General features: G+C 70.1%; 47 protein-coding genes and 1 pseudogene (1 of these 48 cut by a window edge). 19 read left to right on the forward strand and 29 right to left on the reverse strand.

All coding sequences use genetic code 11. From position 1 onward, the window contains the following. Positions 1-901: the 5' end (the start) of a hypothetical protein gene (locus IPI43_19845; GenBank protein MBK7776356.1), read on the reverse strand. Its footprint begins 1,553 nt before the window's first position; the window shows 901 of its 2,454 coding nt (coding positions 1-901); it begins with the start codon at positions 899-901; its stop codon lies beyond the left edge, outside the window. 88 nt (positions 902-989) lie between these two features. After that, entirely contained in the window at positions 990-2,726 is a 1,737-nt protein-coding gene (locus IPI43_19850) for a PEGA domain-containing protein (protein ID MBK7776357.1), read from the reverse strand. A 168-nt stretch (positions 2,727-2,894) separates the two neighbouring features. Here IPI43_19850 and IPI43_19855 point away from each other — a divergent pair, with 168 nt between their 5' ends. Further along, positions 2,895-3,752, forward strand: coding sequence for a sulfurtransferase (locus IPI43_19855; protein ID MBK7776358.1), 858 nt, complete (start codon positions 2,895-2,897; stop codon positions 3,750-3,752). Between the two features lie 12 nt (positions 3,753-3,764). Here IPI43_19855 and IPI43_19860 read toward each other — a convergent pair whose 3' ends face one another. The 12 genes from IPI43_19860 to IPI43_19915 all read right to left on the reverse strand — a co-directional run bounded on the left by IPI43_19860 (position 3,765) and on the right by IPI43_19915 (position 12,482). After that, positions 3,765-4,556, reverse strand: coding sequence for an enoyl-CoA hydratase/isomerase family protein (locus IPI43_19860; protein ID MBK7776359.1), 792 nt, complete (start codon positions 4,554-4,556; stop codon positions 3,765-3,767). 6 nt (positions 4,557-4,562) lie between these two features. Then, complete coding sequence (locus IPI43_19865) at positions 4,563-5,225, reverse strand: TetR/AcrR family transcriptional regulator C-terminal domain-containing protein (protein MBK7776360.1); 663 nt, start codon at positions 5,223-5,225, stop codon at positions 4,563-4,565. A gap of 69 nt (positions 5,226-5,294) precedes the next feature. Further along, positions 5,295-5,669 carry a nuclear transport factor 2 family protein gene (locus tag IPI43_19870; GenBank protein MBK7776361.1) on the reverse strand — a complete coding sequence of 125 codons (375 nt, stop codon included), beginning with the start codon at positions 5,667-5,669 and terminating at the stop codon, positions 5,295-5,297. Continuing rightward, on the reverse strand, positions 5,662-6,552 hold the full coding sequence (locus tag IPI43_19875) for a serine acetyltransferase (protein ID MBK7776362.1): 891 nt from the start codon (positions 6,550-6,552) through the stop codon (positions 5,662-5,664). Before IPI43_19875 ends, IPI43_19870 begins: the two co-directional genes overlap by 8 nt. A 39-nt stretch (positions 6,553-6,591) precedes the next feature. Continuing rightward, the gene (locus tag IPI43_19880; GenBank protein ID MBK7776363.1) at positions 6,592-7,065 is read right to left on the reverse strand and encodes a hypothetical protein; all 474 of its coding nucleotides are present in this window, start codon (positions 7,063-7,065) and stop codon (positions 6,592-6,594) included. 77 nt (positions 7,066-7,142) lie between these two features. Continuing rightward, on the reverse strand, positions 7,143-7,721 hold the full coding sequence (locus IPI43_19885) for a hypothetical protein (protein ID MBK7776364.1): 579 nt from the start codon (positions 7,719-7,721) through the stop codon (positions 7,143-7,145). Continuing rightward, positions 7,718-8,008: a hypothetical protein gene (locus IPI43_19890; GenBank protein ID MBK7776365.1), complete on the reverse strand. Its 291-nt coding sequence runs from the start codon at positions 8,006-8,008 to the stop codon at positions 7,718-7,720. The genes IPI43_19885 and IPI43_19890 overlap by 4 nt, the downstream gene beginning before the upstream one ends. A 40-nt stretch (positions 8,009-8,048) precedes the next feature. After that, on the reverse strand, positions 8,049-9,170 hold the full coding sequence (locus IPI43_19895) for a VOC family protein (protein ID MBK7776366.1): 1,122 nt from the start codon (positions 9,168-9,170) through the stop codon (positions 8,049-8,051). Continuing rightward, the gene (locus tag IPI43_19900; protein ID MBK7776367.1) at positions 9,167-9,637 is read right to left on the reverse strand and encodes a PaaI family thioesterase; all 471 of its coding nucleotides are present in this window, start codon (positions 9,635-9,637) and stop codon (positions 9,167-9,169) included. Before IPI43_19900 ends, IPI43_19895 begins: the two co-directional genes overlap by 4 nt. Then, positions 9,634-10,581 carry a CPBP family intramembrane metalloprotease gene (locus IPI43_19905; protein MBK7776368.1) on the reverse strand — a complete coding sequence of 316 codons (948 nt, stop codon included), beginning with the start codon at positions 10,579-10,581 and terminating at the stop codon, positions 9,634-9,636. The genes IPI43_19900 and IPI43_19905 overlap by 4 nt, the downstream gene beginning before the upstream one ends. After that, entirely contained in the window at positions 10,582-11,496 is a 915-nt protein-coding gene (rsgA, locus tag IPI43_19910) for a ribosome small subunit-dependent GTPase A (protein MBK7776369.1), read from the reverse strand. Between the two features lie 53 nt (positions 11,497-11,549). After that, on the reverse strand, positions 11,550-12,482 hold the full coding sequence (locus IPI43_19915; protein ID MBK7776370.1) for a hypothetical protein: 933 nt from the start codon (positions 12,480-12,482) through the stop codon (positions 11,550-11,552). Between the two features lie 49 nt (positions 12,483-12,531). On the opposite strand from IPI43_19915, the gene IPI43_19920 reads away from it, so the two are divergent. From IPI43_19920 to IPI43_19945, 6 genes are all read left to right on the forward strand, one after another. Beyond that, positions 12,532-12,999 carry a hypothetical protein gene (locus IPI43_19920; protein ID MBK7776371.1) on the forward strand — a complete coding sequence of 156 codons (468 nt, stop codon included), beginning with the start codon at positions 12,532-12,534 and terminating at the stop codon, positions 12,997-12,999. 227 nt (positions 13,000-13,226) lie between these two features. Continuing rightward, positions 13,227-16,205 (forward strand): nitrite reductase small subunit NirD, encoded by a 2,979-nt coding sequence (gene nirD, locus IPI43_19925; GenBank protein ID MBK7776372.1) that lies wholly within the window; start codon positions 13,227-13,229, stop codon positions 16,203-16,205. A 3-nt stretch (positions 16,206-16,208) separates the two neighbouring features. Then, positions 16,209-17,951, forward strand: a complete 1,743-nt coding sequence (locus tag IPI43_19930) for a dimethyl sulfoxide reductase anchor subunit (protein ID MBK7776373.1) — start codon at positions 16,209-16,211, stop codon at positions 17,949-17,951. Continuing rightward, complete coding sequence (locus IPI43_19935; protein ID MBK7776374.1) at positions 17,951-20,191, forward strand: nitrate reductase; 2,241 nt, start codon at positions 17,951-17,953, stop codon at positions 20,189-20,191. Before IPI43_19930 ends, IPI43_19935 begins: the two co-directional genes overlap by 1 nt. A gap of 71 nt (positions 20,192-20,262) precedes the next feature. Beyond that, on the forward strand, positions 20,263-21,615 hold the full coding sequence (locus IPI43_19940) for an MFS transporter (protein ID MBK7776375.1): 1,353 nt from the start codon (positions 20,263-20,265) through the stop codon (positions 21,613-21,615). Then, positions 21,612-23,090 carry an alginate export family protein gene (locus IPI43_19945; GenBank protein MBK7776376.1) on the forward strand — a complete coding sequence of 493 codons (1,479 nt, stop codon included), beginning with the start codon at positions 21,612-21,614 and terminating at the stop codon, positions 23,088-23,090. Before IPI43_19940 ends, IPI43_19945 begins: the two co-directional genes overlap by 4 nt. Here IPI43_19945 and IPI43_19950 read toward each other — a convergent pair. The 4 genes from IPI43_19950 to IPI43_19965 are packed head-to-tail and all read right to left on the reverse strand — an operon-like array spanning position 23,033 to position 25,889. Continuing rightward, a complete protein-coding gene (locus tag IPI43_19950) occupies positions 23,033-24,337 on the reverse strand; it encodes a HAMP domain-containing histidine kinase (protein ID MBK7776377.1) in 1,305 nt (434 codons plus the stop codon). The genes IPI43_19945 and IPI43_19950 overlap by 58 nt on opposite strands. After that, positions 24,334-25,014 (reverse strand): response regulator transcription factor, encoded by a 681-nt coding sequence (locus IPI43_19955; GenBank protein ID MBK7776378.1) that lies wholly within the window; start codon positions 25,012-25,014, stop codon positions 24,334-24,336. Before IPI43_19955 ends, IPI43_19950 begins: the two co-directional genes overlap by 4 nt. A 16-nt stretch (positions 25,015-25,030) precedes the next feature. After that, positions 25,031-25,372, reverse strand: coding sequence for a hypothetical protein (locus IPI43_19960; GenBank protein ID MBK7776379.1), 342 nt, complete (start codon positions 25,370-25,372; stop codon positions 25,031-25,033). Between the two features lie 34 nt (positions 25,373-25,406). Then, positions 25,407-25,889 carry a hypothetical protein gene (locus IPI43_19965; protein MBK7776380.1) on the reverse strand — a complete coding sequence of 161 codons (483 nt, stop codon included), beginning with the start codon at positions 25,887-25,889 and terminating at the stop codon, positions 25,407-25,409. A 97-nt stretch (positions 25,890-25,986) separates the two neighbouring features. On the opposite strand from IPI43_19965, the gene IPI43_19970 reads away from it, so the two are divergent. Next, positions 25,987-26,328 (forward strand): YkgJ family cysteine cluster protein, encoded by a 342-nt coding sequence (locus IPI43_19970; protein MBK7776381.1) that lies wholly within the window; start codon positions 25,987-25,989, stop codon positions 26,326-26,328. Positions 26,329-26,552: 224 nt separating this feature from the next. Further along, complete coding sequence (locus IPI43_19975; GenBank protein MBK7776382.1) at positions 26,553-28,148, forward strand: hypothetical protein; 1,596 nt, start codon at positions 26,553-26,555, stop codon at positions 28,146-28,148. Positions 28,149-28,230: 82 nt separating this feature from the next. Here IPI43_19975 and IPI43_19980 read toward each other — a convergent pair whose 3' ends face one another. After that, positions 28,231-29,130 carry a diguanylate cyclase gene (locus IPI43_19980; protein MBK7776383.1) on the reverse strand — a complete coding sequence of 300 codons (900 nt, stop codon included), beginning with the start codon at positions 29,128-29,130 and terminating at the stop codon, positions 28,231-28,233. Between the two features lie 99 nt (positions 29,131-29,229). Continuing rightward, on the reverse strand, positions 29,230-30,519 hold the full coding sequence (locus IPI43_19985) for a hypothetical protein (GenBank protein ID MBK7776384.1): 1,290 nt from the start codon (positions 30,517-30,519) through the stop codon (positions 29,230-29,232). 48 nt (positions 30,520-30,567) lie between these two features. Here IPI43_19985 and IPI43_19990 point away from each other — a divergent pair, with 48 nt between their 5' ends. Beyond that, positions 30,568-31,356: an SDR family oxidoreductase gene (locus IPI43_19990; protein MBK7776385.1), complete on the forward strand. Its 789-nt coding sequence runs from the start codon at positions 30,568-30,570 to the stop codon at positions 31,354-31,356. Here IPI43_19990 and IPI43_19995 read toward each other — a convergent pair. Further along, a complete protein-coding gene (locus tag IPI43_19995; GenBank protein ID MBK7776386.1) occupies positions 31,343-31,753 on the reverse strand; it encodes a hypothetical protein in 411 nt (136 codons plus the stop codon). The genes IPI43_19990 and IPI43_19995 overlap by 14 nt on opposite strands. A gap of 62 nt (positions 31,754-31,815) precedes the next feature. Between IPI43_19995 and IPI43_20000 the strand changes: the two genes are divergently transcribed. Beyond that, complete coding sequence (locus IPI43_20000) at positions 31,816-32,409, forward strand: TetR/AcrR family transcriptional regulator (GenBank protein ID MBK7776387.1); 594 nt, start codon at positions 31,816-31,818, stop codon at positions 32,407-32,409. A 34-nt stretch (positions 32,410-32,443) separates the two neighbouring features. Continuing rightward, positions 32,444-33,403: an alpha/beta fold hydrolase gene (locus IPI43_20005; protein ID MBK7776388.1), complete on the forward strand. Its 960-nt coding sequence runs from the start codon at positions 32,444-32,446 to the stop codon at positions 33,401-33,403. 8 nt (positions 33,404-33,411) lie between these two features. Here IPI43_20005 and IPI43_20010 read toward each other — a convergent pair whose 3' ends face one another. From IPI43_20010 to IPI43_20025, 4 genes are all read right to left on the reverse strand, one after another. Next, positions 33,412-33,591, reverse strand: coding sequence for a CPXCG motif-containing cysteine-rich protein (locus IPI43_20010; protein MBK7776389.1), 180 nt, complete (start codon positions 33,589-33,591; stop codon positions 33,412-33,414). Positions 33,592-33,627: 36 nt separating this feature from the next. Beyond that, complete coding sequence (locus tag IPI43_20015) at positions 33,628-34,569, reverse strand: WYL domain-containing protein (protein ID MBK7776390.1); 942 nt, start codon at positions 34,567-34,569, stop codon at positions 33,628-33,630. 60 nt (positions 34,570-34,629) lie between these two features. After that, positions 34,630-34,917: a hypothetical protein gene (locus IPI43_20020; protein ID MBK7776391.1), complete on the reverse strand. Its 288-nt coding sequence runs from the start codon at positions 34,915-34,917 to the stop codon at positions 34,630-34,632. A 166-nt stretch (positions 34,918-35,083) separates the two neighbouring features. Beyond that, positions 35,084-36,373, reverse strand: coding sequence for a M48 family metallopeptidase (locus IPI43_20025; GenBank protein MBK7776392.1), 1,290 nt, complete (start codon positions 36,371-36,373; stop codon positions 35,084-35,086). 98 nt (positions 36,374-36,471) lie between these two features. Here IPI43_20025 and IPI43_20030 point away from each other — a divergent pair, with 98 nt between their 5' ends. Then, a complete protein-coding gene (locus tag IPI43_20030; GenBank protein MBK7776393.1) occupies positions 36,472-36,858 on the forward strand; it encodes a hypothetical protein in 387 nt (128 codons plus the stop codon). Positions 36,859-36,862: 4 nt separating this feature from the next. Here the strand turns inward: IPI43_20030 and IPI43_20035 are convergent, their stop codons facing one another. Continuing rightward, a complete protein-coding gene (locus IPI43_20035) occupies positions 36,863-37,270 on the reverse strand; it encodes a hypothetical protein (GenBank protein ID MBK7776394.1) in 408 nt (135 codons plus the stop codon). A 284-nt stretch (positions 37,271-37,554) separates the two neighbouring features. Here IPI43_20035 and IPI43_20040 point away from each other — a divergent pair, with 284 nt between their 5' ends. Both IPI43_20040 and IPI43_20045 read left to right on the forward strand, forming a co-directional pair. Beyond that, entirely contained in the window at positions 37,555-38,556 is a 1,002-nt protein-coding gene (locus tag IPI43_20040) for an Rpn family recombination-promoting nuclease/putative transposase (GenBank protein MBK7776395.1), read from the forward strand. 18 nt (positions 38,557-38,574) lie between these two features. Continuing rightward, positions 38,575-39,588: a hypothetical protein gene (locus tag IPI43_20045; protein ID MBK7776396.1), complete on the forward strand. Its 1,014-nt coding sequence runs from the start codon at positions 38,575-38,577 to the stop codon at positions 39,586-39,588. Here the strand turns inward: IPI43_20045 and ltaE are convergent. Together ltaE and IPI43_20055 are read right to left on the reverse strand one after the other, a co-directional pair. Then, on the reverse strand, positions 39,578-40,636 hold the full coding sequence (gene ltaE / locus IPI43_20050; protein MBK7776397.1) for a low-specificity L-threonine aldolase: 1,059 nt from the start codon (positions 40,634-40,636) through the stop codon (positions 39,578-39,580). The two genes, IPI43_20045 and ltaE, sit on opposite strands and share 11 nt — an antisense overlap. Further along, complete coding sequence (locus IPI43_20055; protein MBK7776398.1) at positions 40,633-41,850, reverse strand: methyltransferase; 1,218 nt, start codon at positions 41,848-41,850, stop codon at positions 40,633-40,635. The genes ltaE and IPI43_20055 overlap by 4 nt, the downstream gene beginning before the upstream one ends. 60 nt (positions 41,851-41,910) lie before the next feature. Here IPI43_20055 and IPI43_20060 point away from each other — a divergent pair, with 60 nt between their 5' ends. From IPI43_20060 to IPI43_20070, 3 genes and pseudogenes are all read left to right on the forward strand, one after another. After that, positions 41,911-42,321: a CBS domain-containing protein gene (locus IPI43_20060; protein ID MBK7776399.1), complete on the forward strand. Its 411-nt coding sequence runs from the start codon at positions 41,911-41,913 to the stop codon at positions 42,319-42,321. Positions 42,322-42,468: 147 nt separating this feature from the next. Next, a pseudogene (locus IPI43_20065) lies at positions 42,469-43,966 on the forward strand (Fic family protein). Between the two features lie 207 nt (positions 43,967-44,173). After that, entirely contained in the window at positions 44,174-44,329 is a 156-nt protein-coding gene (locus IPI43_20070) for a hypothetical protein (protein ID MBK7776400.1), read from the forward strand. 122 nt (positions 44,330-44,451) lie between these two features. On the opposite strand, the gene IPI43_20075 is transcribed toward IPI43_20070, so the two are convergent. After that, positions 44,452-44,796, reverse strand: coding sequence for a hypothetical protein (locus IPI43_20075; GenBank protein MBK7776401.1), 345 nt, complete (start codon positions 44,794-44,796; stop codon positions 44,452-44,454). A gap of 536 nt (positions 44,797-45,332) precedes the next feature. Here IPI43_20075 and IPI43_20080 point away from each other — a divergent pair. Beyond that, positions 45,333-46,205 carry a hypothetical protein gene (locus tag IPI43_20080; GenBank protein ID MBK7776402.1) on the forward strand — a complete coding sequence of 291 codons (873 nt, stop codon included), beginning with the start codon at positions 45,333-45,335 and terminating at the stop codon, positions 46,203-46,205. Positions 46,206-46,240: the final 35 nt, after the last annotated feature.

A 46,240-nucleotide genomic window follows, 5' to 3' on the forward strand; every position in this document is an offset into this window, starting at 1 on the left:
CGTCCTGGTCGCGGTAGTACGTGGTCCGCACCCCCTCGTCCACGCCGTTCGAGCAGTCGTCGTCCAGCCCGTTGCACGTCTCGGGCTGGGGTCCCGTGCTCCCCGTGCACACCACGCTGCTGTTCACGCACATCAGCACGCCGGCCACGCACTCGCCGGTGTCCGTGCCGCACACGGCGCCGCCGCCCGGGTTGCCGTTGTCGTCCACGCCGTCGCAGTCGTCATCGTCCCCGTCGCACTCCTCGGCGGTGGGGCCCGTCGCGCCTTCGCAGTCGCCGTAGACACCGGCCGCCGTACACGTCTGGGTGCCGAGCGCGCACTGGCCCACGTCCGTGCCGCAGTCGCGCGTCTGGCCCACAGCGCAGTCGCAGTCTTCGTCCACCTCGCCGTCGCAGTTCTCGTCCTTCGTGCCCTCGCAGACCTCGGCGATGGCTGGCGCCACGCCGCCCTCGCACGCGCCCAGCACGCCACCCACGCAGAGCTGCGTGCCGGTGGAGCACTCGCCCTCGTTGGTGCCGCACACCACCGCGATGTCCTCGTCCACCTCGCCATCGCAGTCGTTGTCTTCCCCGTCGCAGACCTCGGCGCCCGTGCTGCACACCGCACAGGTGTCGTCGCAGTCGTCATTGTTGTCGGCGTAGCCCTCGGGGGCGCTGCACGCGGAGACGGGCTCACCGGCCCCCGCGCCGTCGTCGTCCGTGTCGGGATAGAAGTTGGTGGGGGTGCAGGCGTCATCACCGCCGTCGACCAGCGAGGTGCCCATGTCGGGGGCGGCTTCACACACGCCAGCGACGAGCACGGTGCCGGCAGGGCAGCCGAGATCCTCGCGGCAGCCGGAAAGAAGAAGCGTCAGGCCGAGCGCGCACGCCAGCGGGACGACGATGGGTTTCAGGTCGTTCATGAGTAAGGTCCCCTGCTTTCGAAGTTGGAGTGAAGGACTCCCGCGTTCTCGGCCCACCCGAGCCGAGGTTGCTTGCGGAGAGGAAGATTCAGAAGGCGCCCGAGACCGTGACCCACGCGCCCTCGCGCGAGACGCTGACCTCGGGCGACACGTGCGCTGGCCGCAGCGCGTAGATGAGCGGCACCGTGAGCAGCGGAGCCGCCGCGCTGGCGAAGAGCACCGCGCGGTCACCCCCCTGCTCGCGCTCGATGCACTGCCGCCGGTCCACCCCGAAGCCCGGGCAGCCGGGCCGCCGCAGCGTGGTCCCGATGCTGGCCACAGCGAGCCCAACCCCCAGTGCCCCCGTGACCCATGCGCCCACCGGGACCCCTTGGCGCCGCGGCAAGAGCACGGGGAGGGTCGCCGTGGCGAGCAAGCCACCGCCCGCCGCCACCAAGGTGGACGGCAACCGCAGGTCGATCCACGCGGCTTGCCGATCCAGCGCGAACAGCTGCGCGAAGGCCTCGCCGCGCCGGACGCGCGCGATGTGCAGGCCCGTGGCCGCCACCAGCGCCGCGGCGCTCACTCCCGAGGTGATCCCCAGCGCGATGCGCCGGCGCCGCTCGCTGGCCTCGCGCTCCGTCAGCGCGTCATCCAGGTCCCCCCCCTCGTCATCGTCTGCCCGGTCTTCGTCGGCCTGCCGCTCCGGCGCGTCGGGCAGCGCGAGCGCCACGCCCACGCGCGCCTCGGGATGCTCGAGGTCCACACTGCGGCCCGCGCGCAAGTGCCGCACCGCGTTCGAGAGCGCAGCGTCGGCATCGGCCGGCTGCGCGGCGTCCACGGCCAGCCACGCCGAGCTGGCGCCCGCCGCGGAGATGCGGTCCACCCGCAGTCGCCCCGGTGCCTCCAACCACAGCAGCCACACTTCACTGGCGCTCATGGTCTCGCCCAGCAGGTTGGCGTGGGCACCGGCTCGCTCGCGGGCCAGCTCGGCGCTGTCGTACAGCAGGCCCAGCCCAGGGCGCGACCGGATGGCGTGGTCGAACGCGCCGTCCACGTGCACGGCCGTCTCGCCGGCGCCCACGCGGATGCGACGGATGCGCCCGCGCTCCACCTCGTCGCACTCCACCTGCAGCCGGTACTCACCCGCCGCGATGCCGTCCATGCGGAACGGGGTCCGCCCGAACGAGATGCCATTGAGCCGCACCGCGCAGCCGGCGGGCTCACTGGTGACCACCAGCTGTCCAGGCGCCTCGGCCGCGATGTTGCGGTCCACGCGCTCGATGATGGCGCGCACCTCGGGCGTGTGGCGGTAGGGACTGGGCTCGGCGCCGGGCACCAGCTGCCGGCAGGCGCGCGCCTGGTTCATGGCGCTCGCGTCGTCGCGCGTCTCCACGTAGGCGCGCACCATGTAGAGGCACGTGTCCAGCACCTGCCGGGCGCGCTCGGCCTCGCGGTTCAGCTCCTCGGCCGCGCCGCTCGAGAGCGCGTGAGCCTCCAGCAGGTCGGCGCGGGCGCGGTCGTAGTCCGCGCGCGCCAGATGCCGCACGGCAGACTGAGAGCGGGCCACCCAGCGCTCGATGTCCGACGCGCTCAGCTCCACTGCGGGCGAAGACACGTGCGCCTCGAACGATGCGCTGGCGTCCTCTGCCGGGAAGGTGTCCACCCGCTCAGCGGCGAGCGCCCGGACCAGCGCGGGGATCCACTCTCGCGCCTCGGCCAGGTCGCGCTCCGACGAGGCCGGCAGCACGAGCGCTGTGTTGCCCGCTGGGGGCTCCACGCGGGCTGCCGACCCCTGAGCCAGGCCCACCTCGACGTCCAGCGCCACCCACGCTGAGACGACCATCAAGAATGAGAACGCACGGAGGCGAGTCCCGGAAGGCTTCCGAAGAGGAGCAGTCACGGGCGCACAAGGTGGCTTATGTAAGTGAATGTCGCAACCCACGTATAAGCAAGCACTTTCGGCCACATGTGCGTCAATTGCGCACCACGCTGACACATGGCGACGCGGAGCATGGTGTATCGTCACGCGGTGATCTCCTCCCCCCTCATCGACGCCCGCGCGCCCGAGTTGCGTGCCCGCCACACGATTCTGCTCGATGCCCGCAGCGGCCCGGACGCGCGCGCGCGTTACGCCGCCGAGCACCTGCGCGTGGCCCGCTTCATCGACCTCGAGACCGACCTTTCGGCGCCCACCGCTCACCCCGAGCAGGGCGGCCGTCACCCGCTGCCGCCCATCGCCACCTGGGCCGCCACGCTCGGCCGCCTTGGCGTCGGGCCCGACGACAGTGTGGTGATCTACGACGACCAAGGCGGCGCCAACGCGGCCGCGCGCGCGTGGTGGATGCTGCGCGCCGTGGGCCATGAGCGCGTGTGGGTGCTCAACGGAGGCCTGGCCGCCGCGCGGGACGCCAACCTGCCCTGCGCCAACCGCGAAGAGGCGTGGACGCCGAAGCCACCGTATCCCTGCACCGCGTTCACGCTCCCCACGCTGGACCTCGCCGCGGTGGAGGCCTCACAGCAGGACGGCTCACGCGTGCTGGTGGACGTGCGCAGCGCCCCGCGCTTTCGCGGCGAGCAGGAGCCCATCGACCCCATTGCCGGCCACATCCCGGGCGCGCTGAATCACCCGCTCTCGCTGCACCTGGGGCCCGACGGACTGTTCCTGCCACCCGAAGTGCTCCGCGCGCAGTACGAGCAGCTGCTGCAAGGCCGACCGGCGAGCGACATGGTTCTCAGCTGCGGCAGCGGCGTGACCGCGTGCCACGGCTTGCTGGCCATGGAGCACGCCGGCCTGCCCGGCGCCGCGCTCTACGTGGGCAGCTACAGCGAGTGGTGCCGCGTGCGTCCGGTCGGCACGGCGCAGACCTGAGCCGCGCACGTCTCAGTCGAAGTTGGGCGCCCGCTTCTCCTGGAACGCCATCATGGCCTCGCGGAATTCCGGCGACACCATGCGCCGCTTGAACTCCTCGTTCTCCCGCTCGCGCGCCGCCCGTGTCTCCCCACGCGTGGCGTGCCGCATCAGCCGCTTGGTCTCGCGCACCGAAGCCGGCGGCTGCAGCGCGATGCTGCTGGCCACGCTCATCACCCGCGCCATGAGCTCGGCGCGCGGCAGCGTTTCCAGCACCAGCCCCACCGCCAACGCCTCCGCGGCGCCCATGTAGCGCGCGCTGAACAGCAGCTCGGCCGTGCGCTGGTAGCCCAGCACGTGCGGCAGGAGGAAGCTGCTGCCGGCCTCGGGCACCACGCCCAGCGTCACGAAGGGGCACTTGAGCTTGGCCTCGTGCGCCATGAAGTTGATGTCGGTGTGCAGCAGGATGGTGAGCCCGATGCCCAGGCCCAGGCCGTTCACCGCCGTGAGGATGGGCTTGCCCAGCGCCTCGAGCGCGTCCAGCAGCACCTCGAAGCCAATCACCCCCGTGGCGTTGCTCATGCCCGCCATCTCGGTGAGGTCTTGCCCCGCCGTGAAGGCGTCGCCCGCCCCGGTGAGCACCACCACGCGCACCTGTGGGTCGGCGTCGGCCTCGCGCAGCGCCTCGGCCAGCGCCAGGTAGAGTTCCTGGTTGAAGGCGTTGAGCGCGCGTGGGCGGTTGAGCGTGAGCACGCGCACGCGCCCCTCGTCCTTGGTCAGCAGGCAGCTCGGGGCAGGGGCTTGGGGGGTGCTCTCGGTGCTCATGGGCCCTCAGGAGGCGGCGCTGGTGGGCGCCAGCGACTGGATGATGTGGCGCACGCCCAGCCCGAACTCGGCTTCCTCCACGAAGCGCGAGAGCTTGGGGGCCAGCGACACCAGGTTGGGGAACTCGGCGATGTTGGCGGACTCGAAGCGCGACCGCAGCTGCCGCTGGTACTCGGCCGGGTCCTTCGCGCCGCTCTCTTGCTGCTCGCGCGCGGCCACCTCGATGGCCACGGCGCCCAGGGTGTAGCTCACCAGCAGGTGCAGCCCGCGCGCGCAGGCGTCGGGGTCCAGGCCCCCGGCGCGCATCTGCCCCAGCAGGCGCTCGGTGATGCGCAGCGACTGCAACCCATAGCTGGCGCTGCTGCCCAGGAGCGGCAGCACACCCGGGTGGTGCAGCAGAGACGCGCGCATGCGCATGAAGGTGACCTCGATCCACGCCTGCCAGCCGGGGGTGTCGTGCTCGGTGGCCTTGCCCTCGGCGATGACCAGCTCGATGAGCCCGTCGAGGATGTCGCCCTTGTTCTTGAAGTGCCGGTACACGGCCATGGGCGTGACGTCGAGCTCCTGCGCCAGGCGCCGAATGGTGAGCCCGCCCAGGCCTTCCGTGTCCACGATGCGGAGCGCGTCCTCGAGGATGCGCTCACGCGACAGTCTGGGCCGGGTCGTCATTGTGTACGGAGTATACATGCCATCGCCGAGCGGTCACGCCAGGAACAGCAGGCTCCGCGCCAGGCGGCCTCAGCTGCCCATGAGCGGGGCGATGGCAGCAGCGTCCAGGTACTCGTCGAGGCGCCGGATGCGGCCGTCTTCCACGGTGGCCACCAGGCAGGCGTGGGCACGCACCGGGACGCCACTCGCGCTCCGGCAGGCCAGCACGTGCTGCTGCACGAAGCCGGTGGGCGTGGGCTGCACGCGCACGTCCTCGTAGCGCAGCTCGCTCACGCCGCTGGCCAAGAAGCGGATCACGCCCAGCATCTTGGGCTTGCTCAACGTTCTCCCGCTGGTGTTCTGGAAGACCACCGCGTCGTCGTGATAGAGGGCGTCCACGGCGGCCACGTCGCCCGCGGTGATGGCGGCAATCAGCGCGCGCGCCACATCCGTTGAGTCACTCATCGCGTGCCTTTCCGAACACCTTCGAGCCCGGCGGAAGCGACCGCGTGAGCCACACGTTGCCGCCCACCACCGAGCCACGCCCGATGATGGTGTCGCCGCCCAGGATGGTGGCGCCGGCATACACCGTGACCTCGTCCTCCAGTGTGGGGTGGCGCTTGGTCTGGCTGAGCGCCGTGTCGCCGCGCGGCAGGCTGAGCGCGCCCAGCGTGACGCCCTGATAGAGCTTCACGTCGTTGCCGATGACGCAGGTCGCGCCAATCACCACGCCCGTGCCGTGGTCCACGAAGAAGCGCTCGCCCACCGTGGCCCCGGGGTGGATGTCCATGCCCGTGATGGAGTGCGCGTACTCGGTGATGATGCGCGGCAGCAGCGGCACCCCCGCGATGTGCAGCTCGTGCGCGATGCGGTAGGCCGTGATGGCCTCGATGCTGGGGTAGGCGAAGACCACCTCCTCCACGCTGGCCGCCGCCGGGTCGCCCTGGAACGCGGCCACCACGTCGCCGTTCAGGCGCGTGCGCAGCCGGGGGATGGCGCGCACCAGGCGCAGCGTGGCCTCTTCGCTCCAGTTGACGGGCTTGCCGGGGCAACGGCCCACGCGGTGCTCGTAGGTGCAGGCGCGCGAGATCTGCTCCACCAGGATCTCGGTGGCCGGGTACAGCCGCTCGCTCAGGGCGTAGCGCAGGTTCCCGCGGTTCAACGAGCGCTTCGAGTAGAAGCCCATGTACAGGATGGGCTTCAAGTGCTCGTAGGCCTCGATGACCTTGCGCTCGTTGGGCAGCGCCGCGCTGTCGAGGTTGTTGATCTCCTCGGGGCCGTCGTAGCTGGCCACGATGTCGTCGAGCGCGCTCGATAGATCTTCGTGGCGGGTGATGTCGCTAGTCATGACCATGACGATCGCACGAGCGCGCCACCGAGGCCACGTCTACGGCGTGCAGCCGTTGCTCGGGGGCGGGCTCACGGTGCAGGCCAGCGTCTCTTGCCGCACCTGAGCGGGGCCGGCGCAGGGTGCGTTGCGCCCCACGAAGACCGGGACGAGCGCGCCGGGGCTGCGGTCGAAGCGGCAGAACTGCTCGGGGCTGCCGTCGTAGTTCCAGTCCTCGGTCTCACCGCCGAACCACACCTCGCAGCAGCCGTTCACGCGGCGCACTTCCATCCACGCGCTCCCGAGCGGGAGAGACTCGAAGGCGCGGCCTTCGCGGCAGGCGGACACGTCCAGGAGGCCTGGGATGCCGTCGAGGCTCTCACCGCTCGAAGCGGGTAGGGGCTCGATGAGCGTGGGCGGGTCGCCGCAAGGGCTGCCCGGCCCGATGGTGGGCTCCTCCGAGCAGGCGGTGAGCAGCGCTGCTGCGAGCAGGGTGCCGCAGACCCTCCAAACCAAGCGAGTTGGTTGTCCCATGCGTCGAGTCTAGCGACCGGGTCGCGCCTTTGCCATGCGGGGCCGAGTGGCAGACATCAGCGCGCTCGGTGTTCGGTTCAGACAGCACCCAACCCGGTCATCTCGAGCACGCGTGACCATTCGGCGCGAACGCGAAGTTCATCCAGCCACTGCTCGATGTAAGGTCGGTCGAGCGCCGCGCCGGAGGAGACGACCACGCCTGCGACATCCGCGAGCTGTCGCTCCGAACCGCCGGAGAGCCGGCACCACTCGAGCTTGCTCAGCACCGTGTCTTCCGGTGTGACGACGGTGATGGAGAGACCGCTCCACTCCTCCGCGCGCCGGCGCTCGAACTCGCGCACACTGAACGACCGCGCCTTGCGGATGATGAGGTCTGCCTTCCAGCCGGTCTCGAGGTCGATGACGTTGAACATGTCGCGCGAGGCGAGCGCACGCAGCGCTGTGCGACGGTCGACGTATGCGCGATCCGCGGGCAGTTCGTGCAGAAACGCCTGGAGGGTGCTCTCGGTTGGATCGATGACGATGTCGACGTCTTGCGTCGAGCGGGGACGGCCGTGCAGCGTGCTCGCAAACGAACCAGCGAGCATGTAGGGAACGCCGGCCCGGTCGAGCCACGTGGTCATGGCGAGGACGAACGTCCGCAGCGGATCGGTCATGGGTCGAGTCGCGGGGCGCGAGGGTAGGCCTTCACGAAGAGCTCGTCGCCGAGGCGCTGCCGGATCTCGGCGAGGCGCACCGCTGCGTCGTCGTATTCGGGGTGCCGTGCGCGAATCCCGGCGCGCGTGAGCGACACCAGCTCCTCGCTCATCGCCACGGCCATCGAGAGGCGGCGCTCGGGTCCCATGTGCTTCCAAACGGAGAGCTGCACCGCCCATGCCTCGGGCGTGGTGTCGGAGGGGCGAAACCCGTCGCAAGAAGGTGCAGCGTCTTTCCGATCCGACATGGGTGGCAGTATAGCGCGGTCTCCAGGCAGCCGGCCGACCCTACCGCAGCGCCTTGGCCATGCGCGCCCACCGCCGCGCTCCCGGGTCACTGCTCAGCAGCCCGCTGATCTGCCGGAGCGCCTGCGAGCCGGTCTGCGCATCGAAGAAGTCCGCAGGCAGCGGGCGGCCCCACTGCTGCAGCGCCGCGCGACCGAACTCGCCCTCGCGCGGGACGATCTCGGCGTTGAACAAGTCGCCATCGGACACGTGGCCCAGCACGGCGCCGTGCGGGTCGCGCCAGTAGTCGAAGAGCGCACTCCCCGCTTCGTGGCGGCCAGGGCCCCACACGTGCTTGGCGCCCACGCCGTAGAGGTGCTCGCTGCCCACGGCGATGTCGTCGAAGTCCAGCACCTCGAAGGCGGCGGAGAGCAGGCGGGCGCGCGGGCCCTCGAAGAGGGCGATGGCGTGGTGGTCCACCGGAGTGCGGCCGAGGTCCACGCGCAGGTAGGCGGCGGTGGGCTGCGCGCTGCGCTCGCCCAGCACCAGGTAGTCGGAGGCGATGAGCCCGAAGGTCTGCATGAACCAGCCGATCTCGTGCTCCACGTCCGGTGCCTGCCACGCCACGCTGGCGAGGCGCTCCACCTGCGCGGGCCCGCGGTCGCGGCGCTGCGGGCTGTTGATGCGGTGGCGCTGGCGCACGCGGTTGGTGCTCAGGGCCGCGCGGGTCTGCAGGGGCTCGAGTTCCCGCGCGCCGAAGGCCACGTGCACCGAGAGCCCGGAGGGGGAGCGCAGCCGCACGCGTTCGCCGCCGCCGGCTTCGTCGCTGGGCTCCACCTGGCTGGCGCCCGCCACGCGCGTGAGCACGTCCAGGTCGCTGCGCTGCCCGGCCAGGAACACCACGCCGCCGAAGCGGGGCGTGGGCGCGCGCCGCACGGCCACCAGGTGGTGCGCCGAGGAGCTGCCGCGGAAGTAGTCGCCGTGCACGTCTTGGGCGCTGCGCCGCAGGCCGAAGTCCAAGAGGAAGTGGCGCATGTCGTCCAGCGCCGGGCGCTCGAGGATGATGTGCGAGAGGCCCACCACCTTCATGAGCGGCGAGCGCGCACGACCACGCGCAAAGATGTCTTCGGTGGGGGACTCTGGGAAAGCGGCTGCCGACGCGGGCGGAGGGACGCTCGTGCTCATGCGGGCGATGATACGCTGCTGGGCGCGTCCACAGGGAAGAAGCGGCCCGTGCTGGTGGCCAGCAGCGTGCCCAGGTGCGAAACGCTCGCGTCGATGACGCTGTACTTGGGGTGCGTCGCGTCCATGATCTGCGCCCGCACGGTGAGCGGCAGGCCCATGTGCGTGGGGCGCTCGTAGCGGATGTTCAGCGAGCCCGTGACGAAGATGCGCCCCGTCAGGAAGAAGCCGGCGGCGCACGAGTACTCGTCCAGCATGAGCGCCAGGATGCCGCCGTGCACGGCCCCCGGCCCGCCGCGGAAGTGCTCGGCCGGCTGGTACTCGCCCGTGATGCTGTTGCCCTCGCGGCGGAACACCAGGCGCAGGCCGATGGGGTTGGTGGGCGAGCAGCCCACGCAGCCGGTGTCGAACGGGAAGTGCAGGTCCACGCCCTCGGGGGGCAGGCGGTGCGGTGGCGCTTCGGACGTCATGCGGGGCTCTCCGACGGATCGTTGGCTTCGGGTGCGGGGGTGTCGGGGCGCGCCGCAGGGGCCTCGGCGGCGCGCATGCGCGCGTGCAGCAACGTGGCCGCCACCAGCGTGAACAGCACGCCCACCGGCACGGCCCACAGCGGCAGCTCGTCGGTGCTGGCCAACTCGGTGCTCTCCGAGAAGTGCATGGCCAACGTGGCCGCCAGGTTGTTGGTGAAGTGCGCGAACACGGGCACCCACACCGAGCCCGTGCGGTGCCCCAGCCACGCCAGGTAGAAGCCGAGCGGCAGCACGCCCGCCATGTGCAGCGGGTCCATGTGCAGCGCGGCGAAGAACACCGCGGACACCGGCAGGGCCACGGCCGGCCACGGGATGCTGCGCTGGAGCACGCCGCGGCACAGCAGCTCTTCGCCCACGGCGGGCATCACGGCCAGGAAGGGCACCAGCACCCACAGCGGCTGCCCTGCGACGGCCGCCTCGATCATCTCGAGCGAGCTCTGCTCCGGGAAGTACGGCTTCAACGTGGTGACGATGCGGTCGGCCAGCGGGCCGAGGCCCAGGATGCCGAGCGCTCCCCACAAGAACGTGCCGGCCGGCGCCCCGCTGAGACCCAGCGCGCTGCGGTGTGGGACGCTCGCCACGAACGGGAAGAGCGCCGCCACCACCAGAAACACCAGCAGGTTGGCGATCTGCCCAGCGGCCAGCATGGGGAACGAGATGAGCGCCTGAGGGTTGCCCACGGCCGCCATCACCCCGCTCGGGCCGTGCTCCGCCAGCATGATCACCACCAGCACGGCCACGTTGGCGATGACCAGCATCACCACCGCCACCAGCATGGCCAGCATGCCCTGCCACCAACGCAGGCGCAGGCGCGGGACCGCGGGTTCCGGCAGCCCCGGAGGCAGCGGGATGTCTTCGGCAACGGGAGGCGCAGGCTCGTCCACTCAGCCCACTCTGTCCGGTCGCTTCTCGCCCAGCAAGAGCTTGGCGAAGCTCTCGTAGCGGTCCGTGTCGATCTCTTCGGCTTCCACCGCGGCCAGGATGGCGCAGCCCGGCTCGCTCAGGTGCTTGCAGCTGCGGAAGCCGCACTGCCCCAGGAACGGCCGGAACTCGGGAAAGCAGCGCGCTAGCGAGCCGTCGGGGATCTCGAAGCTGGCCAGCTCGCGGATGCCGGGCGTGTCCGCGATGAAGCCGCCCCCGGTGAGCGGGTGCAGGGTGGCCACGCGCGTGGTGTGGCGGCCCTTGCCGTGCGCTTCGCTGGTGGCGCCCACGCGCAGGTCGAGGCCCGGCTCGATGCAGTTCACCAGGCTGCTCTTGCCGGCGCCGCTGGGGCCGCTGAACACCGACACGCGCCCCACGAGCGCCGCCCGCAGCGCGGCGATGCCCGGGTCGTCTTCCGTGGCGGTGCTGGTGCGGAAGCTGCGGTAGCCCAGCGACTCGTAGAGCGTGAGCGCGTCGTCGATGTAGTCGTCTTCTTCGATGCGCAGGTCGTGCTTGTTGGCCACCAGGATGGCGTCCACCCCGTTGTGCTCGGCGATGACCAGGTAGCGGTCGATCATGCGCGGCACGAAGGGCGGGGCCTCGTAGGCCATGACGATGACCAGCACGTCCAGGTTGGCGATGAGCACGTCTTCGCGGTGCCCGCCGCGCGCGGGGTGCTGGCGCGAGAACACGGTGCGGCGCGGCAGCACCTCCTCCACGGTGACGCTGCCGTTCTCGGCCTGGGCCACGTGCACCTGGTCGCCGATCACGCACAGGTCCGTGTTCTGCTTCACGCGCTTGAGCCGGCCGCGCAGGCGCGCACGCACCACGCCGGTGGGCAGCAACACGTCGAAGAAGCCCGCGGTGCTGCGCAGCACGATGCCGCGTGCCTGGCCCTCGGGCAGCACGGGGTCCACTTCGGGCGCGCGGCTCACGGCCTGTCCCCGCGCCGGATGAGCAAGGGCACCCCGGAGTTGCCGTGCAGCAGCATGGCCGTGTCGCCGCGCGCGCCGCGGTACGGGGCGCTGGGCATGTCGCTGTTCTTCACGCCGCGCAGCTCCCCGCCCAGCTCGAAGCGGTCGGTGCGCGGGATGGGCGTGTCCTCGATGCCCACCACGGTGACGCGGTCGCCGACGCGCACCACGAGGGTGTGCAGGCCGCGCTCCCGCTCGGGGTGAGTGATGCCGGCCTCGGCCAGGGCGGTGCGGGTGCCGCTCGGCAGCAGCAGCCCGGTGCTGGACTCGGGGCTGGCCAGCAATAGCGGGGCGTCTTCCATGCGCACCACCACGAGCTCGTCCTCATCCGTGCGGATGGCGAAGTCGCACGCCTCGAGGATGCGCACGTGGCGGGCCCGCGAGACCAGCTCGCGCACCACGATGTCCCCGTCGGCGGGCGCCCCGATGCTGATGACCTGGCCCGTCTTGCGGGTGCCCAGCGCCTCCGGAAAGAGCAGCTTCTCGGCCGCCAGCTGACTCTCCTCGTCGGCGGACCAGAGCGCCAGGGTGAGCTGGCTGTCCAGCACGTAGCGGATCATGGCCAGCACGATGAACACGTTGAGCGCAGCGAAGAACGTGACCACGGTACACACGAAGAGCACCACCACCCAGCCCGCCAGCACGGGGCTCATGCTGTGGAGCGACCAGTAGAGCAGCACCAGCACCGGCGACGCGATGAGCGCGTGGCCCACCCAGCGCAGCACCCGCGCCACACCGCCCTGCAGGGTGCCGAAGAAGCCCTTTCGCTGCGCGAGCCAGGCGTGCCCGGGGCCAATCGCCGTTCGCCCGCGGTCCTTGCCGTCCACGCGCGCGGCGAGCCACCACTCGCGGCGGTCGAGGCCAGCTTGGAAACGATGTTGCAGCGCCATGCTGGGCCAGTCCTAGCAGAGTCCGGGGGTCCCGTACTACTCTCGCCGTGTGGGCCGCTTTTTCGTCATCCTCGCCTCCGTCATCGTCACTGGCATCGGGCTGGGCCTGGTTGGGGGCTTCCAGGAGTCGGACGTCCGCATCTTGGGCCTCGCGCCCGTGTGCACCGCTCCCGTGGTGCCCTGCTGGCTCGCCTTCGGGGGCGGCACCGGCGTGCTGGTGGTTGGCCTCGGCGGTGTCGGGGTGGTGGCGCTCACCATCTACGGCGCGGGGGTGCTGTTCGCCACCGGCCAGCTGGCCGTGGGCCTCTTGGCGATCGGGCAAGCGGGGGTAGGGGTCATCGGCTGGATCGGGCAGGTGGGGGCCGGGGCCACCGGCATCGGTCAGCTCATCTTCGGATGGCTGGTGCGTGGCCAGCTCCCCATTGGCGCAGACGGAACCGCCTTCCACGCCATGCTTTTCCGGCAGCTGAAGTCGGCGCTGGGCCCGCTGGGCACGCGCTACGACCTCTCGGCGTGAGGGCGGTTACGCGCTGGAAACAAATTCGCCCGCGTCGGGCGCAATGAAGTAGACGCGTCCACGAAACGCATCGGAAATGTTCGCTGTTTCGCTTGGATATCGCGTAGATAACTTCGTTCGCCATGGATTGACTCGTATCAAAATTCGCATAGCTTCGAGGTGTGAACAGTCATCGCGGTAATCGAAATTCATCGGAAAATTCGCATAATCTTCCGCTGTGCGCGGGAATTCGCGAGACCATTTTAGTCGTCGGAAACGGGATGGTCAGTCAGCGATTCTGCGCGAAGATGCGCGAGCTGGTGAACGTGGATCAGGCGCGGATCATCGTGATCGGTGAGGAAACGTGGCCCGCTTACGACCGCGTGCAGCTCACCAAGTACTTCGAGCTGATGAGCGCTGAGCCTCTGCTCCTGGCCACGCGCGCCTGGTACAAGCAGCACGACATCGAGCTGCGCACGGGGATCAAGGTGGCGAGCGTGGATCTCGCGGCGCGCGAGGTGGTCACCAGCGAGGGCGAGCGCTGCGTCTTCGACCGGCTGGTGCTGGCCACCGGCTCCGCGCCCTTCGTGCCGCCCGTCCCGGGCATCGAGCGCGAGGGCGTGTTCGTGTACCGGACCCTCGACGATCTGGACGCGATCCGGGCCTACGCCGACAAGGCCAAGCGCTGCGCCGTGCTGGGCGGCGGCCTGCTGGGCCTCGAGGCGGCCCGGGCGGTGCAGGAGTGCGGCGTCGAGGCGCACGTCATCGAGCTGGCGCCGCGCCTGATGCCTCGCCAGATCGACGCCATCGGCGGCCGCCTGCTGAAGCGCGCCATCGAGCGCCTGGGCGTTCAGGTGCACGTGGGCTGCGGCACGCGCGAAGTGCTGGGCGACCCGGCCGTCACCGGTCTGGCCACCAGCGAGGCCGACCTGCCGTTCGACATGGTGGTGGTGTCCGCCGGCATCCGCCCGCGCGACGAGCTGGCGCGCGCCGCCGGCATCGGAGTGGGCGAGCGCGGCGGCATCGTGGTGGACGACACGCTCGCCACCAGCGCCCCGGGCGTGTACGCCATCGGCGAGTGCGCGTTGCACCGAGGCATGATCTACGGCCTGGTGGCGCCGGGCTACGAGATGGCCGAGGCGCTGGCGCGCTCTCTCGCGGGCGAAGCAGGGGCTCGCTTCGAGGGTGCAGATCTCAGCTGCAAGCTCAAGCTCATGGGCGTGGACGTGGCCAGCTTCGGTGACGCGTTCGCGGACGAGCGGGACGACAGCGCTCAAGTGGTGGCGTTCCAAGACTTCACCGCCGGCGTCTACAAGAAGCTCATCATGGACGCGGCCGGGAAGCGCGTGCTGGGCGGCATGCTGCTGGGGGACGCCTCGGCGTTCTCCACGCTGTCGCACTACGCTCGCACCGGCGAGGCCATCCCCGGCACCCCGGAGGGCCTCCTGCTGGGCGAGCGGGGCGAAGCGGCCGGCGGAGGTGGCCTCGCGGCGCTGCCCGACGCGGCCCAGGTCTGCTCGTGCAACAACGTCAGCAAGGGCGCCATCGTGGGCGCTGTCCGCGGTGGCGCGTGCGAGCTGGCCCAGCTGAAGGCCTGCACCCGGGCGGGCACGTCTTGCGGCGGCTGCATGCCGCAGGTGGTGGACCTGCTGGACGCCGAGCTCAAGGCCATGGGCCGCAGCACGCGCAGGCGCCTGTGCGAGCACTTCGACCTCACGCGCCGCGAGATGTTCGACGTGGTCCGCGTGCGGGGCATCGACTCGTTCGAGGAGCTGCTGCGCGAGCACGGTGAGGGCGGCCAGGGCTGCGAGATCTGCAAGCCCACCGCGGCCAGCATCTTCGCCAGCCTGCAGAACGAGATGATCCTGAAGAAGCACGACGCCCTGCAGGACACCAACGACCGCTTCTTGGCCAACATCCAGCGGCGCGGGCTGTACTCGGTGGTGCCGCGCATCCTGGGCGGCGAGATCACGCCCGAGGGGCTCATCCGCCTCGGCGAGATCGCGCAGCGCTACGGGCTCTACACCAAGATCACCGGGGGTCAGCGCGTGGACATGTTCGGGGCCACCCTGAACAAGCTGCCGGACATCTGGCAGGAGCTGGTGGAGAGCGGCTTCGAGAGCGGGCACGCGTACGCCAAGGGGCTGCGCACGGTGAAGAGCTGCGTCGGGTCCACCTGGTGCCGCTACGGCATGGACGACTCGGTCGGCCTCGCCATCCGCATCGAGGAGCGCTATCGCGGCATCCGCGCGCCCCACAAGCTCAAGAGCGCCGTGAGCGGCTGCGTGCGCGAGTGCGCCGAAGCCCAGAGCAAGGACTTCGGCGTGATCTCCACCGAGACGGGCTGGAACCTCTACGTCTGCGGCAACGGCGGCGCCAAGCCGCGCCACGCCGACCTGCTGGCCACCGACCTCGATGAGGCGACGCTCATCAAGTACATCGACCGCTTCCTCATGTACTACATCTGCACCGCCGACCGCCTGACGCGGACCTCGGTGTGGGTGGAGAAGCTCGAGGGTGGCATCGACCACGTGCGGGACGTGGTGGTCAACGACAGCCTCGGCCTCGGCGCCGAGCTCGAGCAGATGGCGGCGCACTTGGTGGCGAGCTACCAGTGCGAGTGGGCCGCGGTGGTCAACGACCCCGAGCAGCGCGCCCGGTTCCGGCACTTCGCCAACAGCGACGCCGACGACGACTCGGTGTTCATGATCGAGCAGCGTGGTCAGCGCCGCGTGGCCGACTGGGACCCGCCCGCGGCGCCTCGCAAGCTGCGCTTGCCGGTGCTCTCCTTGCAAGACGCGGTGGCCGCCGCCCCCGTCGCGGTACCGGAAGACGAGCTGGTCTACTTCGGCGAGGTGGCCAGCTTCCCCGTGGAGGGTGGCATGAGCGTGAAGCACGGCGACGTGCAGCTGGCCATCTACCACTTCACGTCGCGCGGCGAGTGGTACGCCACGCAGAACATGTGCCCCCACCAGCAGGACATGGTGCTGGCGCGCGGCCTGCTGGGCGACGTCCGGGGCGAGCCCAAGGTGGTCTGCCCCATGCACAAGAAGAGCTTCTCGCTGCTCACGGGGGAGTCGCTGAGCGGCGACGAGTACCAGATCATGACGTTCCCGGTGGAGGTCCACGACGGCCGCGTGTTCGCGCGCGTGCCCGCCGCAGCCTCCCTCGCGGACCAACTCTGTGCGGGCCACACTGGGTGCGACCACGCCCACGCGGCGGAGTAGGCCATGTCCACCGGAGCCGTACGCCTACCCATCCTGGACTCCGCCGAAGCCGTGGTCCCCACCAGCAAGAAGCGGCTTCCGCTGCTGGACCAGGTGCTGGCCGCCCAACGCGACATGAGCGCCGTGGAGCGCTTTGCCCAGCTGCACGAGGACGTGAACTCTCCGCTGATGGAGCCCTACTACCGCGCGCTGCTGCCGGCCACGCCGCCGGGGCCGGGCCAGCAGTACGCCTTCGAGGTCAACCTGGACGCGTGCTCGGGCTGCAAGGCGTGCGTCACGGCCTGTCACAGCCTGAACGGCCTCGATGAAGGCGAGACCTGGCGAACGGTGGGCGTGCTGCATGGTGGGACCGTCGCCGACCCGTTCCAGAAGTCGGTCACCGGCGCCTGCCACCACTGCGCGGAGCCGGCCTGCATGAAGGGCTGCCCCGTGGGCGCCTACGAGAAGGACGCGATCACGGGCATCGTGAAGCACCTCGATGACCAGTGCATCGGCTGCCAGTACTGCATCTTCACGTGCCCCTACGAGGTGCCCAAATACAACGCCAAGAAGGGCATCGTGCGCAAGTGCGACATGTGCTCGGACCGCCTGGCCGAGGGCGAGGCCCCCGCGTGCGTGCAGGCCTGTCCTTCACAGGCCATCTCCATCAAGGTGGTGGACACGCAGGCGGCCCGCGATGCGGCGCGTGACGAGCAGTTCTTGCCCGGTGCGCCGGATCCCGGCATCACCATCCCAACCACCCGCTACGTGACCAACCGCACCATGCCGGGGAACACGCTGCCGGCCGACTTCCACGCCGTGCGGCCGGCGCACATCCACAAGCCCCTGGTGTGGATGCTGGTGCTCACGCAGCTCTCGGTGGGCGCCTTCTTCGTGGGCGAGGTCTTCGAGCGTGTGCTGAGCGCCGAGGCGCTCGCCGTGGTGCGTCCGTGGCACGGGCTGGTGGCGCTCGTGCTGGGCCTCCTCGCGCTCGGTGCGAGCACGGCACACCTCGGGCGGCCGCAGTACGCCTTTCGTGCGGTGCTGGGGATTCGTACCTCGTGGTTGAGCCGGGAGGTGCTGGCCTTCGGTGCCTTCGCCGGCGCGGCGGTCACCTATGGCGCGGCGCTCTTCCAGGCCGACCACCCCAGCGTGATCCCCGGGCTGCCGCAGCTCACGGGCTGGGCGCAGGCGTCGCTCCCGGTGCTGTCGCCGCTCGTGGCGCTCACTGGCGCACTCGGTGTCTTCTGCTCGGTGATGCTGTACCAGTCGACCCGACGTCGGTATTGGAACGGCCCTGCCACCAGCTTCAAGTTCGCGCTCACCAGCGTGATGCTGGGGCTGGCGTTCAGCACCGCAGCGGCAGCCATCGTGCTGGCGCTGACCCATGCCGACCCGCTGCCCCTGCTCGAGCCTTGGCTCGACTTCGCGTGGCCCATGCTGGCGGCCGCCACGGTGCTCAAGCTGGCAGGTGAGCTGGCGGTCATTCGGCACCTCCGCGCTGCCGGAGCCGGTGATCTCAAGCGCAGCGCGCGGCTCCTGGTGGGCGAGCTCGGCTCGTTGCTCGGGCTCCGCACGGGGCTCGCGTTGCTCGGCGGGGTCATCTTGCCGGCGGCCTTCTTCGGTGCGTCGGGTGACGTGCCTTTCGTGGCCCAGCTGACGGTGGCGCTGCTCAGTGCAGCGCTCCTGCTGGCGGGTGAATTGTTGGAGCGGGTGCTCTTCTTCGCGGCCATGAGTGCGCCGCGCATGCCGGGAGTGGTGGGCTGATGGCCAAAGTGAAACCAACGGTCATTCAGCGGGCCAAGCGCCTGCTGCGAGACGACGGCGGAGTCTTGACGCGGGAGCTCATGCGCTCGCCGGGAGGCTTCGGACTGGGGCAGGTGCCCACGCGGCTGAAGCCGGACGCGACCACGACCATGGTCTGCGGCTTCTGCTCCACGGGCTGCGGGCTGGACGTGCACATGCGGGACGGCGAGGCCATCAGCCTCACGCCTTCGGTGCTGTACCCCGTGAACCTGGGGATGGCGTGCCCGAAGGGGTGGGAGTCGCTGGCGCCGCTGCGCGCCCCGGACCGCGCCCGCTCTCCCATGCTCCGCATGTCGCGTGGCTCGCGTCTCACCCCCGTGGGCTGGGGCGAGGCGCTCACCACGTTCACCGAGCGCTTCAAGGCCATTCAGGCGAAGCACGGTCCGGCATCGGTTGCATTCCTGGGCACCGGGCAGATCCCCATGGAGGAGCTGGCCTTCCTGGGTGCGCTCGCCAAGTTCGGCATGGGCATGCGGCACGGCGACGGCAACACGCGCCAGTGCATGGCCACGGCGGTGGTGGCGTACAAGGAGTGCTTCGGCTTCGACGCGCCGCCCTACACCTATGGGGACCTCGAGGACAGCGACGTGCTGCTCTTCGTGGGCGCGAACCCGTGCATCGCGCACCCCATCTTGTGGGAGCGCGTGTGCCGCAACCCGCACGACCCCACGGTGGTGGTGGTGGACCCGCGGCGCACCGAGACCGCCGAGCAGGCGTCGCTGCATCTGCCCATCGCCCCGAAGAGCGACCTCGAGTTCTTCTACGCCGTGGCGCACGTGCTCATCCGCGAAGGCTGGATCGACGACGAGTTCGTGACCGCGCACACGGACGACTTCGAGGGCTTCGCGGCCCACGTGCTCCAGTACTCGCCCGAGCGCGTGGCGCCGCGCGCGGGGGTGACCGTGGCCCAGATCGAGGAGCTGGCGCGCGTCATCCACCGTGGGAAGCGCGTGTCCATCTGGTGGACCATGGGCGTGAACCAGAGCCACGAGGGCGTGCGCGTGGCGCAGGCGCTGATCGCGCTCTGCCTGCTCACCGGCAACATCGGGCGGCCGGGCACGGGGCCCAACTCCATCACCGGGCAGTGCAACGCCATGGGGTCGCGGCTCTTCAGCAACACCACCAACCTGCTGGGGGGGCACCGTTTCGACGACCCTGCGGACCGCGAGAAGGTCGCCAACATCCTGAAGATCGACCCGGCCGTCATCCCCCAGGACGCCGGTCTGGCCTACGACCAGATCCTCGAGGCCATCCTGAAGGGCGAGATCAAGGGCCTGTGGGTGGTGGCCACCAACCCGGCGCACTCCTGGATCAACCAAGCCGACGCCCGCGACGTGCTGGGGCGCCTCGACTTCCTGGTGGTGCAGGACATGTACGACTCGAGCGAGACGGCTGATCTTGCCGATTTGATCCTGCCCGCGGGTGGCTGGGGCGAGAAGGAGGGCTGCTTCATCAACTCCGAGCGCCGCATCAGTGTCATCAAGCAGGTTGCGCGTGCTCCCGGGACGGCTCTAAGCGACTTCCGCATCTTTCAGCTGATCGCGGAGTCTTGGGGCTGTGGTGAAATGTTTCGAGATTGGGACTCACCTGAGTCCGTGTTTCATATCCTAAAGGATCTCACCCGCGGCATGCCGTGCGACATCACCGGCATCGAGGGGTACCAGCAGATCGACGACATGCGCGGCATCCAGTGGCCGCTGCCGGAGGGGCGCACCCCGCAGCGCCTCGAGCAGCGCAGGTTGTTCGAAGACCGGCGCTTCCACACGCCCAGCGGTCGCGCCAAATTCGTGTACGAGGCCACGCGTCCGCTCCCCGAAGCGGTGGACGCATTCTTTCGTTTCACCCTATTAACAGGGCGCGGAAGCTCTGCGCAGTGGCACACCCAGACGCGCACCGGCAAGAGCCCTGTGCTGAACACGCTCTCGCCCGAGGACCAGTACGTGGAGCTGTCGCCGCCCGACGCGGCCGACCTCGGCGTGACCCCCAACAGCTGGGTGCGGGTGTCGTCGCGTCGTGGTTCGTTGATCGCGCGGGCCTACGTCACGCACATCGTGAAGCCCGGTCAGGTGTTCATTCCGATGCACTACGTTGAAACAAACAAGCTCACGTTTCCATCGTTTGACCCGTACTCACGGCAGCCGTCGTACAAGCACTGTGCGGTTCACATCGAGAAGCTCGCGAATCACGAATATAGGCGTTGATGTTTCCTGTGTTTCGAGAGTATTTACCTGTTTGAAAATGGTTTGAAACAATGCGGTGGTAGACCCCACCCATGTTTGACGAACAAGGTAAGTTGACAGGAATAGACCTCTTCTCTTTGAAGACGGTTCAGATGAGGACCTTCCACCTCACGTGGTTCGCGTTCTTTCTGTGTTTCTTTGGTTGGTTCAGTCACGCCCCGCTGATGGCGGCCACCATCGGCCCCGATCTGCAGCTCACGCGTGACCAGATCCTCACGTCGTTCATCGCCTCGGTGGGCGTGACCGTCTTCGCGCGGCTCATCGTCGGTTCGCTGTGCGACGGCCTCGGGCCCCGCAAGTCCTACGTGGTGCTGCTGACCTTCGGTGCGCTCGCCGTGGCAGGCTCGGCCCTGGCGTACGACTACACCTCGTACTTCATCTCCCGCCTTGCCATTGGTGTGATCGGCGCCTCCTTCGTCATCACGCAATACCACACGTCGGTCATGTTCTCGTCGAACGTGGTGGGCGTCGCCAACGCCACCACCGCCGGCTGGGGCAACCTCGGTGGCGGTGTCACCCAGGCCGTCATGCCCATGATCGCGGGCGCCATGGCGGCCATGGGCTTTGCCAGCTCCGAGCTCTCCCGCTGGCGTCCCGCCATGATGGTGCCTGCCGTTCTGATGCTGGTGGTGGCGTGGCTCTACTGGAAGTACACCACCGACTGTCCGCAAGGAAACTACGAGGATCTACCCGACCAGCGGCCACAGAAGCGAGCCGGTGAGTCCGGTCTCTTCATCTCGGCCGCCAGGGACCATCGCGTCTGGCTGTTGTTCCTCATCTATGGCGGTTGCTTCGGGATGGAGCTCTTCGTCAACGGACGGGCTGCGACCTACTATCAGGAGCGCTTTGAGATGAGCGAGTACACGGCGGGGCTCATCGCGTCGCTCTTCGGCTTGATGAACATCTTTGCGCGTTCTCTCGGCGGCTGGCTGGGGGACCGCTTCGCCGCTTCGGGTGGGCTCACCGGCCGTGTGCGAGCGCTCGTGCTCGTCATGGTGTGCGAGGGACTGATGCTGGTCGTCTTCTCGCGGATGGGGACCATCGGGCTCGCCGTCGGGGCCATGGTGGTGTTTTCGCTCTTCGTGCAGATGGCCGAAGGGGCCACGTACTCCGTGGTGCCGTTCATCAACAAGCGCTCCTTGGGCGCGGTGTCCGGCATCGTGGGTGCCGGCGGCAACGTGGGAGCGGTGGTGTACGCCCAGTTCCTGTTGCAGAGCGGCGCGCCGCTCGAGGACTGCTTCCTCTACTACGGGGTCGCCGTGGCCGTCATCGGGCTGCTCGGCTTCGGCGTTCGGTTCAGCGAGGAGGCCGAGGCATCTGCCCGGCAAGAGTACGAGACCAACTCGGGAGTTGCCGTGATCGACACGGCGGGAGTGCCAGCATGACCAAGACACGACGCGCAGCGGACCTGACCTGGGGGACCGCCCCCGCCCTTGCCACCCTGACCTGGCTTCTCGCGTCCCCGCTGGCGGCTCAGACTGACCAGCTCGCGGAGACCTCGCCCACCCCCGTGGCGCCGCCGGATGGCTCGGCGACGCTCGTCGCGCCCCCCGAGCCGGTGCCCCCGCCTCCCCCCGAGGTGGCCGTGGTGCCGCCTCCGCCCCCGGTCGCGCCTCCACCGCCGCCTGCCACGTCGTTCTCTCTGCGCCCAACGGCCTCGATCTTCGTTCGGCCCGAGATACGGCAGGGCTTCGAGGACCTGGGACCCCTTCCGCCGCTCGTGGCCACGATCGCGAACGACTTGGTCCGCTACCGGTTTCGCTTCGGTCTGACCCTGGAGCCCATCGACCTCGGTCGGGTCACGGTCAGCGCTCGCATGGCGCCGCAGGCCGCGGGCCTCGGGTGGGCCAGCGGCGGCACGCTCACCGACGTGGCGCTCGATCTACACGAAGGCGTGTTGCTCTTGAACACCGAGCGGCTCGCGTTCGAGATTGGCCGCTTCGAGATGGCCTATGGCGAAGAGATGATCATCGGTCCGGTCGGTTGGCACCACATCGGCCGAGCCTTCGACGGTATCCGCATGCGTGCGAAGGTGGGAACCGGCGCGGCCTACGTGGACGTGTTCGCAACGCAGCTCATCGAGAACCTCGACACCAACTTCGCGGCGGGCGACGTGCTCTTCTTCGGTGCCTACGCGGGCCTTGGACCCCTGCTGAAGGAAGGGCTCGATCTGGATGTCTACGCCCTCGAGCTGCTGACGGCGGAGGACCCGACCCCTCCGGCCACCACGCCGCCCGCACCGCCGGCGCCCGACAATTTGCCGCGTCTCAGCACCACGACCCTCGGTTCCCGCGTGCGATACCGCGCCGAGAGCTGGGACGTGCGCGCCGAGGCAGGCGTTCAGCTGCAAACCAGCTCCGCCGCCGGAGCGGACCTGAAGCTGGCCTATCACGCCGACGCGGAAGTCGGAATTCGCTTCGGAACGCGCTTCCGCCTCAGTGCCCATGCGCTGTTCGCGAGCGGCGCGAACGGAGACAACGTGGCGGGCTGGAATCAGCTGTTCCCCACCGCGCACGCGTTCTTGGGCCTCAGCGACATCATGGGCGCTCGTACCAACGTGGTGTCCGGTGTGTTTCACGCATGGGGTCAGCTCGCGGAGGGGCTGACGGGCAACATCGACGTGCACGTCTTCGCGCGGCCGGAAGGCGCCACCTCGGGCTACAGCGGCCTCGAGACCGACGTGGGACTGGGCTGGACCATCGGTCGTGGGCTCGTGCTTCGTGGCGTCTACGCTCTGTTCGTGCCTTCGGATGAAGCGTACGCGACGTCCACGCCGGCGCACTTCGCCGAGCTGGAGCTGCGCTACACGTTGACGCCGCCGCCGCCGCCTCCTCCCGCGGCTCCTGCCCCGGCCAGGTAGAGCATGAGCTCGCCGTCCTCGCCCACGCGGAGCTCGCCTCCGTGGGCGAGGGCGATGCGCGCCACCAGCGTGAGCCCGAGCCCCAGCGACCCTGCGCTGTCCGCCGCGTCCCGCGCGTACGGCTGCGTCAGCCGCGCCAGGTCCTCCGGTCGTAGCCCGGCGCCAGCATCCCGCAGCACGAAGCGCACCGCCGGACCGTCGGACTCGACGCGCAGCGACACCAGCCCTCCGCCGTGCTCGCGCGCGTTTCGCAAGAGGTTGGCGAGCGCCCGCGCAAGCAGCGTCGGGTCGGCATCCACGTGCAGCGCGCCCTCCGCCACCAGCTTGCTCTCGGCTTCTCCCGCGCGAGCCAGCGCGCTGCGGGCGGCGTCCACGGCGTCCACCGTGCGCCGCTCGGGGCCCAGCGTGTCTAGCTTCGACCCGGCCAGCAGCTGCGCCACCAGGTCGTCGATCTCCAGCACTTCGTCTTCCAGCTGCCGCGTCAGCTTCTCGCTGAGCCCTGCGTCGGCGGCGTGGTCCACCAACAGGCGCAAGTGGCCGAGCGGCGTGCGGATCTCGTGCGACACGCTCGCGAGCAGCATCTTCTGGTCGGCCAGCGTGGACTCCACGCGTGCCGCCATCTCGTTCACGGCGCGCGCCAGATGCTGCACCTCGGCCGGCGCGCGCGGGTGCACGTGGACTCGCGCGTCGAGCGCCCCGTGGCCAATCTCGGAAGCCACCTTCGCGGTCTCCACCAGCGGCCGCGCCAAGCGCCGCGCGATCACGCCCGAGGACCACCAGAGGCCCACCACGAACGCCGCGAACAGCGCGAGCGCCTGACGGAAGAAGTGCGGGCGGCGCGGCATGCACAGCGTCGCGTGACCGAGCGTGCGTCCGTCAGTCACGATCGCGGTCGGGCGCGCGCGCCGCGAGCAGTCCTGCCCACGCCGCAGTCGCTCGTGGCCGGCGAGGTCGTGCACCTGCACCGAGAGCCCGAAGCGTCCGTGCAGCTCGTCGGCCAGCTGGGCGAGCGCCGCGTCATCGCCCCAGCGTTCGGCGAAGCGCAGCGCCACGAAGCCCTCGGCCGCATGGAAGTCGGGGCCGTGGTCGTCCGGGCGCAGCACGAAGGCCACCGCTCCGGCCAGCAGCGACGCCCCCAGCATGGCCGCACCGAACGACAGGAACAGCCGCCGCTGCAGCGAGCCCGGGCGCCCACGGTGGCCATGCCAGTGGCGTCGGTGCCGCCCACGTCCCTGCGGCGCCGTCATGATGGGGTCGCCAGCAGGTAGCCCACGCCGCGCACCGTGCGGATGCGCTCGGGGCGCCGTGGGTCGTCGCCCAGCTTGCGGCGCAGGTGCGAGATGTGAACGTCCACGGTGCGCTCGCCCACCACCTCGTCTCGCCCGGCCAGCGACAACAGCGTCTCGCGCGGCACCACGCGCCCGGCGCGGCGCAGCAGGGCCAAGAGCAGGTCGAATTCGAGCCCGGTGACGTCGATGGCCGCGCCGTCCAGGCTGACCTGTCGACGCGGCACGTCCATGACCAGGCCGCCGGCCGACAGCCGCTCGTCCATCAGGCCCGGCCGCACGCGTCGCAGCACCGCGCGCAGCCGCGCCAGAAGCTCACGTGCGCTGAAGGGCTTCGCCACGTAGTCGTCGGCGCCCAGCTCGAGGCCCACCACGCGGTCGGCTTCGTCGCCGCGCGCGGTCAGCATCACCACGGGCACGCTGTTGTCCTGCCGGATGCGCTTCAGCACGGTCAGGCCGTCCATACCGGGCATCATCACGTCCAACAGCACCAGGTCGTGCCCCCCTTCGGCCAGCCGCGCGAGCCCCGAAGGACCGTCCGCCGCGTGCTCGACGACCACCTCGTGCTTTCCGAGGTACTCGCCGAGCAGCTCGAAGAGCCTTCGGTCATCGTCGATGAGCAGCACACGCAGCGTCATGAGGGCAGCATACGTCTCACTCGCCGGGAGTGGGCGCGCTCGGAGGCGTGGGCATCGCCGGCATGGGCATGGCCACGGGGTAGGGCACGAAGATGGGCTGAGGGCCATGCTGCGGCCCGTGCATCGGCCCCGCGTGGTGATCGCCGCGCGGGCCGCGCGGCCCGCGACCGTCGTGGCCGTCGTGGCCGTCGTAACCATCACGGTCATCGACGTTTCGGGCGGCCCGGACGCACGTCTCGGCGACGCGGTCCATCATGTGCTCGCGGTGGTGCCGCCCCCCGTGGTGCAGGCGGGCGAGGCCACCGCCGATGCCGAACACGGCACCTGCGGCGAGGACGAGAGAGAGGAAGATTCGCATGGTGGGTTCCTGGTGACTTGGGTGACGTGGGGGGTTAGCGATAGGGACCGAAGGGGACGCCACGACCGCTGGCCATCAGGTCGGCCAGCCGCGCGCGTTGGACGGGGTCCAGCACCGCGTGCACGCGCTCGAGGGCACGCTTCACGGCTCCCTGCACCCCCTCGAGGGCGTCGCGCTGAGCGGTGAAGACCACGTCCACGCGCTCCTGGTGGAGGCTGTCGTCGCGCAGGGCCTCGGCCAGGTCACGGCGCTGGCCGCCCAGCGTGTGCTTCATGCCCTCGAGCTCGCCGCGCAGCTCGTCGAACACGCTGCGGATCTCGGTGGCCTGTTCGGGTGTGGCCCGCACGGCGCGCAGCACGCGGTCCAGCTTGTGGCGCAGGAAGCGCTGGCCGGCCCGGAAGCGGCCTCCCGAGTGGTGGTGGTCGTGGCCATTGCAGCCGTGGTGGCCCGCGAAGTGATGACGGTTCAGGTGGAAGAGCCCCGCCAAGCAGGCGAGGCCGAAGAGGATGGAGAGCATGGTCAGTGATTCCTTTCAGAGCTGACCTTGGTGGCCCCGTGTGAAGCGCCTGTGTTCTCCCGTGTGAAGAAGTGTGAAGCCCGCGCTACCCTGCCGCGTGACCCACCCCCCCGACGGCGACCCGCCCGACTGCCTCGTCTGTGGCGCGTGCTGCTTCTCGCAGCTGCCGGAGTACGTCCCCGTCCGAGGGGACGACTACGAGCGCCTCGGCGACTTGGCCGAAGCGATCACCACCTGGCACGGCGTGCGCTGCTTCATGAGCATGCGCGACGGCCACTGCGCCGCCTTGGTGCTCGAGCCGCACAGCGGACGCTTCGTCTGCAGCGCGTACGAGGTGCGCCCCGAGACCTGCCGGGACCTCCGGCGGGGGTCGCCCGAGTGCGCGGGTGAGCGGCACCAGAAACAAGTGCGTGCGCGTCGGGCGTTGCGCGTGGTCTGACCTAGGTCGCTGCGAAGCCCTCATACGAAAAAAAACATTGGCCGATAGCGCCAACTTCGAAGAACATGAGTCGTGCCGTCTGGGGAACGTATCCCCATACAGGGACGGCGCGGACACCGAGGATATTGAGGATGCTTAAAAAAGCGCGCGTCTTGGCTCTCTTGATGGTTTGGCCGCTGGCATTGGGTGCCGCCGGATGCGACTGCGACAACAGTGGTGGCCCGATGGACGGCGACGTGGACACCGGCCAACCGCCCGTCTGCTGCGTGAACGGCGCGGGCGTCGAGGTGTGCATCGAGGTGCCCTTCTGTGGCTCGCCCTTCCTGTGCGACGGGGACAACTTCCAGGAGCCCACCACGGAGAACGACTGCCAGTTCATCGCGCCGCTCGATCCCGGTCAGCTCGCCACGCACCTCGATATTGCGGCCACGGCTGAGGGCACCGTCCTGTTGGCGGCCTACAGCCCGGGTCGCGCTCCCACGCCCCGCTACGGCGACCTCTTGGTCGGCACCGTGGCGAATGGCGCGGTGACGTGGTCCATCGTGGACGGCGTCCCGGCCGGCGCGCCCGTGGCCCAGAACGGCATCCTCCCGGACGCCGATGGCTGGCGCGGTGGTGTGAGCGCCGCTGGCGACCACGTGGGTGAGTGGAACGCCATCGCGTTCGCGCCCAGCGGAGCGGTCGCCGTCAGCTACTACGACCGCACCAACGGTGCCCTCAAGTACGCCACCAGCAGCGACGATGGCGCCACGTGGTCCATCCAGACGGTCTACGATCAAGACGACTCCGGGCAGTTCACCTCGCTCGCGTTCCTCGCTGACGGGCGTCCCGCGATCTCGTTCCTGACGCTGACCCCCACCGAAGACGTGGCGGTCGCTCCGACCAGCTCCGTGCAGGTGGCCATCGGGAACAGCGCCACGCCCGCTGCGGCCACGGATTGGGTCGTGACCAGCATTGGCGCGGCAACCACCATCGGCTGCAACGAGGACCTCTGCGGTGGCGGCCTGGTCTGCCGCGCGGATGGCGCATGCGCCGCCGAGTCGGCCGCTCCCGACACGGACTGCTCGTTCATGGACGCCGAGGGCATGAACCAGATGGGGTGCGACACCGGCACGTCCTGCGTCAGCGACGCCACCGGCGGGAACTTCACCTGCCAGGCGCTCTCCACGGGCACCCCCATCGAAGACGTGCCCGTCGTCAACGGCCTCTACACCTCGCTGCGCAGCACCAGCACCGGCCTCGCGCTGGTCTGGCACGACCGCGTGCGGCGCACCCTGCGCGGCAGCGCCTACGACGCGGCGGTCGGCACCTGGCGCGCGCCCTTCGCCATCGACGGCTTCGACGCGGTCGGGACGGGCGACGCGGGCTACAACGCCGACCTGTTCGTGAACGCCACGGGCGACTGGTACGTGGCCTACGTCGACGGCGTCACCGAGGAGCTTCGCCTCGCGGTGATCACCGGCGCCACCATCGGCAACGCGAACCCCACGCTCACCCGCGAGCTGGTGGACGACGGCGTGCGCGGCACCAGCGCGCCGCACATCGTGGGCGCCGATGCCGATGTGGCCGTGTTGAGCACCGGCGAGGTGCGCATCGTCTATCAGGACGCCACCAGCGTCGAGGCGCTCGTCGCCACGCGGCCCGCGGCATCCATGACCTGGACGCTCCAGGGCGGCGACCTCGGCGCCCCGATCGACAGCGAAGACTCCACGGGCTTCTGGACCTGTCAGGCGCTCGCAGGTGACACCTCGCACATCGCGACCTGGTCGGTGGACAACGCCGCGGGCACCAACGTGACCCGCGTGTTCACCATCCCCTGAGCCATGATCTAGGCGCCCCGGCGCCCAACTCGCAACGCGCGACGGTGACGAGCCGGCGCGCGTTCGCGTTTCTGGGCCCTGCCTATCTCTGAGGGGGCCGCGAGCTGCGCTGATGCCCCGTAGGGCGCCGCCGTTGCTTGTCTTCGTACATGCGCCGGTCCGCGACTCGCATGGCCAGGGCGATGCCGCCGCGGGCCTCCGTGAGCGCCGCGCCCACCGAGAACTCGAGGCGCCTCCCGCGGTGCACCTCGTTGTGGCGCTCTTGCTCCTCGCGCAGCAGCGCGACCTTCGCATCCAACACCGCGGCATCCGCGTGGGGCACCAGCATGGCGAACTCGTCGCCGCCCAGGCGAGCGGGCACGTCGTCCGGCGCCGCCGTGGCCCGCAGCACCACCGCGGCGCGCTTGATGAACTGGTCGCCTGCTTCGTGGCCCAGGGTGTCGTTCACGCCCTTCAGGTCATCGAGGTCGATGATGAGCACGCCCACGGCCTGCTTGCTCGCCTCGAGGCTCGGCCGAACGGACTCGACGTAGGCTCGGTTGAAGAGCCCCGTGAGGGCATCGTGTGTCCCGGCGTGGCGCAGCTCCGCCTCCGTCGCTCGCCGGCGCGTGGCGTCGCGCACGATGGCGATGGTGAGCTTGCCGATGGATGTCTCGACGGGGCTCAGGCTGATCTCCACGGGCACCGTGTCGCCGCTCTTGCGGACCGCGTCGAGCGTGGCGAGGTCGCCCATGGTGCGTGTCCGCCCCGACTGCTCGTAGCGCGCCCGCTTGCTGCCGTGGTCGTGCCGGTGCTCCTGGGGCACCAGGGACTCCACGGGCATGCCGATCAGCTCGGCGCGGTCGTACCCGAACACGCGCTCCGCCATGCGGTTGGCGAGGGCGATGGTACCGCCGGGGCGAATGACCAGGATGGCGTCGGGCGCGGCCTCGAGGAGACCGAGCGCGAGCACTATGGCGTCTTCTGCGCCTTGAAGCTCCATCATATCTCCTCCGGGGCGGTGGTCTCGAGGTTGGGCGCCCGCAAGATGGCCACCGATTCCCCGAGGGCAAGGGGCGGCGCCCAAAGAGCCGAGAAGAGCCTAGAACGTGGTGGGCGCGTGGCCCTGCGTGTGCGCCACCGACTCCGCGTTGCGCACCAGCAGCGCCTCGCGCGCAGCGATTGCGTGCGCCGGGGGAACCAACAGCTCGGCGGGCACCAACGGCAGATACGGCAGGAGCGTTCGCAGGCGGGCTGCCCGCACGTGGTGCGGGATGCTCGCGCGCGAGAGCGCCGCGCTCAACGGAGCGAGCGCGTAGACACGTTGCTCCTCCCACACCGCGACCAGCGGGCCCAGCTTCTCGCGCGCGCGGTACTCGTCGCGAGCATCGAGGAAGAGGGCGGCCACGCACGCCGCGGTGGGGGCCGTGGCCGCGAGGGGCAGGAAGGCCCAAGCCTCGACCAGCTTTGTGCCCAGCGTCAGGGTCAGGGTGAAGATCATGGAGTGACGCAGCGCGGCCTGGAAGCGCTCCCCCACCGCCGTGGCGTCCACGTCGGGCACCATGCGGGCCACCAGCGCCGGGCGGCAGAAGAGGTGTGAGAACGCCAGCGTGAAGACCGCGACCAGCAGCACGGAAGCCGCGATCGCGGGCGGCGACCCGGGGTAGAGCTCGCCCAGCCCTTCGAGCGGCAGGTACTGCGTCACCGCGTTCGGAGTGAACGGCAGCATGAGCAGGCTGCCCGCGACCACCATGGGGGTGAGCCCCGAGAGCGGCGCGCGCAGCGCGAGCTCGGGATGGAGCTCGTGCGGCCTGCGCATCTCCATCAAGGCGGCCGCGACCACGACCAAGCCGCCGAACGCTGCCAGCGCGAACATGGTCCCTCGTGGTGACCCGTCGACCGCGGGCTCCGAGGCCCACAGCCACGTCAGGAGCAGCGCGTAGCCGTTCACCAGCCCCATGCGCCCCACCATGCCCGCGAGGAACACGAGCGCGAGCGTCCAGCCCACGTTCATGGCCAGCAACCCGAGCAGTGGCGCGGTGACGTTCATCAGGCTCCCGGTGAGCGCGAGCGCGATGCGCAGCAGCTCCCACGCCATGAAGACCCCGGCGAGGATCCACGCCTTGCGCGTCAGCTGCGCCCGCGCGACAGGCCCGGAGATGCGCAACGGACGCCACTTGGGCACCACTGCGGCGAGCAGCTCGACGAGCACGAACGCGGCGACCACCGGCGTGAGACCCACGGAGAACGGCGTGGTCAGCAGGTCTCCGTACACGTCGTATGGCGTGTTGGCCGCGAACACCAGCCACACCAGGAACGGAGCGCCGAGCGTGATGGCAACGCGTCCTGCGGGCGGCGTCTCGAGGGGCTCGGTCCTTCTGCGTCTCGGCATCGCGATGCGCCGAGCATACCCCGCGCGAACGCTGCTATCGTGCCCCGCATGCAACTTCGTGATCGCGTGGCGTGGGTGACGGGGGCCTCTTCGGGCATCGGTGAGGCGCTGGTGCCGGCGCTCCTCGCGCGTGGCGCCAAGGTCGTGGTGAGCGCGCGCCGCAAAGACAAGCTGGATGCGCTGGTGGCGCAGCACGGCCGCGAGCGGGTGGCCGCGGTGCCGGTGGACCTCACGCAGCTCGCAGACTTGCCAGACGCCGTGCGGCGCGCCGAGGCGGCCTTCGGGCAAGTGGACGCGTTGATCAACAACGCGGGACGCAGCCAGCGCGCCGCCGCGCTCGAGACCAGCATGGAGGATGTGCGCGAGCTCATGGACCTCAACTTCATGGCGCCGGTCACCCTCACGCGCGCGCTCGCGCCCGGCATGGTGGCGCGCGGCGTGGGGCACGTGTCGGTGGTCAGCAGCGTGGCCGGCTACCTCAGCACGCCGCATCGCTCCACCTACTCGGCCAGCAAGTTCGCGGTGCGCGGCTACTTCGACTCGCTGCGCGCCGAGCTGCACGGCACGGGGGTGGAGGTGGCCGTCATCTGCCCGGGCTACGTGCGCACCGAGATCACGCGCGCGGCGCTCGGCGAGGGCGGCGCACTGCACGGCAAGACGTCGGAGGCCATCGAGGCGGGGCTCTCCCCGGAGCGCGTGGCCAAGGCCATCGTGGCGGCCATCGAGTCGGGTCGCGCCGAGCTGGTCATCGGCGGGAAGGAGACGGCAGGCGTCTACCTCGCGCGCTTCGCTCCGGGCCTGGTGCGCAGGCTGGCCCCACGCCTCAAGCCCGACTGAGCGCCTGCTGCTCCGCGCGGAAGCGGCGCTCGGCCTCTTGGAGCTCGCGGGTGGGGTAGCCCACCTCGTACGCCGCCATGTCCACGGTGTGCAGCGCCAACTCCGGATCCGAGCTTGCCAGCGCGGCCGCCCGAGTCAGCGAAGCCAGGGCTGACCAGTGCCACGGTCCAGGGTCGTCACGTGGAAACCCGGGCCCGCACTCGTTGGATGCGTCCGCGTAGCGCGAGAGGCTGGCCGCGTCTTCGAGCGCGGCGGCCGCCAGCACCGGGAGCTCGGGCGAGCCCGCGTGGTGGGCATCGATCACCGCCCACATGGGCACGAGCGCCTCGCGCGGGAAGCGTGCGGCCAGGCGCTCCACCGAGGCGAGCACCAGGGCAGCGGGGGTGGGGTGGCTCATGCGCGAAAATATACCACGCACGGCCTTGATCCTTTTGCGAACGGTCGTGCTATTTCTTCTTCGTGTCCAAAGGCGAGACCACCCGACAGGCCATCCTCCTCCGCGCCACGCAGCTGGCCAGCGTGCACGGGCTCGACGGCATCAGCATCGGCGGCCTGGCCGACGCGATGGCCATGTCCAAGAGCGGCGTGTTCGCACACTTCCGGTCGAAGGAGGCGCTGGACGTGGCGGTGCTCGAGTACGTGCGCGACCGCTTCCTCACGGACACGCTCATGCCGTCGTTCAAGGCCAAGCGCGGCGTCGCGCGCCTGCGTGCCCTGCGCGACCGCATGGTGGACTGGATGAACGCCGAGTGGCTCCCAGGTGGCTGCCCCATGCTTCCAGCAGGCTTCGAGCTGGACGACAAGCCGGGCCCCGCGCGGGACATCGTGGTCGCCGCGCAGCGCGACCTGCTCTCGGCCATTGCCCAGGCCGCCCGCATCGCCGTGGACGAGGGCGAGCTTCATCCCAAGCTGGACACGGAGCAGTTCGCCTTCGAGGTGCACGGCGCCATCCTCGCCAGCCACCAAGCCATGCGGCTCCGCCAGGACCCGCGCGCTGCGGAGCGCTTCCGTCGCGCCATCGACCGCGTCATCGACGACGCGCGCATCCATTGAGCGGGTCCACCCCGGGCCCGTGGAGGACACAGTCATGACCAACCCACACCCTTCCGTATCCTCACGCCCCAATAAAAGCACGAACGTTCGGTCTCAAAAGCGCCCCGGCCTGAAGGACGCCCTGCTGGTCCAGGCCGTCGCGGTGGGTGGGCGTGTGGCCCCCTTCGAGACCGGCGGCTTGCTGGTGGACATCTTCACCCGCGCGCCGCAGCCCTACCCACGCTCCCCCGAGGTGGACGCGCGGCTGATGTTCGCCGACGCGTGGTCCGTGACGGTGAGCGGCCGCAGCCTGCGGGGCTTCACCCTGCGGCCCGAAGGTCGGCACCCCAACGAAGAGGGCGAGGGCCCGGCCATCCTCTTGGTGCACGGCTGGGCTGGTGGCGGTCACCAGCTGTTGCCCATCGCGCGGCCGCTGGTCGCCCGGGGCTTCAGCGTGTCGTTCTTCGACCTGCCCGCCCACGGCGAGAGCGAAGGCCAGCACGCCAGCCTGCGTGACATCGCCGACGCCATCGCGGGTGTCGCGGCGTCGCTCGGGCACCTGCACGCGGTCATCGCGCACTCCGTGGGCGGGGCAGGCACCATCCTCGCGCTGCTGGACGGACGCCTGGACACCGACCACGTCGCGCTGGTGGCGCCGCCCTCCAGCCTCGAAGAGGCAGCGCGGGGCTTTGCCCAGACGCTGCGGGCTCCGGATGCGGCCGTCAGCGCCATGCTGGCCACGCTGCAGGGCCTGGTGGGGCGCCCCATCGACCGCGCCAGCTGGCTGCGCGACGTGGCGCACCTGCGCGTGCCGCTCCTGGTGGTGCACGACCAGAAGGACCGCATCACCCCGTTCGACGGGTCGAGCGCGCTGGTGCAGCACTGGCCCGGGGCGCGCCTGATGGCCACCGAGGGGCTCGGCCACGGACGCATCCTGAGCGAGCCCGCCGTCATCGACGCGATCGTCCGCTTCGTGGACGTGCCGGCTGGCGACGTGGCGCACCAGGCCGCCTGAACGCTGCGTTACTGCGAACGCTCGAGCGTGATGATGGCTTCGCCGAAGTCGTCGCGCTGCACGGTGACGCGCCATGTCTTGCGGCAAACGGCGCAGTCTTCAATCATCACGCCCTCGGTCTCGGGGTCCACGGGGACCTCGGCCGGCTCGAAGCAGTAGGGGCAGCGCAACTCGGGAGGGGGGAGCATGGCGTGCAGCGTAGTCGATCTCGCGCGACTGCGGCGCTACTCGTTGTGGGGGGCCGTCACTCGCTCGAGCGCGAGGGTGGCCAGGCGTCTCACCTCCTGCCGCAGCTCCTCCGAGTCGTAGACCACGTGCTCCCCCAGCCCGATGAGCAGGACGGCCAGCTGGGTGAGCGCGCGCGTCTCGCCGTGGACCAGGTGCACGTCGCCGCGGTGCTCCACCTCGAGCCCCGGTGGCACGTCGAACCAGCGGCTGGCGGGGGACAGCACGCGGAAGCGCACGCCCACGGCCTGCCCCGGGCCCGCGAAGCCCCCCAGGCTCTCGGCCACCATCGCGTCGATCTGCTCGCGCGTCATCGCCACGTACTCGGCCTCGTGGTCCACGCGCGCGCTCTGGATGCGGTCGAGCCGAAACCAGAGCGGCTCGCCGCGCCGGTGGCAGTGGGCCAGCAGCTGCCGGTGCCGCGCCGAGATGCGCACGGGCGAGACCGTGCGGTTGCCCACGTCACCACGGCTCGCCGAGTAGTAGCGGATGGCGAGCGGCTGGCGCCCCAGGGTGGCGTCCTCGATGGTGTCCAGCAGCTCGGCGCTGGCCCCCAGCTCCTCTGGCTCGTGCACCTCGGGGAGGTCCTCAAAGAGCGCCCCGAAGGCTGGCCCGGTGGCCGTGAGCAGCTGCTTGAACAGCGCCTCACGCTCGGTGGACGCCGGCAGCCGCAGCACCAGCCGCAGCAGGCGGCGCACGGCCTCGGGCGCCACGCTCACCGCGTTGGGCAGCCACGACGTGGGCAGGCTCCAGTACACGTGCGGGTGGTCCTCCTCGCGCTCGAACGGGAAGCCGGCGTCCTGCATCTCGCCCAGCACGCGCCGAATGGTCTTTACGTCCAGCGCCAAGTGGTCCGCCAGCGCGGCCTGCGTCCAGGTGCGGTCGCGGAAGAAGGCGCCGAGCAGGTCGACCACCGTGCGTGTCTTGGAGCGGGTTCCCATCGTGCGGCCGACTGTACACGAGGCGTTCGTAGAGGAGCGTGCTGGGAGTCGCGGCGGGCGCTAGCCTCGGCTGGACGCCATGCGCCGGAGGTTGGCCCAGCGGCGGCGGGGGCCAGCGCGCTCCGGGCTTGCTTCGCCTTCGGTCGCCAGAGCGCCAGCCACCCGGGGCAGCGCGGCGGTGAGCACGCCCAGGGCCAGTGGCCCACCCAGGGCGGCACGCCAGAACAGGGCGGTGTGGCACTCGCCCGCGCAGGGGCCGCCGTGCAGTGTGAACAGCAGGCCGCCCAGGAAGAACACGGGAAACGCCAGCAGGGCGACCTTCACCGGAACGAGACGCGCTTGGTTCATGCGGGCCCACCCAGCAAAGCCCGGGCCAGACGTGTTTCGTCGATGTTTCTGAGCCGGGCAGGCCCAGCAGAGGGCGATCGGCCGCCCAACCGAGAAGCGGGCTTCGCGCCTAGTGTGTACCCCTGGTGACAGCTGGGCGGCGCTGACCCCGCCTCGAGCCGGCGCGTCAGCTCTTGGCGGGCTCGCTCACAGGGCGCCGGGGCAGGGGGGCTCGCGGCATGGTCGTGCCCCGGATGGCCTTCAGCTGCAGGTGGTCCGCCAGCGCCTCGAAGGCGATCTCGTCGGCCGCGCGCTCGGGGATGTCCAGGTCCGCCGCCACGCCGTGCAGGAATTCGCGCTCACCAGGTCCCAGCGTGCAGTCGGCCGCCAGCAGGTGGGCCACGGCGGCCAGCAGCTCGTAGCGCTCCGAGCCCGCGTTCTCTCGCAGGTACGCCGCGCTGCGTGCCAGCAACGCCTCGGCTTGCTCGCGCGTCTTCACGGCCGCCGCCTCGGTCTCGGGGTCGGACGACATGGGCACCAGCAGCTCGATGAAGGCCTCCCACTCTTCCACGCTCATGCCCTCGCCATCGGCGTCACCCGCCAGCAGCGTGGCCGCCAGCAAGAAGTCGCGCGCGTGCACGTCCAGCGGTTCGCTGGGCGCATAGTCCATCAGCCGGGCGATGCGCATGACCTCGTCGTCGATGCTGGCCGGCGCCTCGCCGCGTGTGCGCGCGTTGGCAAAGAGCTGGAGCGCCCGCACACGGATGGGCGTGGCCGGGTGGCTGAAGCGCGCCAGCAGCTCGCGCCGCTCCAGCTTCTCGATGGCCGACAGCTGCTCGAGGAACGCGTGCACGTCGAAGCGCAGGTGCTCGGGCCCCAGCCCCGACTGCAGCTTGAAGAAGGCGCTCACCGCCACGTCGAGCCGCAACCCCACCACGATGAGGCCCGCGCGGTCGGCGCTGATCTCGGCCAGGCGGTCCCACGACTCGAGGCGCCGCACCAGCAGCGCGGGCGCCTTGCTCTCATGCGCCTCGTCGATGCCGAAGGCCGCCACCGCGAGCCGCGCGCGATGGTGGCGGAATGCCAGGTGCCCCAGCTCGTGGCCCAGCACGAAGCGCAGCTCGTCGTCGTTCATGCGCTCCACCAAGGCGCTGGTCAGCTCGATGACGTGCGGCTCGCCGGGCGAGATGGCGTGCATGGAGCTGGCGTTCACCATGGCCTCCTGCCCCACGAACAGCTCGATGGGCTCGCTGAACCCGAGCGCTGCGCGGGCCTCGTCCAGCACGGCGATCAGGCGCGGCGCCAGCGTGGCCGTGAGCCGCAGCTTGCTGCCCAGCACCTCGTCGTAGGCCGAGCGCACGCCGCCCGAGCCCACGAAGTGGTCCACCAGCACGTCCAGCCCGAAGCGCTCGGTGAGGCTGGCGATGAGGTCGCGCTCGGGGGCAAAGCGCACGCTGTCGAGGGACACGGGTTCCACGTGGGTCACCCTTGTCGCTTAGCGTGGAAGGCGCGCTGGGTTCAAGGCCGTTCGCACGAAGCGCCCCACGCCGGCCACGTTCGGGGTACAACGGAGGCATGCGCCTCATCGAGAAGGACGAAGCGGCGGTGCGCCTGGCGCGTGCCATCGTGCACGACATCGCGCTCTACAACGCGGAGGCCATCGCGAAGGGCGCGGACCTGTCGGAGGTCATCGCCGAAGGGCGCGCGCTGTATCGAGGGCGTGTGGCGGAGCGCTTTCACCCGTTCTTCGAGGACGCGCTCATGGCGCGGGACCTGACCCGGCTGGATGGGCCGCCCAGTGCGCCGCGGCCTTCATTGCAGAAGCCGAGCGCACCCGCTTCGTCTCACGACGCGTTTTTGGCGCCTCTGCCGGATCGCAGGTTGGGCGGGGGGCTGGGAATGTTGGCGCTCGGCATCCTGTTGTTCGCGGTCGCGGCTGTGTGGTACCTGCGCGGCGGGTGAGCGCTCAGCACGAGACCGTGCCGCGCGTGAGCCAGCGCTCGTACTCCGCGAGCTCTGCCTGGTTGGCGAAGAGGCAGAGGGCCATCACCGCTGCTTCGTCCACGCGGTCCGCCACCGCGAACTCCGGCACGGGGGCCATGGGGCTGACCACGTACCCGAGCGCAGCCACGGCGGATGCCACGGTGGCCCACGGGAGCTCGGGATACACCCCGCTCCAGTAGTCGCGCACCATCGCAAACAGCAACCGCTCCTGCGCGGCGAAGCGCGCCAGCGGGCCCTCGCTCCCGAACTGGACCTCGAGCGCAGCGCGCCGCTCGAGCAGGCGCGCGACGTCCTCCTCACTGATGCACCGGCTGCGGCGCTCCAGCTCGGCACGGGCGCGGTCGGTCATGTCTCGGGTGGGCTCGCTCATTGGCATCCTCCTGGTGGCCTCTTGGTGGCCGAGCGCGCGATCCGTCGATGAGAACGGCGGCTCGCGCGTTGGGAGGCAACATGAGGTGGCCGGGGGCTCTATCCGGTGGGCGGGTTGTGTCGCACTGAACGGGTGTTGCAGGCCGCGAGGTGCGGCCCTTCGGTTCGGCACTCGTCACGCAAGTGCGCCCGCGTCGCTCCGATAAGCCTGCATTCGCCAAGTCTCGCTGACAGGAGCGCTCCACCGCATGGACCAGCACGACACCCGCACCACGGAGTGGGCAAATGGGTGACCACGACGCGCTCTTCAAGCGCATCTTCTCGGTTCCCGCTAACGCCGCTGGCGAGCTGCGCAGCATTCTCCCGGCCGAACTCGCTGCAGCGCTGGACCTCTCCCGGCTCGAGCTGGTCCCCGGGGCGTGGGTCGGGAACGCCATGGATACTCGCTACCCCGACCTCGTGTTCCGCGCTCCGCTCATGGAGCGCGGGGACGACGGCGAGGAGCGGCATGTCTATCTGCACGTTCCGCTCTACACGCTGATGGAGCACCAGAGCAGGCCTCACCCGCGGATGCCGCTGCGGGGGCTGGAGTACACGCTCGGAATCTGGCAACAGTTGCTCCGCGACGAACCCTCCCGCAAGACGCTGCCGCCGGTCATCACGCTGGTCGTGCATCACGGCCCCGGTGGCTGGACGGCGCCCCGGAGCCTTCATGACATGGTGGAGGGACTCGACCGATTTCCCGCCTTGCGACCGCTCGTGCCGAACTTCGAGCTCATCATCGACGATCTCGCGCTTGCGGACGACGAGCAGCTGTTGGCGCGGCCGCTGCTGTCGGTGCCCAAGGTGGCGGTCTGGCTGCTGCGCGATGGTCGGCAGTTGGAGGCTGTGCTCACTCACATCGGCGCATGGAAGGATGAGCTCACGCGCGTGGTGCGGGAGGCACCCGATGAAGCGATGCTGTTCTTGCGCTACATTTCACTCAGGGCGACCGAGCGGAGCTACCAAGAGTTCCGCCGCGTCATCCTCGAGACCATCCCAGCCGCGGAGGCCCCCTTGGCAACGATCGCAGATGAACTGAAGCAACTCGGCCGGCAAGAAGGTCGGCAAGAAGGGGCCGTTGACGCACTGCGGACTGTCCTCGCGCTCCAAATCGAACAGCGCTTCGGTCCCTTGGATCCCACGGTCCAGGCGCTCATCGTGGCGGCCGACATCGACGCGCTCCAGCGAGCACTCTCGCGCGTGGCGGTCGTCTCGGACCTCGGGGCCGTCTTTCCACCTCACTGAGGACGGAATGCCGCCACCATGACCACGACCTCCCCCGTCACCTGGTTCGAGCAGCTCTTCGGCTTCCCCGAGGCCGACTACGCCGCCACCCAGAGCCGCTTCGAGGTCAACGGCACAACGCTTCATTCCAAGCCGAACGGCCGCGTGTTCGACATCGGCACGTTCAGCACCCCCACGCTCACGTCCCTGCGTGAGCGCGCCCGCAGCGCGCCGCGCGGCTCCCTGCGCGTGACCCACGAAGCCATCGGCGACGTGCTCGCGCTGCACGCGCTGCCCGAGAACCGCGGCGCGCTGTTCCAGGTGGCCTCGCAGTTCAACTGCCTCGAGTTCGCGGGGCCGAACGTGACGCCTGAGCGCGGCGTCACCGGCTATGCGATCGACCCCACGCAGGGGCCGGCCTGCTCTCTGGCGGCCGCAGCGGCCACGGTCTACCGCAACTACTTCGCGCCGGTGCGCGGCATCGCCGGGCAGACGCACGACCGGCAGCTGGACACGCTGGACGGGCTAGCCGCTGTGCTGGGCCCACCGGGCGAGTTCTGGCGCATCGTGAACGGCTACACGCAGTCGGACGTGGCGCGCCTCACGCGGCTGCGCGCGGCGCTCGCGGCCCACGACCGCGACACGCTGCTGGGCGCCGTGAAGATTGGCCTGCAAGAGCACGTGGGCGTGGACTTCCGCTCGCGGTTCGTTCCGGTCAGCGAGCCCACGCACGTGTCGCAGGCGTTCTGCTCCGCCCTCAGCTGCGGCTACACCAGCGTGCCGCTCGCGCACTGGGAGCCGCTGGCCACGCTGGTGCTGGACGCTGCCTACGAGGCCACGCTGTGGGCCGCGTTGGCGACGGGCTCGCCAAAGGTCTGGCTCACGTTCCTTGGCGGTGGGGTCTTCGGGAACCGCACGGAGTGGATCGCGGGCGCGATTGGCCGTGCGCTCGCGCGCGTGGAGGGCTTCGATCTGGACGTGCGCGTGGCGCACTACCGCAGCGTCAACGAGCCGCTGGTGGACCAGGTGGCCCACGCGCGCTCTACGCGGTGAGCCCGTTCGCCGACAAGACCGCGCGAAAGGCGGCCAGGGTGCGCTCGATGTCCGTGGGGCCCACGTGGTAGTGCGTGACCGCTCGCAGGCGCGTGCTGTCCAGGGGGCTGAGCAGCACCCCTAGCTCTCGCAGCCCCGAGGCCAGCTGCGCCGGCGTCATGTCCGCGCGGCGCAGCTCGAAGATGACGATGTTGGTCTGCACGGCGGCGGGGTCCACCGAGATGCCCTCGATGTCGGCCAAGCCACGGGCCAGGGCGCGGGCGTTTTCGTGGTCGTCGGCCAGGCGCTCCACCATGGCGGTCACAGCCACGATGCCCGCGGCGGCGATGACCCCGGCCTGCCGCATGCCCCCACCCACCACCTTGCGGTTGCGGCGCACCTTGCGAATGAACGCCGCGCTGCCCACCACCACGGAACCCACGGGCGCCGCCAAGCCCTTGCTCAAGCAGAGGCTGGCGCTGTCTGCCCCGCGCAACAGGCGCGCCGGCGAGACCCCGAGGTGCACGGCCGCGTTCCACAGCCGCGCCCCGTCCACGTGCAGCGGCAAGCCGTGGCGGTGGGCCAGCTCGCCCGCCGCGTCCATGTAGTCCACCGGCAGCACCACGCCGCCGCAGCGGTTGTGCGTGGTCTCGAGGCAGAGCAACCGGGTCACGGGGAAGTGCTCGTTGTCGCTTCGGATGGCTGCCTCCACCTCGCGGAGGTCCAGCGTGCCGTCCGCGCGGTTGCGGAGCGCGCGCGGGTGCACGCCGCCCAGGGCCGCGGTGCCTCCCTGTTCGTAGAAGTGGATGTGCGACTGGTCGCCCAGGATCATCTCGTCGCCGCGACCACAGTGGGAGAGCACGGCGATGAGGTTGCCCATGGTGCCGCTCGGCACGAACACGGCCGCCTCCTTGCCCGCCAGCTCCGCGACCATGGCCTCGAGCCGCGTGACCGTGGGGTCCTCGCCGTAGACGTCATCGCCCACGGGCGCGGTGGCCATCGCCTCCAGCATGGCAGGCGTGGGCTTGGTCACGGTGTCGGAGCGGAGGTCGATGGTGTGGGTGGTCATGCGGGAGCGACCGCGACGATAGCCAGGTTTCGCGGGCTGGTGCGAGAGGAGAAGAGCGTGACCACGCGGGTGCGCCAGCCTCCCTCTTCGAGCAGGCGCGCGCGGTCCGTGACGATGGCCACCTCGAGGACTCGCGCGAGAGCGTCACGGGGCAGGGCCAGGCGCGTGATCGAGGCATCCGCGTGCTCTGCTCGGGCGGAAGCATCCGCGAGTTCCGCCGCGCTGGCGGGCGGAAGGCCGCGCTTCCCGAGCGAGAGCGCCGCGATCTCGGCGAGGCCCTGCCGCACGCGGTCCTTGGGCACGCCGCGCGCCTCCGCGCCTGGGGCCACCTCCACACCGCGTGCCTCCAGCAAGAGGTGCAGCCCGAGGCGCGTCCGGCGCCACGCGCGCTTCTCGGCCAGGCTCCCACTGCCTTCGAAGGACACGGGTGACACGTTGGCCAGCCCGAGCGCGTGCTTGGGCACCGAGAACCCCGCGCTCTGCGCCTGCCGTGAGAGCGCGCTCCGAGCGTCGCGCGAGGTCTTCTGGAAGCAGCAGCTCACCGCCAGCACGTGGGCGTTCGCCTCCCGCGCGCGGCTCACCAGCACGTCGCCGAGGTCACCGCAGGGGTGCAGGCCCACCACCAGGTCGCCCGCGGCCAGCGCGAGCTCGTCGTTCACATCCCGGCTCGCGTCGGCGTGCACGAAGCGCGGCCCGCCTTCCCCGGCCAGGTCGATGGCGCGGGCCACACGCTCGTCGTGCCAGTCGATGCCCAGCGTCTCCTCGGGGCGCAGCGCGCGAGCGAGCGCGCGGGTGAGGTGACCATGCCCCGAGCCGAGATCCACGATGCGCGAGACGCCGGCGAACTCTTGGAGCGCCACCGCCGAGAACGCCTCCAGCTGCGCCTGCTTCCGCCGCTTCACGTGCCGCTCGAGAGCGTGGCGCTCGGGCTCGCTCACGTCCTCGAAGTGAGCGCAGAGCGCAGACGCCTGCTGCGTGATCGCGCGCAGTGAGGCAGGCGCTTCGGTGTGGGCCGCGAGCCAACGCGCGGGAGCCCGCTCGGCCTCCACCAGCTGGTCGTCGGTGAGCCCCAGGAGGTAGTCCGACCAGCCGCGTTGGTCCGCCCACTCGGGCGCGTGTCCCTCGACGGGCCGGCTGGCCACGATGTCTTGCGCCTCGCCCAGGATCCCGAGCGCACGCTCGAGCGCAGTGGAGACGTTCAGGGGCGTGGGCACGTGAGGGGCATGGCACGAAGCGGGTCGTGACGCAGGCTGTCGCTGTGATATGAGGCCCGGGTGGATCTGATGCACTCCCCCGTCTCCATGTTGATGAGCTCCGACGACCTCGTTGTGGCGAAGCCCTCTCACAACCTCCTCGAGATCTGGGAGCTGATGGCCAAGAGCTCCATCCAACACATCCCCATCGTCCACGGGGACGAGCTGGTGGGTCTGGTCAGCAGCTGGGACATCGCGCGCTACGCGATCGAGCGTGGGAGCGCGGCGCTCGGAACCATCCTCGCGGCGGACGCGATGGAGCGGAAGCTGGTGCGGCTCCACCCCAAGGCGACCTTGCGCGAGGCCGCCGAAGAGCTGGCGGATGGTGGCTTCCATTCACTCCCCGTCACGGACGACGACAACGTGCTCGTGGGAATCCTGACGAGCACGGACATCATTCGCTACATGGCGACCGGCCGGCTTCGCGACTAGGGGCCGCGAGTCAGCCCGTACGGGATCTCGGCTGCGCTGAGCCAGCCAGTCAGCGCACCCACGAACTCGACGAGGCGCTCGCGCATTTCACCGCATGAACTGCGGCGATTGGTTGCGCGTGCGGCGATTGAGGCCGATAATGACCGCGTGGCACGCTTGGTTTATCCCTACATCTGGCAGAACGATGACTGGCCCAGGTGGCGCTACGACCTGGCCGCGCTTGCTGAGCCGCTGGCGGAGGCGAGCCGAGCACAGGGCCTGCTGATGGGGCGCCTGGCCGACGTGGGCTGGGCGCTGCAGGCCGAGGCGAGCCTCGCGGCGCTCACCGCCGACGTGGTCAAGACCAGCGCGATCGAGGGTGAGCTGCTCAACGTGGAGTCGGTGCGGTCCTCCATCGCGCGACGCCTGGGCGTCGATATCGGCGCGCTGGCTCCGGTCGACCGTCACGTCGAAGGCGTGGTCGACATGGTGCTCGAAGCGACGCTGCACTACGACCAACCGGTCACGCGAGAGCGCCTCTTTGGCTGGCACGCCGCGCTCTTTCCGACAGGGTACTCCGGAGCCTCCAAGATTCGCGTTGGCGCTTGGCGCGATGACACCGGTGGGCCCATGCAGGTCGTGTCGGGCGCGCTCGGCCACCAGCGCGTGCACTTCGAGGCGCCTCCTGCCGAGCGCTTGAACGTGGAGATGACGCGCCTGCTGGACTGGGTCGACGCGCGCTCCGAGAGCACGCCTCCGCTCCTCAAGGCGGGGCTCGGTCACCTCTGGTTCGTCACCCTGCACCCGTTCGACGACGGCAACGGGCGCGTGGGGCGAGCCCTCGGAGACCCTGCTGCTCGCGCGCGCCGATGGGAGCCCACAGCGCTTCTACAGCATGTCCGCGCAGGTGGAGCGCGACCGCCGCGCCTACTACGACATCCTGGAGCGGACACAGAAGCGCTCGCTCGACGTGACCGAGTGGCTCGCGTGGTTCCTCGCGAGCGTGAAGAGCGCCGTGGACGACGCGCAGCACACGGTGGATGCGGTGCTGATCAAGACACGATTCTGGCAGGCGTGGGGCGCGACGCCCATGAACGAACGTCAGCTGAAGCTGCTGAACCGCTTGCTCGACGGCTTCGACGGCAAGCTCACGTCGCGCAAGTGGGCCAAGATCGCCAAGTGCTCGTCGGACACGGCCCTGCGCGACATCAACGAGCTGGTGGAGCGCGGCGTGCTCCGGAGGTCGGAGGCCGGAGGCCGGAGCACCAGCTACGAGCTGAGCGTGCTCCGGCGCGCTGGGGCGCTGCGCGCGCTCTTCGAGGAAGGCCAGATCACGGGGGGGGGGGGGGGGGTGCGGCCTCCGGCCTGGTGCCGATGGCGGGTGTTGGGCCTGAACACGGCGATCAAGAGGCTGGGTCGACGCCGCGCGGCGCGCTACAATGCTCGCCGTGAAGCGCCAACCACCAGAGTTCGAAGCCGCCGAAGCCATGGGCGTCGACCTGCCGATGCTGCTCGCCAACCTCGAGCTTACGCCAGCCGAGCGTGTGCGACGCAACACGGAGGCCGTCCGGCTCATCGACCGGACTCGGCGAGCCAACTTCACGGAGGCCCAGCTCGAGGCGCTGGCGGCGCTGGAGCGACAGCAGCTGCGCGCCAACTGGGGTGACTGGCTCGCACCGCTCGACGCGCTGTGAACGAAGCGAGGCGCGCTCGCACTGGCGGCTTCCGCGCCACGCGCCGCTCGCCCTCGCGGGGGTCACTGCCCCGGACAGGCTCCGCGGTTTCCGGCCGCTGCCTTCGTGACTGTTCCGGGCGGCTGCCACCCTCGGGGGGCTGCCCCCTAGACGACGTCCGCGCGCCGTCGGTTGAGCGCGTGTTCGGTGACGGCCTGCGCGTTCAGGTCCTCGACATCGACGCCCTCATCGCGGTCAAGGCACACGTGGGTCGGCTCAAGGATCGACTCATGGAGTCCGAGCTTCGAGCGATTCGAAGTGCCATGAAGCCCGACGAGTCCGAGAAGAAGTCCTAGCGCTCGAACGCACGGCGATGCTCACGCGTCCACAGCCGTGGGTACGTAGACGGGGCGCGCCACCAACTGGACCTCATGTGCGTGGATCACCACCGTGCGCTGTTGTCGCCCTTAGTCGTGAGTCAGCGGGCCCGCGAGACATGGGTCGAGCCGATGTCGTCCTCCGTTCCGAACTCTCGATCCGGCCCGGCGGAAGACACGCGCGGACCGTCACTGCACTCGAGACGGAACGGTGTGTCCCATGGGTCCACGGTGCGCGCTTCGTCGTCGAGCGCCGCGGAGCTCAGCAGCTCGTCCATGCTGGGGCAGCGGCCTTCGTGGAGCTCGAACGCGCGCGCCGCCTGCCGCACGGTGGCCGCGTCGATGCCGGCCAGGCGGACCCTGCTGCTCTTGAGGTGCTCCATGACGGGCACCCCAACTGCGGTGCTGAGCAGCGCGATGAGTGTGATGACGACGAGGATCTCCATGAGCGTGAAGCCACGTTGGCGTCGGCGAACCAGACCTGCCGGCGCAGGGCGGAGGAGGGGTGTGGGGGGCGAGTGAGAGCGGTGGGTGTGCATGCGGGGCAACTGAGCAAGGTGCATACCAACCTTGGATTCATGGCACTTCCGCGGCTCCGCTAGCCGGTGCGTGTCAGCCTGGCAGCGGGTGACCGAGGACGCGCGACAACCCGACACGAGATGGCGCGCTGCGACGTGTTCGTGGTCTTGGCTGAGCGACTGGTAGGTTGGTCTGCTACGGCGCAGGCCGACGATAGCAGGCCAAGATCGTGTTCCATCCGTGGATGGTGAACACCAGCCGCTCCGTGTCCTTCCGCGGGACGCGTGCTTCACAGCCTTGGACAGTGGAAGGAGCTGCCGCAGACCATGGTACCACTTGCGTCATGCTTCCCCCGGGGTTCAGCGAAGAGCAGCTCCTAACTCCAGTCCGTACCGCGCCTGTCGTCGCGCGCTCACGGATGACGAGCACGCCATGCGACGTCGCAAGCCAGCACGTCGCGTTCGTGTCGTCGCGGCGTGCGGGCGTGCTCTCGCCGTCGCTCACCCCCTGCTTCGACCTGGTGTTTCCCACCAAGCCGAGCACGATCCGGCTCAGCGCAGACGCCGAGCGCGTGGCCGTTGTCGTGGGTCGCGCGGTCCACGTGTTGGCCGTTCGTGGCCAACGCGCCCTAGCCACGTTTGATGACATCTCGGACGGCTACACGTTGGAGGACGTGCTCTTCGATGCGGAACGGGGGCTGTGGTTGCTACTCAGTGCCGACAACGGCGTCAGCGTACGCATCGAGCGACGGTCCCTCAGTGGTGATCTCCAGCTCTCCCGCGATGTGGACGGTGGCGCGCACTGCAACTACCACCTGTTTCCGCAGCCCAATGGCTCCCCGCTCGTTTGGGGCGCGGATGGCGGCGACAGTTGCCTCATGTGGACCAGCCTGCTCACGGAGAACGACCTCCGCCTGTGGCGGTACCGCCGCGACGAGCTGTACCTGTGCTCCTTCGCGCCCAGCGGCGACGAGGCGCTCATCATGGACAACGGCGTGTTGAAGCGCGTGGCGTTCCCCGACATGACGCCCATCGCTACGGGCGAGTTTCCGGAGCAGGATTGGAACCGCCTCGAGCAGGCCGCCTACCTCTCGCCTGGCTACGCTGTGGTCTCTACCAGCGAGGGACGACTCTTTGGTTGCGAGCTCTCCCGCATGCGGTTCGACGCGGAGCTGATTGCCGAGGGATACGTCCCCACCCCGCGGGCCAGCGAGAGGCACCTGAGCACCCTGCTCAGTCTCGTACCTGGACCACGGCCCGCCGACCTGGTGCTTTGCGGAGACGGTGAACTCCTGCGCGTGGACGCCCGGCAGTGGCTGCCCGCCGCAGCGGGTTAGGCGACGCCTAAAACCGAAACGGCGTAACCCGTTAG

Source organism: Sandaracinaceae bacterium, assembly GCA_016706685.1.
Classification (GTDB): Bacteria; Myxococcota_A; Polyangia; order Polyangiales; family Houyiibacteriaceae; genus JADJJE01.

What these genes read in the sequence shown, in the direction of transcription:
- IPI43_19915 (MBK7776370.1), bottom strand. Translation starts at nt 12,482, where the DNA reads ATGGCGCTGCAACATCGTTTCCAAGCTGGCCTCGACCGCCGCGAGTGG.
- ltaE (MBK7776397.1), bottom strand. Translation starts at nt 40,636, where the DNA reads ATGACCACCCACACCATCGACCTCCGCTCCGACACCGTGACCAAGCCC.
- IPI43_19980 (MBK7776383.1), bottom strand. Translation starts at nt 29,130, where the DNA reads ATGGAGCTTCAAGGCGCAGAAGACGCCATAGTGCTCGCGCTCGGTCTC.
- IPI43_19940 (MBK7776375.1), top strand. Translation starts at nt 20,263, where the DNA reads ATGTTTGACGAACAAGGTAAGTTGACAGGAATAGACCTCTTCTCTTTG.
- IPI43_19990 (MBK7776385.1), top strand. Translation starts at nt 30,568, where the DNA reads ATGCAACTTCGTGATCGCGTGGCGTGGGTGACGGGGGCCTCTTCGGGC.
- IPI43_20045 (MBK7776396.1), top strand. Translation starts at nt 38,575, where the DNA reads ATGACCACGACCTCCCCCGTCACCTGGTTCGAGCAGCTCTTCGGCTTC.
- IPI43_20020 (MBK7776391.1), bottom strand. Translation starts at nt 34,917, where the DNA reads ATGAACCAAGCGCGTCTCGTTCCGGTGAAGGTCGCCCTGCTGGCGTTT.
- IPI43_19955 (MBK7776378.1), bottom strand. Translation starts at nt 25,014, where the DNA reads ATGACGCTGCGTGTGCTGCTCATCGACGATGACCGAAGGCTCTTCGAG.
- IPI43_19935 (MBK7776374.1), top strand. Translation starts at nt 17,951, where the DNA reads ATGGCCAAAGTGAAACCAACGGTCATTCAGCGGGCCAAGCGCCTGCTG.
- IPI43_20075 (MBK7776401.1), bottom strand. Translation starts at nt 44,796, where the DNA reads ATGGAGATCCTCGTCGTCATCACACTCATCGCGCTGCTCAGCACCGCA.
- IPI43_19975 (MBK7776382.1), top strand. Translation starts at nt 26,553, where the DNA reads ATGGACGGCGACGTGGACACCGGCCAACCGCCCGTCTGCTGCGTGAAC.
- IPI43_19890 (MBK7776365.1), bottom strand. Translation starts at nt 8,008, where the DNA reads ATGTCGGATCGGAAAGACGCTGCACCTTCTTGCGACGGGTTTCGCCCC.
- IPI43_19850 (MBK7776357.1), bottom strand. Translation starts at nt 2,726, where the DNA reads ATGGTCGTCTCAGCGTGGGTGGCGCTGGACGTCGAGGTGGGCCTGGCT.
- IPI43_19900 (MBK7776367.1), bottom strand. Translation starts at nt 9,637, where the DNA reads ATGACGTCCGAAGCGCCACCGCACCGCCTGCCCCCCGAGGGCGTGGAC.
- IPI43_19885 (MBK7776364.1), bottom strand. Translation starts at nt 7,721, where the DNA reads ATGACCGATCCGCTGCGGACGTTCGTCCTCGCCATGACCACGTGGCTC.
- IPI43_19995 (MBK7776386.1), bottom strand. Translation starts at nt 31,753, where the DNA reads ATGAGCCACCCCACCCCCGCTGCCCTGGTGCTCGCCTCGGTGGAGCGC.
- IPI43_19985 (MBK7776384.1), bottom strand. Translation starts at nt 30,519, where the DNA reads ATGCCGAGACGCAGAAGGACCGAGCCCCTCGAGACGCCGCCCGCAGGA.
- IPI43_19875 (MBK7776362.1), bottom strand. Translation starts at nt 6,552, where the DNA reads ATGACTAGCGACATCACCCGCCACGAAGATCTATCGAGCGCGCTCGAC.
- IPI43_19860 (MBK7776359.1), bottom strand. Translation starts at nt 4,556, where the DNA reads ATGAGCACCGAGAGCACCCCCCAAGCCCCTGCCCCGAGCTGCCTGCTG.
- IPI43_19870 (MBK7776361.1), bottom strand. Translation starts at nt 5,669, where the DNA reads ATGAGTGACTCAACGGATGTGGCGCGCGCGCTGATTGCCGCCATCACC.
- IPI43_19950 (MBK7776377.1), bottom strand. Translation starts at nt 24,337, where the DNA reads ATGACGGCGCCGCAGGGACGTGGGCGGCACCGACGCCACTGGCATGGC.
- IPI43_20005 (MBK7776388.1), top strand. Translation starts at nt 32,444, where the DNA reads ATGACCAACCCACACCCTTCCGTATCCTCACGCCCCAATAAAAGCACG.
- IPI43_20010 (MBK7776389.1), bottom strand. Translation starts at nt 33,591, where the DNA reads ATGCTCCCCCCTCCCGAGTTGCGCTGCCCCTACTGCTTCGAGCCGGCC.
- IPI43_20015 (MBK7776390.1), bottom strand. Translation starts at nt 34,569, where the DNA reads ATGGGAACCCGCTCCAAGACACGCACGGTGGTCGACCTGCTCGGCGCC.
- IPI43_19855 (MBK7776358.1), top strand. Translation starts at nt 2,895, where the DNA reads ATGGTGTATCGTCACGCGGTGATCTCCTCCCCCCTCATCGACGCCCGC.
- IPI43_19895 (MBK7776366.1), bottom strand. Translation starts at nt 9,170, where the DNA reads ATGAGCACGAGCGTCCCTCCGCCCGCGTCGGCAGCCGCTTTCCCAGAG.
- IPI43_19865 (MBK7776360.1), bottom strand. Translation starts at nt 5,225, where the DNA reads ATGACGACCCGGCCCAGACTGTCGCGTGAGCGCATCCTCGAGGACGCG.
- IPI43_20030 (MBK7776393.1), top strand. Translation starts at nt 36,472, where the DNA reads ATGCGCCTCATCGAGAAGGACGAAGCGGCGGTGCGCCTGGCGCGTGCC.
- IPI43_19930 (MBK7776373.1), top strand. Translation starts at nt 16,209, where the DNA reads ATGTCCACCGGAGCCGTACGCCTACCCATCCTGGACTCCGCCGAAGCC.
- IPI43_19965 (MBK7776380.1), bottom strand. Translation starts at nt 25,889, where the DNA reads ATGCTCTCCATCCTCTTCGGCCTCGCCTGCTTGGCGGGGCTCTTCCAC.
- IPI43_20035 (MBK7776394.1), bottom strand. Translation starts at nt 37,270, where the DNA reads ATGAGCGAGCCCACCCGAGACATGACCGACCGCGCCCGTGCCGAGCTG.
- IPI43_19960 (MBK7776379.1), bottom strand. Translation starts at nt 25,372, where the DNA reads ATGCGAATCTTCCTCTCTCTCGTCCTCGCCGCAGGTGCCGTGTTCGGC.
- IPI43_20040 (MBK7776395.1), top strand. Translation starts at nt 37,555, where the DNA reads ATGGGTGACCACGACGCGCTCTTCAAGCGCATCTTCTCGGTTCCCGCT.
- IPI43_19880 (MBK7776363.1), bottom strand. Translation starts at nt 7,065, where the DNA reads ATGGGACAACCAACTCGCTTGGTTTGGAGGGTCTGCGGCACCCTGCTC.
- IPI43_19945 (MBK7776376.1), top strand. Translation starts at nt 21,612, where the DNA reads ATGACCAAGACACGACGCGCAGCGGACCTGACCTGGGGGACCGCCCCC.